Here is a 47,788-nt window from a genome sequence, read left to right as displayed (position 1 = left end):
GCCGCCCGGGCCACCTCACTCAGGGCTTCGGCGCCCAGGGTGTCCAGGGCGTCGGCGCCGAGCGCGGTCAAGGCCTCACCCGCGGCGCGCAGCGCCCCGGGGAACGGCGGACTCGTCGTCGTCACACTCATGACCGTCCCCCCTCCCACCTCGAGCCGAACTCGAACATGTGTACTATCCTACCCACGCAGAGTTAATCGCACAAGGGTTCGGACCAAGTGGACAGGGGAGGCGCCGCTAGACTTCCGACATGGCCGAGCCACACTCCTCCCCCGTCGACCGCGCCTTCGACGTCCTGCGCGCGACGGCCGCGGGCACAGGCCTGACGTTGAGCGAGATCGCACGCGAAACCGGCCTGGCCAAGTCCACGACTCTGCGACTACTCGCCGCGCTCGAACGCAACGACGCGGTCGCACGGATCGGCCAGCGCTATCGCCTGGGCCCGCTCGTGCACGAGCTCGACCCCATCCCGACCTCCCCGGAATACGAGCGGATCCGCAGAGTGCTCACGCCGTTCCTCGCGCACCTCTTCGAGGCCACGCGCGCGACCGTGCACCTGGCCGCACTGCACGGGGACGAGGTGGTGTACCTCAACAAACTGCACGGACCGCGGCCGATCCCGTCGCCGTCGCGGATCGGCGGCGGCCTGCCGGCCTACTGCACGGGGGTGGGCAAAGCGATCCTGGCGTTCGACGACGACGCGGCACAGCGCGTGGCGCGGGGCCCGTTGGTGGCGTGGACCGACACCACCCTGACCTCGGCGGATGCGCTGGCGGTCGAGCTCGCCGACATCCGGAGGCGGAAGCGATCGCTGGATCGGGCCGAGCTCACGCCGGGCCTGTACTGCGTGGCGGCGCCGGTGTTCGACGGCGGCGGCAGCGACGGTAGCAGCGACGACGACGACGAGAGCCCCACCGGCAGCAGCCGAGCAGTGGCGGCACTGTCAGCCAGCGCGGCAGACGAAGCTGCCCTCGCCCGGCTGGAACCGCTGGTCATCCGCGTCGCGGCGGCTGCCGGGCGCGCCCTGGGCTCGGACCGTTAGCTGAACTCCATGGTCACGTCGCCGAGGCCCGCGAACTCCGCCCGGAAGGAGTCTCCGGGGGCGGCGTCCATGGCGCGGATCGCCGTGCCGGGCAGGATCACGTCGCCCTTGCGCAGGCGGACCCCGAACTTGGCGACCGTCGAGGCCAGCCACCCGACCGAGTTGAGCGGATTGCCCAACACGGCGTCCGAGCGGCCCGAGGCGAGGAACTCCCCGTTCTTGTAGAGGGTCGCATCGATGGCCGCGACGTCGATGTCGGCCAGCCTCACCCGGTTCCGGCCCACCACGTAACCGCAGGACGAGGCGTTGTCGGCGATCGTGTCGGGCAGGGTGATCTTCCAGTCCCTGATCCGGGAATCGATGAGCTCGATCGACGGCACCACCCACTCGATGGCCGCGGCGGCCTCCTCCTGCGAACACCCCTCGGGCGGGATGTCGGCGCCCAGGATGAAGCCCACCTCGACCTCCACGCGCGGGAAGCAGAACCTCGCGGACTCGACGGGCGCACCCTCGGGGTACTCCATGGTGTCGAGCAGGTGGCCGTAGTCGGGCTCGTCGACGCCCATCATCTCCTGCATCGCCTTGGACGCCAGGCCCACCTTGTGGCCGGTGACCACGGCGCCGGAATCGAGCTTGCGGCGGATGTTGACGAGCTGGATCTCGAAGGCGTCGTCCGGGGTCAGATCGGGGTGTCCGGCGGTCAGGGGGGCGATGGGCGCGACATCCGCCTCCGCGTCCCAGAGTCGCTGGGCGAGCGTGGCGCGGGTCTCCTCGGTGAGCATGGCGGCCATGCTACCTGGGACGTCTGGCGCAACCGCCCTCAGTTCTATAACGTGTTCTACATGGCAGATCAGGAATTCGACGTCGTCGTGGTCGGTAGTGGCGGAGCCGGCATGACGGCCGCGCTCGCAGCAGCAAAGAAGGGCCTCAGCGTGGTCCTCGTGGAGAAGGCCGCGCACTACGGCGGCTCCACCGCGCGCTCGGGCGGAGGTGTCTGGATCCCCAACAACTCGGTGCTGCAGCGCGACGGGGTCCTCGACACCCCGGAAGCGGCCCGGACCTACCTCCGGTCGATCATCGGCGACGTGGTGGCCCCCGAGCGGATCGACACCTACCTCGACCGCGGGCCCGAGGTCCTCGACTTCATCCTGGCCAACTCCCCTCTGGAGCTCGAGTGGGTCACCGACTACTCGGACTACTACCCGGAGGCGCCCGGCGGTCGGCTCGGCGGCCGTTCCGTCGAGCCCAAGCCGTTCGACCTGAACCAGCTCGGCCCGGAGGCCGACAATCTCGAACCCGGTTACGCCAAGGCGCCGGCCAACATGGTGGTCAAGCAGTCCGACTACCGCTGGCTCAACCTGCTGCAGCGCCCCCACACCAAGGGCGTCCGCCGCTCGATCCGAGTGGCCGTGCGGATGTTCGTGGCCAAGGCCCGCAAACAGAACAGCGTCGGCATGGGTCGAGCCCTGATCGCCGCCATGCGCAAGGGCCTGCTCGACGCGGGCGTACCGGTGTGGCTCGAGACCCCCATGACGGGCTTCGTCACCGAGGGCTCGGGGCAGGACGAGCGCATCGTCGGGATCACCGTCACCCGAGGTGGCGAGCAGGTGACCCTCCGCGCCCGACGCGGCGTGGTCATGGGTTCAGGTGGGTTCGAGCACAACCAGGCGATGCGCGACAAGTACCAGCGACAGCCCATCCCCACCTCGTGGACCGTGGGCGCCGCCGCCAACACCGGCGAGGGCATCGAGTACATGGAGAAGGTCGGCGCCGAGCTGTCCTTCATGGAGGACGCGTGGTGGGGTCCGTCCATCCTGCTCCCGCGCGGGCCGTGGTTCGCGCTGGCCGAGCGCTCGCTGCCCTGCTCCTTCATGGTCAACCAGAAGGGTGAGCGGTTCATGAACGAGTCGCTGCCCTACGTCGAGGCCGGTCACAAGATGTACGGCGGCGAGTTCGGTCAGGCGCCAGCCGGGCAGGAGGGGACCCCGGGCGACAACGTCCCGGCCTGGATCATCTTCGACCAGGAGTACAAGAACCGGTACCTCTTCGCCGGACTCCAGGCCAAGCAGCCGCTGCCGCGCAAGTGGCTCGAGTCGGAGAACTTCCACAAGGCGGACACCCTCGCCGAGCTCGCCGGCCTCATCGGCGTGCCCGCCGAGTCGCTGGAGCGGACCGCCGAGCGGTTCAACGGCTTTGCCGCCAAGGGCGCCGATGAGGACTTCAAGCGCGGCGACTCCGGCTACGACCACTACTACGGCGACCCCACCAACAAGCCCAACCCGAGCCTGGGCCCGGTCCGCAAGGCCCCGTTCTACGCCGCCAAGATGGTTCCGGGTGACCTGGGCACCAAGGGCGGCGCGGACACCGACGTCCACGGCCGCGTGCTCCGTCAGGACGGCTCCGTGATCCACGGCCTCTACGCCGCGGGCAACGCCTCGTCGCCGGTCATGGGTCACACCTACGCCGGCCCGGGCGCCACCATCGGTCCCGCCCTGGTCTTCGGCTACCTCGCCGTGGAGAACATGCTGGCCGGCTCCCCCACCGGGTCCAGCGCCAACACCAGCACCGACAAGACGGGAGTCTGACGTGCCGATCGATCTGAGCACCGCGCTCGGCGCGGAGCTGCCCTCGCAGGAGTTCTCCTGGACCGCCTCTGACGTCGCTCTCTACGCGCTGGGCGTGGGTGCGGCCGCCGACCCGATGGACACCGCCGGCCTCGGCTACATCCATGACTCGGCGCCCAAGGTGCTGCCGTCGTTCGCGACAGTTGCCGCCACGATGAACGTCACCGAGGCGCCGCGCGTCTCGTTCCCCGGCGTCGAGATCGACCTGGCCAAGGTCGTGCACGGCAGCCAGTCCGTCGAGCTGCACCGCTCGATCCCGGCGGCCGGGACGGCGACGACGACGACGAGGATCGCCGAGATCCAGGACAAGGGCTCGGCTGCGGTGATCATCCAGGAGTCCGAGACCGTCTCCGCCGACGGCGAGAAGCTGTGGACCTCGCGGTCGGGCATCTTCGCCAAGGGCGAGGGCGGCTTCGGCGGCGAGCGCGGGACCTCCGAGAAGGTCGAGTTCCCCGAGCGGGAGGCCGACCACACCATCGAGGTCGCGAGCCTGCCGCAGCAGGCGCTGCTCTACCGCCTGTGCGGGGACCGCAACCCGCTGCACTCCGATCCCGCGTTCGCCGAGGCGGCCGGGTTCCCGCGACCGATCCTGCACGGGCTCTGCTCCTACGGCCTCGTGCTGCGCGCGGTCGTGGACGCCGTCCTGGGCGGCGACGTCGACCGGGTCCGCGGTTACGGCGTGACCTTCGGCGGCGTCTTCTTCCCCGGCGAGACCATGCGCATCCGCGTCTGGGAGGACGGTTCGAGGCTGCTCGTGGCGGCCACGTCCGTCGAGCGGGACGACGCCCCCGTGCTCAAGAACGTGGTGGTCACGCTCGCCTGACCCGGCGACGCAGGACCCCTGAACGAGGCAACGCCCCGCGGTCGACCACCGCGGGGCGTTTGTCGTCTCAGCGCGGGTCAGCAGAGCGCGCGGAACTGCTCCACCAGCTTGATGCGGCCGGGTGCGTCGATCGCCATCGGCGTCACAGTCAGGGTGGTGGCGCCGGCCTCGCGGAACGCCTCGACCCTCTCTGCCACGTACCCCTCGGGGCCGATGAGCGAGACCGACCGGACCAGCTCGTCGGGCACCGCCGCGGCTGCCTCCTGCTTCTTACCGTCCAGGTACAGGTCCTGGATGAGCGCCGCCTCCGCCTCGTAGCCGTAGCGGCACGCCAGCTCGTTGTAGAAGTTCTTACCCTTGGCACCCATGCCACCGATGTAGAGGGCGAGGTGCGGCCGCACCAGGTCGAGGTAGCCCGGGACCTCCGACTCGGGGACGATCGCCAGCGCGGGCCCGGCGTACACCTCGAGCTCGCCGAGCGACGCGTCGCGCTTCTCGCGGCCCTTGGCCAGGGCGTCACCCCACGCCAGGTCCGCCTTCTCCGGGTGGAAGAACAGCGGCTGCCACCCGTCGGCGATCTCGGCGGCCAGCTGCACGTTCTTCGGGCCCAGCGCGGCCAGGACCACGGGGATGTTGTCGCGCACCGGGTGGTTGATGAGCTTGAGCGGCTTGCCCAGCCCCGTGCCCTGGTCGGCAGGCAGCGGGATCTGATACTTCGCGCCGTCGTGCACGAGCTTCTCGCGGCGCCAGACCTTGCGGCAGATCTCGATGACCTCGCGGGTCCGGGCCAGCGGCGCGTCGTAGCGCACGCCGTGGAAACCCTCGACCACCTGCGGGCCGGAGGCGCCGAGGCCCAGGACGAAGCGGCCGTCGGAGACGTAGTCCAGGCCTGCCGCCGTCATCGCGGTGAGGGTGGGCGTGCGCGTATAGATCTGCAGGATGCCCGAGGCGAGCTGCATGCGCGAGGTGCGCGCGGCCAGGTACCCGAGCTGGCTCACCGCGTCGAAGGAGTACGCCTCCGGCACGAACGCGATGTCCAGGCCCGCCCGCTCGAGGTCGGCGGCCTCCGCCGCCGTCTCGGCGAACCCGCCGCTGTAATTGAGTGCCATTCCGATGCGCATGCGGGCGAGACTACCGGGCGGTCCGGGCCCCCGACCCGGGGACCGCTGAACCCCGCACCGCTGGTCCGGTCACCACCGGCCCCCTCACCACCGCATCGACCTCGCCGCCCACGCGCACGAACACCCCGACCCGGCGCCGCAGCGGCGAGTCGGTGCGCTCGTACCCCAGGAACCTCATGCCCGTCTCGTTCGCGACGGCCAGGACCGTGTGCTCGGGCAGGTCGACGTCCGCGGTGGGGACGACGACGAGGTCGGCGGTCCCGAGCATCCGCGCCAGTCGCAGGCGTCGCGCCTGTTCGTCACCCCGGCGGCGCACCACCCGCCGCACCGCCACCACCGCGAGGGCGATCGACCACGCCAGCACGGGGAGCAGCGCCACCAGCACCAGCACCCAGCCCGTGCTCACGGCCCGTCCACCCCGTCCGCCCCGTCCGCCCCGTGGTTGCGCGCGAATCGCATGGGCTCGGCCCACGGCCCCCGTTCGACCAGCGCGTCCACGCCCCCCACTGGTTCGAAACCCCTGGCCCGGGCGGCGGCGAGGATGACCAACCGGGGCAGGCGCAGCTCCCACGGGCGCAGGACCACCTCGTCGTCGTCGTTGTTGTTTCCCTCGCTGTGTCCCTCGAAGCCGTGTCCCTCGAACCGTGACGCCAGCGCCCGGGCGCGGCGGCCGTGCCGGTCCCTGTACGCCTGCATCGGATTCGGACGCGCCGCGTCCGATCCCACCACCCCGCGGATGCGTCCGACCGGATCGAATGTCCCCATGCCAGAAGACAGTACGGGGCCGTAAGCTCGCGGCCATGGCACCGAACGCGTCGCGGCTCAAGTCGGAGTTCCACCCATCCGATCCCAGCCCGGCTGATCCCGGACTGACCGACGACGGCCACGTGGTCGAGCCGAGTGCGGACAGTTACCGGCACGCGGCCGAGCTCGAGGTCGACCGCGAGTGGTACAAGTCCGCGGTCTTCTACGAGGTCCTGGTCCGGGCCTTCAACGACGCGGACGGCAACGGCACCGGCGACCTGCGCGGCCTCACGGAGAAGCTGGACTACCTGCAGTGGCTGGGGGTCGACTGCCTGTGGGTGCCGCCGTTCTACGACTCCCCGCTGCGCGACGGCGGTTACGACATCCGCGACTTCAGGGCCGTGCTGCCCGAGTTCGGGACCGTCGAGGACTTCGTCGAGTTCCTGGACCAGGCCCACCGGCGGGGTATCCGCGTGATCACCGACCTGGTCATGAACCACACCTCCGACACCCACGCGTGGTTCCAGGAGTCACGGTCCGACCCGACCGGGCCGTACGGGGACTACTACGTGTGGGCAGACGACGACACCCGGTACCCGGGCGCCCGCATCATCTTCGTGGACACCGAGACCTCCAACTGGACCTACGATCCGGTGCGCGGCCAGTTCTACTGGCACCGATTCTTCTCCCACCAGCCCGACCTCAACTACGACAACCCCGAGGTCCAGGACGCGATGATCGACGTCCTGCGGTTCTGGTTGGACCTGGGGATCGACGGGTTCCGCTTGGACGCGGTGCCCTACCTGTTCGAGCGCGACGGCACGAACTGCGAGAACCTCCCGGAGACCCACGACTTCCTCCGCCGGTGCCGCGCGGTGGTGGACGAGGAGTTCCCGGGTCGAGTCCTGCTGGCCGAGGCCAACCAGTGGCCCGAGGACGTGGTGGAGTACTTCGGCGAACCCGAGGTGGGCGACGAGTGCCACATGGCGTTCCACTTCCCGCTGATGCCGCGGATCTTCATGGCGGTGCGTCGGCAGTCCCGCTTCCCGGTCACCGAGATCCTCGCCCACACCCCCGACATCCCGTCCTCCGCGCAGTGGGGCATCTTCCTGCGCAACCACGACGAGCTGACGCTGGAGATGGTGACCGACGAGGAACGCGACTACATGTACGCGGAGTACGCCAAGGACCCGCGGATGAAGGCGAACATCGGCATCCGGCGTCGCCTGGCCCCCCTGCTCGACGGCGACCACAACCAACTCGAGTTGTTCACCGCCCTCCTCCTGAGCCTGCCCGGCTCACCCGTCCTCTACTACGGCGACGAGATCGGCATGGGCGACAACATCTGGCTGGGCGACCGCGATGCGGTGCGCACCCCCATGCAGTGGAGCCCCGACCGCAACGCCGGCTTCTCCCGCTGCGATCCCGGCAAGCTCTACCTCCCGGTGATCATGGACCCGCAGTACGGCTACCAGTCCGTGAACGTGGAGGCGCAGCTCAACTCCACCGCGAGCCTGCTGCACTGGACCCGGCGCATGATCCACGTCCGCAAGAGCCACCCCGCCTTCGGTCGCGGCGAGTTCACCGATCTCGGCGGGTCCAACCCGAGCATCCTGTCCTACCTCCGCACGGTGGACCGCTCGGCCGAGGGGGCGCAGCCGGACGTGATCCTGTGCGTCAACAACCTCTCCCGGTTCCCGCAGGCCGTACGCCTGGACCTGGCCGAGTTCGCGGGACGGCTGCCCATCGAGCTCACCGGCGGGGTCCCGTTCCCCGAGATCGACGCCGACCCGTACCAACTCACCCTCCCCGGGTACGGCTTCTACTGGTTCGAGTTCCGCATCCCCACGGACACCCCTGCCTGAGAGGCACCTCCATGAGCATCCCCGCCGTAGACGACGCGACCCTGGTCCGACTCCTGACCGGTTGGCTCCCCGAGCAACGCTGGTTCGCCGGCAAGGGTCAGGAGCTGTCCGGGGTGCGGATCGCGCGGCGGGTGACCCTGCTCGACCACCCGGAGGTCCTGATCGAGCACCTGCTCGTCGACGTCCGGGTGGACGGTCGCCCCCAGCGCTACCAGGTGCCGCTGGCCACCGCCCTCACCCTTCCCGACGACCGCCGGGCGTTCCCGCTGACCGCGGAGGGCGAATCCCCGGTGGTCTACGACGGGCTCCGGGATCCGCGCGGAACCGAGTCGCTGGTGACCCACCTCGCCGCACAGGACGAGGTGGAGGGCCTGCGGTTCCGGATGATCCCCGGCGCCCCGGCTCCGGCACCCACGTGGGGCCGGCTGCTCGGGGGCGAGCAGTCAAACTCGTCCCTGGTGTTCGGCGACGACCTCATGGTCAAGGTGTTCCGGCTGGTCCAACCGGGGCAGAACCCCGACGTCGAGCTCCACGCCGCGCTGGCCGGCCGGGACTGCCCGGCCGTGGCGTCGCTCCGGGGCTGGATAGAGCTGGACGGTCCGGACAACGGCGACGGCGACGAGGGGGACGGTCCCACCACGCTGGCGATGGCCCAGGAGTTCGTGGCGGGGGCCGCCGACGGGTGGGCCATGGCCACCGCGAGCGTCCGCGACCTCTTCGCCGAAGCCGATCTGCTGGCCGAGGAGGTGGGCACCGACTTCGCCGACGAGTCCCGCCGGCTCGGGGCCGCCGTGGCGCAGGTCCACGACGACCTGGCGGCGGCAACGGGCATCACCACCCGCGACGGCCGCCAGATCGTGGCGTCCATGCGGGCGCGCCTCGACGCCGCCGTGGCCGAGGTCCCGGAGCTCGCCGGGTTCGCCGACGCCGCCCGGGCGGTGTTCGACGAGGTGGCCGGCTCCGGGCCGGTGCCCGTGCACCGCGTCCACGGCGACCTGCACCTGGGTCAGACCCTGCGCGCCCCGGACCGCTGGATCATCATCGACTTCGAGGGCGAGCCGGCCGCGCCGCTGGCCGAGCGCCGGGTGCCCGACTCCCCCGCCCGCGACGTGGCCGGGATCCTTCGGAGCCTCGACTACGCCGCGCAGCACACGCTGGTCGGGGTCACCGACCGGCAGCTGCGCTTCCGCGCGAGGGAGTGGCGGGACCGCAACATCGACGCGTTCTGCACCGGTTACGCCGAGGTCAGCGACGCCGACCCCCGCGAGACCGGGGCGTTGCTGCGGGCGTACACGCTGGACAAGGCCCTCTACGAGGTCGTGTACGAGTCCCGCAACCGTCCCGGCTGGGTCGCGGTCCCGATGGGCGCGGTCGAGCGGATCCTCACCGCAGGCTGAACGAGGCCCGGCCGGGCCCGCTGCTGCGGGCCCGGCCGGGCGGTGGACGGCGGAGTAGCGCCGCGGTGCGTCAGTTGGTCGAGATCCTCTCCTTGGCCCACTTGTAGTCGGCCTTGCCCGCGGGAGAGCGGCGGATCTCGGGGACGTCGACGATCACCTTGGGGACCTTGTAGTTCGCCAGGGACTGCCGCAGGAACTCCGAGAGCTCCTCGGGCTCGGCCGACATGCCCTCACGGAACGAGACCACCGCGGCGACCTTCTGCCCGTACCTCTCGTCGGGGGCGCCGGCGACCAGCGCGTCGTGGACGGCCGGGTGCGCCTTGAGCGCCTGCTCGACCTCCTCCGGGAAGACCTTCTCGCCGCCGGTGTTGATGCAGCCCGAGCCGCGGCCCAGGAAGACGATGGTGCCGTCCTCGCGGATCCGGCCCATGTCGCCGAGCACGGACACGCGGTGACCGTCGACCTCGGGGAAGGTCTTGGCGGTCTTCTCCGGGTCGTTCCAGTAGCCCACCGGGACGTGGCCGCGACGCACGATGTAACCGATCTCGTCGGAGCCTGGGGCGATCGGGGTGTTCGACTCGTCGATCAGACCCAGCCGCGGTCCGGGCGGCAGGAGCATCTCGCCCTCCTCGTTCAGGCTCATCTCGCCGTCGTTACCGGACTCGGACGCGCCGAAGTTGTCGCGGATGATGACGTTCGGGAACTCCGCGACCAACCGGTCGCGGGAGGTCTTGGACCAGATGCCGCCGCCCGAGGCGACCATGAACATCGAGCTGAAGTCCTTGGTCTCCTTGGCCGCGAGAAGCGCATCGGTGATCGGGACCGCCATGCCGTCGCCGACGAACATCAGCAGCTGAGCCTTGTACTCGGCGGTCGCGTTCACGATCACCTCCGCGTCGAAGTCCCGGAACATGACCAGGTGGCCGCCCAGGTTGACGAAGGTCAGCAGGGTGAACAGGCCGGCGCCGTGCATCAGCGGGGCCGAGATGACGATCTTGAAGCCACCCTCGGGCGAGACGTGCTCGGCGACCTCGGCCGGGCTGTGGCGCTTGTCGCCGTACGGGTTGCCGCCCGACAGGCACGCGTAGTAGTAGTCCGACATGAGCCATTGGACGCCCTTCGGGAACCCGGTGGTCCCACCGGTGTAGACCACCCAGTGGTCGTCGCCGCGGGCGGGCTCGAAGTCGCGCTCGGCGGACTGCTTCGGCAACTCGGCGTCCACGTCGACGGCGGTCAGGCCGTTCTCGGCACAGGCGTCGGCCAGGACCTGCGGGAGGCCACCCACTACGAGGACCGTGCGGGCGGTCTCGAGCTTGGGGACGGCGGCGGCCATGGTCTCCGCGAACTCCGCGTCGACGATGACGGCGACCGACTGCGAGTCGTTGAACAGGTAGACCAGTTCGGCCGGGGTGTAACGGTAGTTGACGTTGATCCCGGCCACCCGGATCTTCATGGTCGCGACGATCGCGGCCATGTGCTCGGTACTGTTCTTCATGTACAGCGCCACATGGCTCTGCGGCTCCGCACCATGGGCCTTGAGGAGGTGACCCATCTGGTTGGCGAGCTCGTCGATCTGCCGGTAGGTGTAGTCGACACCGTCCATGGTCAGCAGGAGGTTGTCAGGGATCTTGTCCGCGACGGCCTCGAAGACCGACGCCTGGTTCATCTCCGGGTTGGTTCCGGCGAGCGGATCGGTGGACTGGTCGGCTACATCGGTCATCGTGAGTCCTTTGCGCAGAGGGACGGAACTGTGTTTGTCCTCACATTGTGACCTGAACTTGTTCTCATGTCCAGACAACACGCTGACCTGCAGGATAACTCACATAACTAGAACAGGTTCTGGCCAATTCGGGCGTTTGTCGTCAACTCCGGATGCCCCCGCCCGCCGGACCGCTTACATTTCAACGATGAACGCACAGCGGTCATCGCGATCACGCACGCCCTATGACGGGGGCCTGATGCTTCCCCAGGCCACCCGGTCGGGAGACGTCCCCCTCGACGGCCGCCTCTCCGCCGCCCCGGGTGCGGACCGACCGTCCGCGCGGCGCCCTGCTCTGGAAGGCCCCGTCCTGACGGGCCCCGGGGCGCAGGGGACCCTCCGTTCCCGCAGCCTCGCCGGCGGCCTGCGGATGTTCGTCCGCCCCGCGCTGGACAAGATGCCGGCGACCGATGTGTCCCTCGGTCGCCTGCGCGTGCTGACGTCGGGCGCCGGGCGCGCGGCTGCCCTGGAGAGCACCAACGACTGGTCCTCGGACGGCCCGGTGCCCGGGCTCTGGGTGGGACGCAAGCGGTTCTTCGACTCGGACAAGGTGATCTACCACATCCACGGTGGCGGGTTCACGTTCGGCTCGCCCTGGTCACACAAGGCGCTGGCGTCGCGGATCGCCAGCGAGACCGGTGCGCCCGTCTTCCTACCCGACTACCGGCTCGCCCCCGAGCACCCGCACCCCGCGGCCACCGAGGACACCCTCGCGGGCTGGAAGTGGCTACTGAGCATGGGGTTCCGTGCAGAGAACATCGTGGTGGCGGGCGACTCCGCGGGCGGCAACCTCGCCCTCCAGCTCGTGGCGGCCCTGGAGCAGGAGAAGGCCCCGATGCCGGCGGGGGTCGTCCTGCTCTCACCGTGGGTGGACCTGGACTTCACCGACATGACCGCGCGGGACCGCGCCCGCAAGGACCCGTTCCTCGCGGTGGGACTGGCCGAACTCTGCCGCAGTCAGTACGCACCGGGCGTGGATCCCGGCGACCCGGCGATCTCGCCCATCAACTACGTCCCCTCACCCGACTGGCCGCCGTTCCTCATCCAGTGCGGTGGCCAGGAGATCTTCCGGGGCGGGATCGAGAAGCTCGCCGAGCGCTTCGCCGAGCACGGGGTGCGCCACGAGTTCCAGGTCTGGCCACACCAGTTCCACGTGTTCCAGGTCTTCCACCCGCTCGTCCCCGAGGCCAAGGTCGCCGTCCGCGACATCGGTACGTTCGTCCGCGGTTGCCTGCGGAGGTGAACGCCGGCGGGGGCACCGATCACGTTCGAGTGAACCGCCCCTCAGTCGGGCGCGGCCACCATCCGCCTGGACGACCTCAGGAGAACGGACCTGGGCATTTCGCGGGCGCGGCGGGGCGTCGCACGGTACAGCGCAGCGGCCACCTTCATGAGCTGATCGAAGCGGCGCTGCGCCGAGGCGCCCCACGGGAAGCCGTACGCGCGTCGTAGCTCCTCCGGCAGGAGCCCGATGGTGACGAAACGCATGAGGTGGAGCACCGGGCGCACCGGTACCGGGTGGCCTGCCGGGTCGAGCAGCGCAGCGCCGTACTCGCGCACCCGCTCGTCGATCGTGATCCCGTGTAGGGAGCGCTGGACGTACGCGTCGAATGCCGCCCGGTCGGCGGGCCAGGCCTCCGGGGGTACCTGGAGCGAGGTCCCGTAGGTCTGGAACTCCCGGTAGAGACGATCCGCGGCCTCGTCGTTGATCGTCCCGAACATGCGCTGCCACATGTCCCGGCCGCCGTAGAACATGCACCCGGCCACCCACAGCTGCAGGTCAGGGTCGAATGCGCTGTAGGAGACCTCGGCACCGGGAGCCGAGTGCACGGGGCGGTGCGCCCGGTTGACCATCCCGATCACCGCTTCGCGCTCGGCCGGGGTCCCGAACGCGACCAGGTAGATGTACGCGGTGGTGTTGCGGAACCTGCCGACCGGATCGCGGAGCGCGCGGCTGTGGTCCGCGACGCCGTGGCCGACCGGCGTCAGCGCGATCTCCATGAGGAACCGTCGTGGGGCGCCGGCGAGGAACGCCGCATCGCCCACGACGTCGTGGAGGGTGGGACCGTCCGGCGAGCGGCGGAGAGCGGGGGGCATGACCCCCACCCTAGCGGCGATCACATATATGTGACACGCCTTCTGCGACGCCTTCGTGGGTGGGTCGATCGGCGGCGTCAGACCGTCAGCACCAACCCCGAGGTGGGGACGCCGGTCCCGGCGGTGACGACGAGCTTCTCCGCGCCCTGCACCTGGTTCACCGAGTGGCCGCGCAGCTGGCGCACGCCCTCGGCGATCCCGTTCATGCCGTGGATGTACGCCTCACCGAGCTGACCGCCGTGGGTGTTGAGCGGCAGGCGTCCGCCCACCTCCAGGGCGCCCGGCTCGCGGACGAGGTCCTTTGCCTCGCCGCGCCCGCAGAAGCCCAGCTCCTCGAGCTGCATGAGGACGTACGGCGTGAAGTGGTCGTAGAGGACGGCCATGTCCATGTCCTCGGGCCGCAGACCCGACTGTGCCCACAGTTGGTCTCCGACGATCTTCATCTCCGGCAGTCCCGCGAGCTCGGGGCGGTAGTAGGAGGTCATGATGAACTGATCCGGCCCCGAACCCGACGCGGCCGCGGCGATCGACACCGGCCTGTGCTTGAGGTCCCTGGCCCGCTCGGGCGTGGTCACCACGATGGCCTGGCCGCCGTCGGACTCCTGGCAGCAGTCCAGGAGGTGCAGCGGCTCGGCGATGTAGCGGGAGTTCTGGTGGTCGGCCAGCGTGATGGGCTTGCCGTGGAAGAACGCCGCCGGGTTGTTGGCGGCGTGCTTGCGGTCCACCACCGCGACCCGGCCGAAGTCCTCGCTGGTCGCGCCGTACTCGTGCATGTACCGCTGCGCGACCATCGCCACGAACCCGGCCGGGGTGGACAGCCCGTGCGGGTAGGAGAACGCGTTGTCCGTGCCGGAGGAGTTGACCTGCTGCACCAGCGCGGAGTTGACCTGACCGAACCGCATACCGGAGCGCTCGTTGAACGCCCGGTAGCAGACCACGACCTCGGCCACGCCCGTCGCCACGGCCATGGCGGCCTGCTGCACGGTCGCGCACGCGGCGCCGCCGCCGTAGTGGATGCGGGAGAAGAAGTTGAGCGCGCCGATACCGGAGGCTCGGGCCACGGCGATCTCGGTGTTGGTGTCCATGGTGAACGACACCAGTCCGTCGACGTCCGAGGGCTGGAGCCCCGCGTCGGCGATGGCGGCGCGGACCGCCTCGGCGGCCAGCCGCAGCTCGGAGCGGCCGGAGTCCTTGGAGAATTCGGTGGCACCGATGCCGACGATCGCGGCCCGGTTCGAGAGTGCATCAGCGGCAAGGGCGCTCACTGCGGGTCCCCGTTCATGTAGAGGGTCGCCGTCGAGGTGACGTGTGCGCCCAGCGAGTCGGTGCCGATGATCTTGAGCGTGACCAGTCCGTCGTCGTCGACCCCGGTCACCTCCCCGGCGAGGGTCAGGGTGTCGTAGGCGTACCAGGGCACGCCCAGGCGCAGCTTGATGGAGGTGATCCGCGCCCGCTGCCCCGCCCAGTCCGTCACGTACCGCTGCACCAGCCCGGTGTCGGTGAGGATGTTGACGAAGATGTCCTCGGAACCCTTGGCGTGGGCCAGGTCGCGGTCGTGGTGGACGTCCTGGAAGTCCCGGGTGGCCAGGGCGGAGGCCACGATGAACGTCGGCGTCCCCTCGATCACCAGCGACGGCAGGTTGTCCCCCACCGCCACCTCGGGCGGGGTCGCTGGGCAGGTCACGGTGTCGCTCACTTGGACTGCTCCTGATCGGTGAGGGCGGGCTGCCCGGTGGTGGCGGTGGTGGCGGGCCGCCACGCGTAGAGCGTCCACGGCTCGGTGCCGAAGGTCGCGTCGGCGGACTCGTCGCCGGGCATGTCCAGGAATTCGACCTGCACCGGCATGCCGATCGCCACCTCGGCCGGGTCGACGTCGCGCAGCTCGCCGAGCATGCGCACGCCCTCCTCCAGCTCCACCAGCGCGATCACGAACGGGAACTTGGTGCGGCCCGGCACCCGCGGGGCGTGGTGGACGACGAACGAGAAGACGGTGCCGCGGCCGGAGGAGACCACGTAGTCGGTCTGCTCGGTCTTGTCCTTCCACAACGCCGGCACGGGCGGGTGCTGCAGCGCGCCGTCCTCGCGTTTCTGGATGCGCAGCTCGTGGGCGCGCACGCCGTCCCAGAAGAAGCGGGTGTCCTGGGAGACGGACGGGCGCATGACCGCGCCCACCACCAGGTCGTCGGTCGGAGACCCGGAGCTGGAGACGATCGCGGCGGGGGCCGGCTCGGCCTTCTTCGCGGGGGGCCGGAACTTGAGGATGCGGAAGTCCATCTCGGCCACGACCTCGTCGCCCACGCTCCAGTAGTTACGGGTGGTGAAGAACCACCCCTCCCCCAGGCCCGTGGTCTTGGGACCCACGACGTCGGTGAGGACCGTGGAGATGGTCACCTCTTCGCCCGGACGCGTGTAGCGGTGGTAGGTCGAGTCGCAGTTGGTGGCCACCACGGAGGTGAAGCCCTCGGCGTCGAGGATGTCGGTCATCCGGCCCAGCGGGTCGTCGGCCTCACGGGTCTTGCCCAGGCCACGCATGGTCCACACCTGGGCCATCGCGGGCGGCGCCACGAGTCCGCCGTGGCCCGCGGCGCGGGCGGCCTCCTCGGACTCGTAGATCGGGTTGGCGTCGCCGATCGCCTCGGTCCAGTTGCGGATCATCGGGAGGTTGACGGGGTCGCGGCCCGCCCGGGGGGCGCTCGCCCCGGCGGCCCGGACCTCCTCGGCCGCGGCGAGGATGCGGCCGGCCTGCTCGTCAGTCATGAATGCCTTCTGTTCAGTCGGGGGGAGGTAGCGGGCAGAGGGTTCAACGGGCCGAGCTCAACGTGCCGTGCGGGGCATGCCGAGGCCACCCATGCAGACCAGTTCGCGCATGACCTCGTTGACGCCGCCGCCGAAGGTGATCACGACGTTGCGCTTGTTCGTCATGTCGAACCAGCGCTGCAGCCTGGCCGTGTCCGGGTCGGTGGGGTCGCCGAAGCGGCCGAGGAGCTCCTCGATGACCCGACCGACGTGCTGGATCATCTCGGTGGAGAAGACCTTGGACGCCGCGGAGTCGCCCATCGAGGGGTTCTCCCCGGCGGAGGAGACCTGCCAGTTCAGCAGCTCGTTGAGCCGGACGGTCGCAGAGATCTCGGCCAGCCCGCGCCGCACCTCGGGGCGGTCCAGGTGGCGGACCCCGTCCGCGCCGGTCCCGCGCGCCCAGCCGGCCAGCTGGTCGTAGTAGAGGCCGGGGCGGCCCGAGGGCGCCAGCATGACGCGCTCGTGGTTGAGCTGCGTGGTGAGCATCTTCCAGCCGCCGTCGACCTCGCCCACCACCATGTCCGCCGGGACGCGGACGTCCGTGTAGTAGGTGGCGTTGACGTGGTGGGCGCCGTCGCAGGTGATGATCGGGGTGAAGGAGAACCCCGGGTCGGAGGTGTCGACGATGAAGATCGTCAGCCCCCGGTGGCGCGAGTCCGGGGTACCGGTCCGTGCGGCCAGCCAGACGTAGTCGGCGTGGTGGCCGCCGGTGGTCCACATCTTCTGGCCGTTGATGATCCAGTCACCGGTGGCCTCGTCGCGCCTGGCGGTGGTCCGCAGCGCGGCGAGGTCGGTGCCGGCGTCGGGCTCGGAGTAGCCGATCGCGAAATGCAGGGTGCCCTCGAGGATGCCGGGGAGGAACTTCTCCTTCTGTACCTCGGAACCGTACTTCTGCAGGGTCGGCCCCACGGTCTGCAGCGTCACCGACGGCAGCGGCACGTCAGCGCGGGTGGCCTCGTTGGTGAAGAGAAGCTGCTCGATGTGGCCGAAGCCCTTGCCACCGAACTCGGTGGGCCAGCCCACGCCCAGCCAGCCGTCGCGGCCCATGCGCTTGATGATCTCCGCGTAGGTGTCGCCGTGGCGGGTGGTGGCGATGTCCGCCGCCTCCTCGGGCGAGATGAGCGTGGAGAAGTACTCGCGCAGCTCGGCCTGCAGCGCGCGCTGCTCGGGGGTGAGGTCGATGAAGGTGCTGTCCGCGGGCGAGACGGCATCCGTGGCGCCGGCGTCGGTCGGGGCCGGCGCCACGTGCTCGACGGGGTCGGCCGCGACCGCCGCGCCCAGGGTGTCCAGGTGCAGCTGCGCTCCGCCCACGAAGCGGGCCAGGTCCTTGACGGCCGAGGAGTACCGGAACATCGGGTAGGTGATGTCCACGCCCACGCCGCCGTGCAGGTGGTGCAGGATCTGCACCGCGCGCGGGCCCTCCGCTGCCAGCCAGTACGCGCCGATCGTCGGGTCGGTGGAGTACCGATCCGCCGTGCCGGTCAGGCCCTCCGAGACCCGCCAGGCCACCGACTGCGCGATCACGTGCAGCGTGCGCGAGATGATGTAGACGTCGGCCAGTTCCTGCTGGACCGCCTGGAACGCCCCGAGCGGCTTGCCGAACTGCTGCCGCTCCTTGAGGTACCCGGCGGTCATGTCCAGCGCGCCGGAGACCAGGCCGTCGCCGTGGGCGATGCAGGCCGTCAGGACGAGGCGTCGGAACTCCTCGAGGACCGCCGCGTCTCCCGAGCCGCGGAGCACGTCGTCGTCGTCGACCGGGGTGGCCTCGAACCGCATCGCGTACTCGGGGACGCCGAGCGACCCGAGGGTCGGGGTGAGGGTGACCCCCGGGGCGTCGGGGGCGACGACGACGAGGGCCACGCCACCCGCCGTGGACACCGGCACCAGGACGGACCGGGCCTGGGCCGCGTAGCGGACCGCGGTGACCGTGCCCGTGATGGTCCCGCCGTCCAGGCGCACGGTGGGCTCGGTCGGCAGCGGGGCCCCGGGCTCGGCGACGGCGGCGGTGAGGATGCGGCCGTCCTCGATGCCCTCGAGCAGCGCCTTCTGCTGGGCGGGGCTGCCGAGGGCGACGATCGGCAGCACGCCGAAGCCCAGGGTCTCCAGCGCGGGGATCACCACGCCGGCGCGGCCGACCTCCTCCAGGACCACGGCGATGTCGGCCACGTCGAGGTCGTCACCGCCGAGCGCCTCGGGCAGGCCCAGCGAGAGCAGGCCCGACCCCGCGAACGCCGACCAGAGCTGCTCGTCGAAGCCGGCGTCGGCGACGCTGCGGCTGGGGAGCGCGGTGAGCAGCTCCTCGGCCGGGGCCGCGGCGGTCAGTGCGCCGGCCACGGCCTCGGCGACGGCGGCCTGGGTCTCGGTACGGGTGAAGTCCACGGGGGATCAGTCCTGTTCGGGGAGGAGGGAGGTGGTTCAGGCTCGTGCGTGTTGCGGTCCCGGTCAGTCCCGGGGCAGGCCGAGGATGCGCTCCCCGACCACGTTGAGCAGCACCTGCTCGGTGCCGCCGGCGATCGACAGGCAGCGGACCATGAGGAACTTGCGGCCCTGCTCGGTGAACTCGACCCCGCCGGTGCCGGTGAGCTCGAGGCCGAACTCGGCGATGTCCTGGCGGTGGCGCACGCCCACGATCTTGCGGACGGAGGACTCCGCGCCCGGGCCGGAGCCGGCGAGGGTGCGCAGCGCGGTCCGCAGATCCAGCAGGTTGCCCACCACGCCGTCGGCGATGTGCTTGCCCAGCTCGTCCAGGACCAGTGCGTCGTCCGAGACCCCGGCGGCGTTGATGAGGCCGATGATCTCCTCGGCGGCGTCGCCCAGGGATGAGCCGCCGCCCATGGCCACCCGCTCGTTGGCCAGCGTGGCCCGGGCGATCTTCCAGCCGTCGTTGACCTGGCCGATCTGGAACTCGTCGGGGACGAAGAGGTCCTCCAGGTCCACCTCGTTGAACAGCGCCTCGCCGGTGATCTCGCGCAGCGGCCTGGTGCTGATCCCCTCGCTCCTCATGTCCACGAGGAAGTACGTGATGCCCTTGTGCTTGGGGGCGTCCTTGTCCGTTCGCGCCAGGCACATGGCCCAGTCGGCCTCGCGGGCCAGGGACGTCCAGACCTTCTGGCCGTTGAGCTTCCACCCGCCGTCGACCTTCTCGGCGGTGGTGCGCAGCGCGGCCAGGTCCGACCCGGCGCCGGGCTCCGAGAAGAGCTGGCACCACTTGATCGTGCCGGCCATGGTCTCGCGCACGAGCAGGTCGGCGTGCTGGGGGGCGGCCTGGAGGATGGTGGGCACCGCCCAGCCGCCGATGGTGATGTTGTGGCGGGCGACCCCGGCCGACTCGAGCTCCTCGTCGATCATGAGCTGCTCGGCCGGCGCTGCTCCCAGGCCCCACGGCTCGGGGAGGTGCGGCATGAACAGGCCGGTGTCGGCCAGGGCCTGCTTGCGCTCGTCCCCCTCGGCGGCGGCGACGCGGGCGACGAGGGCCTTGACCTCCTCGCGCTTGGCGTCGATCCCCTCGATCCCGGACAGGTCGATCCGCAGGTGGCGGCGCCCGCCGGCCAGCGTCAGCTCGGCCAGGGAGCGCCGCCAGCGGGCGGCCCCGCCGACCGCCTGCCGCAGCGCGCCCGCCCGGCGCATGTAGAAGTGCGCGTCGTGCTCGAAGGTGTAACCGATGCCGCCGAGGATCTGGATGCAGTCCTGGGAGTTGGTGACGGCGTTGTCGAAGGCCAGGGCGCCGGCGACGGCTGCGGCGACCGGCAGCTCCGAGGAGTCCGTGCCGAGGTCCTCGGCGGCCACGGCGGCGTCCCAGGCCAGGGCGCGGACCTGCTCGGTGCGGCAGAGCATGTTGGCCGCGAGGTGCTTGATGGACTGGAACGAGCCGATGGTGCGACCGAACTGCTCGCGGATCTTGGCGTATTCCACTGCCGTGGTGAGCGTGTAGTCCGCCACCCCGGCGGCCTCGGCGGCGGCCAGGGTCACGAAGAGCTGGTGGACGAGGTCAGTGGTGATGCCCTCGAGGATCCGGTCGTCCGGGATCCGCACTTCCTCGAGGGAGACGTGGCCGATCGAGGCCGAGAAGTCGTAGGGGGTGGCGGGGGTCACGGTGAGGCCCTCGGTGCCGCCCTCGAGCAGGGCCCAGCGGGTCTGGCCGTCCACCTCGACGGGCAGCAGGATCCCGCCCTCGGCGGTGCCGCCGTACGCCACTCCCGGGTTGCCCGTCACCGCTCCCGAGCCGGCCGCGCCCGAGGAGGCGAGGGTCGCCACCCCGAAGCCCAGGCAGACGCCCACGGGCAGGCCGCCCTCGGCGACGGTCTCGGAGAGCGCGGCCGCCACGGCGCCTCCGGCGCGCGAGACCAGGACGCCGGCGAGCGCGGTGGACAGGATCGGGCCCGGGGTCATCCGGGCGGCTGCCTCCTCGAGCATGCAGGCCAGGTCGACGATCTCCGCGCCGGCTCCGCCGTGCTCCTCGGCGACGGCGACGCCGAACAGCCCCAGCTCCGCCAGCTGCGGCCAGTGCGCCTTCCACGCGTCCGGGTCGGTTTCCTGGGCGCGTACTGTGGCCACTGGATCGGCGGACTTCGCCCAGGCCTTGATCGAGTTCTGGATCTCGGTCTGATCCGGGGTGGTGGCGATGCTCACGGTGACTCCTCGGCGCGACGTGGGGCGTACCCGTGCAGGCCCTGAAACCCGCACGCTGCCCCCATAATAGAACGTGTTCTAGGAAACTTGTTCTAGAATGCATCAGCAAGGCCCGATCGCCACACCCGGCCCCATCCGACGCAGCCCAGGAGGTTCGCCTCATGACCAAGAGCTCGACCGAGACAGGTTCCGGTCCTGCAGCGTCGGATTCCGCGAACAAGAACGACGAGCCCAGCACCACGTCGCAACGGGAACGGCGCCGCCGGATCCTCGACGCCACGCTGGCCCTGGCCACCAGGGGCGGGTACGAGGCCGTGCAGATGCGCGCGGTGGCCGAGAAGGCCGAGGTCGCGGTGGGCACGCTCTACCGCTACTTCCCCTCCAAGGTGCACCTGCTGGTCTCGGCCCTGGCGCGGGAGTTCCGCCGCCTGGACCAGCGCACCGAGCGCTCGGCCCCGCCCGGGGACACCGCCCAGGAGCGGATGAAGGTCGTGGTGGAGATGATCACCAAGTCCATGCAACGCGAACCCAACCTCACCGAGGCCATGACCCGGGCGTTCATGTTCGCCGACGCCTCCGTGGCCAACGAGGTCGAGGAGGTGGGCTTCTACATGGATCGGATCATCGCCCGCGCCATGGCCCAGGGCGAGCCGGACGAGGTCCAACTCTCGATCGCCCGCGTGGTCTCCGACGTGTGGATGTCCAACCTCGTGGCGTGGCTCACCCGCCGCTCGTCCGCGGCCGACGTCAGCACCCGGCTCGGACTGACCATCGACCTGCTGCTGGGCACCGACGACTCCCCCCGCCGCGCCCGTCTGCACACGGCCATCGGGCAGGGATACAGCGATTCTCCCGAGGCTCCGGCGCCCGAGGCCTGAGCCGACCGGCCCGCCGGCCGGGACGGCGATCGCGCGGTCGCCTTCCGCGTGCCCTGCGACAATGGGCCCATGCCGGACGACGCGACCGTGCCAGGGCCAGCGGGCCCGCCCGAACTCGACCTACTGCGCCTCCACTACCCGGGGCTGCGCTGGCGCTCCGCCCAGCGCGTCACCGAGGGCTGGGATCATGTCGTGCTCCTGCTGGCCGGGTGCACCGGCCCGGACGCGCGCGGACACTCCGAGTTGGTGTTCCGCTTCCCCGACGACAAGTACGCACCGCTGCTCGAGTCGGAGATCGCCGCCCTGGACCTGTTGGCCCCGCGGGTCGAGGCCGCGATCCCGCGCTATTCACACCGGGAGTACAGCTCCGTCGGTCACGGCGGCGCTGTGTCCGGTACCGCAGGGTCCGGCACCGCTGTATTCGGGGGTTATCCCACCATCCGTGGAACCCGGCTGACACCCGGAGCGCTCGGCAGGCTCCCCCGATCCGACGTCACGCAGATCGCCGGTCAGCTGGGCGAGCTGCTCTCCGAGCTGCACCGGCAGGACACGTCGGCGCCGCCACTGGATCGGCTGCCCCCGGCGTGGCCGGCGGAGGACCGCCACCACCTGAAGGAGCTCGCCACCCGGGAGCTCCCGTCGCGGCTCACTGCCGAGGAGATGCGGGAGGTACACGGGATCCTCGACGGGCTCGACCAGCTCCTCGACGCCCCCGTCACCCCGGTGTTCCTGCATGGCGACGTCTACTCCTCCCACCTGTTCTGGGAACCGGGCCGCGCTGTCTCAACCGGCCCAGTCTCAACCGGCCCAGTCTCAACCGGCCCAGTCTCAACCGGCCCTGTCGCGCCGGGCCGTCTCGGGGTGATCGACTTCGCCGACATGTGCCTCGGCGATCCCGCCATCGACTTCGCAGAACTGTACGAGTACGGGCCGCGGTTCGTCGACGCCGTACTGGCGCGGTACCTCGGACCCGCCGACGACCGGTTGCTCGACCGGGCGTGGGACCACCAGCGTCTCGTCGCGGTGTACATGCTCACCGACCACATCGAGCTCGGGAAGCAGTCCTGGGCCCGCGCCCGCGAGACGTTCGACCGGTGCCGCTCCCCGAGCCGTCCGACTGACTGATCTGCTGACCGGCCGCCGGTGCGGGTGTATCGGATCAGGGCACCACGACCGGGGGCACGTGGCGGACCGGGCCGGACACGTCGGCGACCCAGCGCAGCGGGCCGTGCGCGGGCTCCCAGTGGGCGAGAAGGTCCGCGACCTTGGCCGTCATCTCACGACTGAGCCGCAGGAACGAGGTCTCCGCCTGGTCATCGACCTCCCCGAGGATCAGCCACCAGGCCCACGCCACGGCGCCGGCGTTGGCCACGAAGTCCGGCAGCACCGCGATCCCGCGCGCCGTCAGGTCCAGCTCGGCGTCGATGGTCGTGGCGGCGTTGGCTGCCTCCACCACGATCGGCGCCGTGACGGACGCGCTGTTGTCCGCCGTGATCGCGTAGGAGACCGCGGCCGGGACCAGGACGTCGACGTCCATCCCCAGGATCTCCTCTCGCGCCAGCCGCTGCACCCGGGCGGGGACGGCGTCGCGGTCGATCTCGCCGAAGCGGTCGCGGGTGGCCAGCAGCGCGGGGATGTCGAGGCCCGCGGGATCGTAGAGCGTCCCGGCCGCGTCGGCCACGGCCACGACCGTCATGCCCGCCTCGTGCAGGTACCAGGCGGCGCCGCCGCCCATCGTGCCCACGCCCTGGATCGCGACGGTGGTGCGTCCGACGTCCCAGCCGCGGACGAACGCCGCCGCGAGGCACGCCTGGGCCACCCCGTACCCGCCGATCACGTCGCCGAGCAGACCGCCCGGGACCTCGGCGGTGAGCCCGCGGAAGATGCGGTCGGCGGTCGCGGCGGGATCGTCCGAGCGCTCGATGGCCGCGTGGTAGGACTGCCGCATCCCCAGGCGGCTGAAGACCTCGTCGACCAGGTGCTGGGGGACGCCCAGGTCCTCGGCGGTCACCCAGTGCCGGTCGAGGAACGGGCGCATGGCCTCGCAGAAGCGGGTCAGGACCTCGATCGCTCGGGGGTCCTTGGGGTCGAAGTCGATCCCACCCTTGGCGCCACCGACGGGCAGGTCGAAGGCCGCGGTCTTGCGGGTCATCCCGCGGGCCAGGTCCTCGACCTCCCCGAGCGTGCAACCCGCGCGCATGCGGGTGCCGCCGGTGGCCAGGCCCCCGACGAGGGTGTCGACGACGAGGTAACCGCGGGCATCGGTGAGGTCGTCCTCCCAGTGCAGTCGGAGGTACGGCTCGCGGGCGGTACGGGTGGCGACGACGGCCCCGGCGGTGGAAGCGGCGGCGGGCGCAACGGACACGGCGCCCGGGTTCGTCCCGTTCGCTGCAGCAGTACCCGGGATCTCGATGGAAGTCATGGTGCTCGCCTCCTCAGCGGCCAGTACCGCCCGTCCGGCGGAGTCCCCCCAGCATGGGAGAGCACGAGGGCGCCGGTCCAGCGAGACTTGGTGGAGTCGAGAGTTCACTTTTCCTGCACAGTCCTCTTCCGGACGACCCACTTCCCTGCACGGTTCACGCGGCGCCCCTACGCTCGGGCCATGGAGCCGTCCCTGCACCGACTCAAGCTGCTCCACGAACTGGAGCGCCGCGGAACCGTGACCGCGGTCGCCGGCGCCCTGGCGTACACGGTCTCCGCCGTCTCACAGCAGCTCGCCCTGCTCGAGCGGGAGGCGGGGACCCCGCTGTTCGAGCGGCGCGGCCGCCGGATCGCGCTCACCGAGGCCGGACTGATCCTGGCCGAGCACGCGCGGATCATCCTGGCGGCGGTGGAGGACGCGGGGCACGCGATGGAGTCGGCGCGGGCCGGGATCGGCACCACCCTGACCGCCGGCGCGTGGGCCTCGGTGGCGACCACGCTGCTCCCGGCCGGCATCCGGGTGCTGGCCCGCGATCACCCGGGGATCGAGGTGCGGACCCGGGAGCTGGCCCCGGAGGACACCACGGGCGCGGTCCGCGACGGCTCGTTGGACCTGTCGTTCGTCCTGGACTACTCCAGCTACCCCATGGCCCGGGTCCCCGAACTCACGCGGCGGCCGATCGCCGTGGAGTCCCTGCACGCGGTGGTCCCGCGCGGATCGGGCGACTTCGGTGGAACCGAGGCCGGGGTGATCGAGCTGGCCGACCTGGCCGGGGCCCCGTGGGTCCTCGCCCACCCGCGGTCACACTTCGGCCGGGCGGTGCGGCTCGCGTGCCGGGAGGCCGGGTTCGAGCCGGACATCCGTCACGAGGCCGGGGAGCAGTCCACGGCGCTCGCGCTGGTCGCCGCCGGGCTGGGCGTGACGCTGGCCTCCGACCTGGGGCTGAGCACGTCCCCCGCCGACGTCGACGTGCTCCCGCTGAGCGACGGTCTCACCAGGACCGTGTCGATCGCCTACCGCGAACGGGATGCCCGCCGCCGCCCGCTGCGCGCCTTCGTCGACGCGTTCAGCGAGGCCGCCCGCGAGATGGGGCTCGACGCCCCCGACGATCTCGATGCACCCGGAGGTGACGCCCCCGACGCCCCCGACGGCGCCGCCGCGCTCAGCGACTGACGTAGCCGCGGGACTTGTCGACGGCCGGGCCGGGCTCCCCGCCGCCGGCCCACGTACGCAGGTGGCCGAGGAACTGCTCGGAGAGGGTGTCGCGCCAGCCCTCCACGTCGCCCGACATGTGGGGGCTGATGTGCGCGCCGTCGAGGGTCCACAGCGGGTCGTCGGCGGGAAGGGGTTCGACGACGAGGACGTCCAGGTGCGCCGAGAGCCTGCCGGCCGCGATCTCGGCCGTCAGCGCGTCCTGATCCACGAGTTGCCCGCGTCCGACGTTGATCACGTGCGCGCCGTCCGGGAGCGCCGCCAACTCGGCGGCCCCGAGCATCCCACGGGTCGCCTCGGTCAGCGGGGCCACCATGACCAGGTGGTCCACCTCGCCCAGATGCTCGGCCAGGCGGGCCGAATCCAGGACGACGCCGAAGTCCTCGTCGTCGTCGGACGTCCTACGCCCGGCCCCTCGGACGTCGAGCCCGACCGCCCTGAGCAGCCGCGCGGTGGCCCGGCCTATCCCGCCGGTCCCCACGACCAGCGCGCGTCGTCCGGCCACGCGGGTGGTCTCCCGGCGGTGCCACACCCCGGCTCCGCGCAACGCCTCCGTCTCGTGCAACCGCTTGTCGTGCGCCAGGACGCAGGCCAGGACGTACTCGGCGATCGGCCCGTCGAACACCCCGCGGGCGTTGGTGAGTAGGACGTCCGAGTCCCGGAGCTCGTCGAACAGCAACTTGTCGACCCCGGCGGCGGCCACGTGCACCCACCGCAGCGAGTCGGCGGCGTGCCAGGCGGAGGCCAGCGCATCCGAGAAGAAGTCCCACAGGAGTAACACCTCGGCGCCCGGGAGCGCGTCGGCGAGGGTGTCGGCAGTGCACACGCGCACCTCAGCGACCTCGCTGATCTGGTCGAGGGTGGAGGGTGGGGAGACGCCGTCGGCGGTGAGGAGCACGACGATCGGTCGGGTACCCGGGTCTCGGTGAGGCTGCGTCATGGGGCCACCGTAGTCATGGGGCGCGCGAGTAGGCGGGAAGCCAGCTCGGCGGCTGCGCGGATCGTCGGATTGTTGACAATCTACCGGGGGTGGTCACACACTTGCCCCATGACCGCGCACCTGTCGCCCCTTCTCAAGCAGGCCACGCCCGTCGTGGTGGACCACGCGCTCGGCTCGTGGATCCACGGCACCGACGGCCGCGACTACCTCGACTTCACCACCGGCATCGGCGTGACCAGCACCGGCCACTGCCACCCGGACGTGGTGGAGGCCGCGCGCGAGCAGTGCGGGAAGATCATCCACGCGCAGTACACGACCGTCATGCACCAGCCGCTGCTCGAGCTCACCGAGAAGCTGGGCGAGCACCTGCCCGACGGGATCGACTCGGTCTTCTACGCCAACTCCGGCTCCGAGGCGGTCGAGGCCGCGGTGCGGCTGGCGCGCATGGCCACCGGCCGGCCCAACATCGTCACCGTCCAGGGCGGCTTCCACGGCCGCACCGTCGCCGCCGCCAGCCTCACCACCGCCGGGACCCGCTTCTCCGCCGGGTTCTCCCCGCTCATGGGCGGGGTGGTGATGACCCCGTTCCCGCACGCACTGCGGCACGGGTGGACCGTCGACGACGCCGTGGACTTCGCGCTGGCCGAGCTCGACTATCTGATGGCCACCCGCGTCGACGCCCGCGAGATCGCGGCCTTCCTCATCGAGCCGGTGCTGGGCGACGGCGGCTACATGGCCACTCCCCCGCGCTACCTGCAGGGACTGCGCGAACGGGCTGACGCGGCAGGGGCCCTGCTGGTCCTCGACGAGGTCCAGGCCGGCATCGGGCGCACGGGCCGCTTCTGGGGGTACCAGCACACAGGTGGCCTGGTCCCGGACATCATCATCACCGCCAAGGGGATCGCGTCGGGCTTCCCCATCTCCGCGATCGCCGCCCCCGAAGCGCTCATGGCCAAGGGCTGGCCCGGGTCCCAGGGCGGCACCTACGGCGGCAACGCCGTCGCCGCCGCCGCGGGCGTGGCCACCCTCGGCGTGGTCGAGCGGGAGGGCCTGGTGGCCAATTCCGCCGAGCGCGGTGCCCAGCTACTCGACGGCCTGCGGCGTAGCCTCGGCGATGTGAGCGAGATCTGCGACATCCGCGGGACCGGGCTCATGCTGGGCGTGGAGTTCGGCGACCCCACCGCACCGGCCGGGAGCGCCGGCGCGCTGGAGGCCGCGCGGCTGGCCGGCGCGGTCCAGCAGGCCTGCATCGACGAGGACCTACTCGTCCTCACCTGCGGCCCCACCGGCTCCGTGGTGCGCCTCATCCCCGCGCTGGTCGTGACGCCGGATGAGGTGGACACCGGCGTCGAGCGCTTCACCCACGCGGTGCACCGGGTGTGCGACGGGGCGCGATGACCCTCGCGGCAGGTGCTCACGGGCGGGTCGATGGCCAGTCGCCCGCGCTGGCCAGGGCACTCGTCGGTGAACTCGTCGGTGAACTCGTCAGTGCGCTGGAGAGTGCGGGCCTGGCGCCCGAGGCCGACGCCCGCCGGGTCGCCGAATACTCCTACGACGCCTCCAACTACCGCGTCGTGCCCGCGGCCGTGCTGTTCCCGCGGTCCGAGGAGGAGATCGCCGCCGCCCTGGCCGTCTGCCACCGGCTGGGCGTCCCGGCCATCGCGCGCGGCGGCGGGACCTCGATGGCCGGTAACGCGATCGGCTCCGGACTGGTGCTGGACCTGTCCCGTCATATGAACCGGGTGCTGGCGGTCAACGAGGGCGGCGGCGAGGGCGGCGGCGAGGCAACCGTCACCGCCGAGTCCGGCACCGTGCTGACCGACCTGCGCGCGGCCGTCCACGCCGCCACCGACTCCCGGCTGACCTTCGCGCCCGACCCCTCCAGCCAGTCCCGCGCCTGCCTCGGCGGCGCGATCGGCAACGACGCCTGCGGCAACCACTCCGTGCGCCACGGCCGGACCGCCGACCACGTGGAGGCGCTGCGGATCGTCACCGCGGACGGCCTGCGCCTGACCGCCACCCGGACCGGGGTCCAGGCCACCGATCCGGCGGACCCCGCCGCCACCGCGCGCGCCGAACACCTGAGCGCGGACCTTCGCGACCTCGCCGCCGACCACCTGGGTTCCATCCGCACCGAACTCGGCCGCCTGCCCCGCCAGGTCTCCGGCTACCACCTGCGACACCTGCTGCCCGAGCTCGGTTTCGACGTCGCGCGCGCGCTCGTCGGCTCCGAGGGCACGTGCGCCGTGGTCACCGCCGCGACCATGCGGATCGTCCCCCGCGCCGAGCGGACCGGGCTGCTGGTGCTGGGCTACGCCGACGTGGTGGACGCCGCCCGCGACGTTCCCGCGATCCTGCGGCACCGGCCCACCGCCGTGGAGGGGATCGACGAGGTGATCGTCCAGACCATGCGCGAGCGGCGCGGGGCCGACGCCGTGGCCGAACTCCCCGAGGGACGGGCGTGGCTGTTCGTGGAGCTCGACGACGAGACCGCCCAGAAGAAGGACGACGACGAGCCCGGCGCGGCGGCCCGGAGGCTGGACGATCGAGTGGCCGAACTGGCTGCGGAGCTCACCGGGTCCGGTCACGCGCTCGAGGCGCTCGTCGTGGCCGACCCGGTGGCCCGCGCCGACCTGTGGCGGGTGCGCGAAGACGGCGCCGGGCTGAGTTCGAGGCTCACCGATCCCGCCACCGGCGCCACCATCGAGTCGTGGCCCGGCTGGGAGGACTCGGCGGTCCCGCCCGAGCGCCTGGCCGACTACCTCGCGGAGTTCCGCGAGCTCCTCGTCCGGCACGAGCTCACCGGCGTGATGTACGGCCACTTCGGCGCCGGGTGCATGCACATCCGCATCAGCTTCGACCTACGCAGCGACGAGGGCCGAGCCGTCCTGCGGGCCTTCTGCACCGACGCCGCCCACCTCGTCGTGCGCCACGGCGGGTCGCTGTCCGGCGAGCACGGCGACGGCCGCGCCCGCTCGGAGCTGCTGCCGATCATGTACTCCCCCGAGATGTTGGGCGCCTTCGCCCGCTTCGCCCGCATCTGGGACCCCGCGGGCATCCTCGCCCCGGGCGGGCTGACCGCCACCCGGCCGCTCGACGCCGACCTCGCACTGGCCGGGGTCGGCCCCGGGGTCGGGATCCGCGACCTGGGACCGCTCACCTCACCCGACGGCGCCCACCCGGTCCAGGCCTGCATCGGGGTGGGCCGCTGCCGGACCACCTCCGGCGGCGTGATGTGTCCGTCCTTCCGCGCCACCGGGGACGAGAAGGACTCCACCCGCGGCCGGGCCCGCGTCCTGCAGGAGGTGGTCCGCGGCACCCTGCCGATCGACGACCCGGCGGTCGAGGAGTCGCTCGAACTCTGCCTGGCGTGCAAGGCGTGCTCCTCGGACTGCCCGACCGGCGTCGACATGGCCACCTTCAAATCCGAGGTACTACACCAACGCTACAGGCGTCGAGTGCGGCCGATGGCGCACTACTCCCTCGGCCTGCTCCCGCTGTGGCTCCGCGCCACCGTGCGGGCGGCGGGGCCGATCAACGCGCTGCTGGGAACCAGCGCCGGCCGGGCCGCCGCTCGCGTGGGCGGGCTGACCACCGAGCGGACCATGCCGCGCTTCGCCTCCGCCCGTCAGCTGCGCGAGGAGCTCTCCCGGGTCCCGGACAGTGTGTGGACCGTCCGCGAAGCGGAGCCCGGGCGCACCTCCGCGGAGGTCGTGTTGTTCCTGGACTCGTTCACCCGCGGCCTGCGCCCCGCGGTCGCCGGCGCCGCCGCCCGCGTCCTGGGCGGGACGCACACCTCCGTGGCCTGCACTGCCGACCTGTGCTGCGGACTCACCCACGTCACCACCGGCAGGCTCGCGGCGGCCCGCCGCACCATGGCCCGGGCCGCCCGGCACCTCGACGCGATCCGCGGGCCGGGTGGGGAGGAGGTCCCCGTCGTCGTCGTCGAGCCCTCCTGCGCCGCCACCCTCCGCGAGGACCTCCCCCGCCTGCTGCGCGACACCCCCGACGCGGGCGCCGCCCGCCGCGTCGCCGCCCGCGTCCGCTCCTCCGCCGACCACCTGGGCCGACTCGCCGCCGAGGGCCGCGCTCCCGCGTGGCCCGGCGGCGCGCCCCCGGACCGGGTCACCGTCCAGACCCACTGCCACGAGTACGCGACCTTCGGCAACCGCGTGCAGCGGGCGACCCTCACCGCGCTCGGGGTGGGTTCGATCCGGGAGGCCACCGGCTGCTGCGGCGTGGCCGGGGACTTCGGCTTCACCGCCGGACACGAGGCGGTGACCGCCGCCGTCGCCGAACTCGCGCTGGCACCCGCCCTGCGCGCCGACACCGACGCCCCCGTCCTCACCGACGGCTTCTCGTGCGCCACCCAGGTCGACCACCTCGGCGCCGTCGACCCCACCACCGGGCCCGGCCGCACCGGCCGCCACCTGTTCGAGCTACTCGATCCAGATCCGAACCGCAGCCCCGATCCCCGTCGCCATCCCGGCCCCAACCCCAGCTCCCACCCCGACCCCCGCCCCGCGCCCTCCAGGAGGCCCACATGACCCGCACCGCCGCCGACCTCATCGCCGGACTCGGCACCGGCATCCACGTGGACGGGATCTGGCGCGACGCGGCGTCCGGCGCCACCTTCGACGTGGTCAACCCGGCCACCGGTGAGGTGATCGCGACCGTCGCCGACGGCGGGGCCGATGACGCGGCCGCCGCGATCGAGGCCGCCGGGCGGACGCAGCCGGAGTGGGCGGCGGTCCCCGCCCGGGAGCGGGCCGAGATCCTGCGCCGGGCCTATGAGCTGCTGATCGAGCGCACCGACGAGGTGGCGCTGCTCATGACCACCGAGATGGGCAAGCCGCTCGCCGAGGCACGCGGCGAGGTGACCTACGGCGCCGAGTTCTTCCGCTGGTTCTCCGAGGAGGCCTGCCGCATCCGCGGCGACGCCCGCCGCTCCCCCGACGGCAAGACCCGGCTCATGGTCACGCACGAGCCCGTGGGGCCGTGCATCCTCATCACCCCGTGGAACTTCCCGCTGGCCATGGCCACGCGCAAGATCGGCCCGGCCATCGCCGCCGGCTGCACGATGGTGTTCAAGCCCGCCAACCTCACCCCGCTCACCTCGCTCTACGTGGTGGACCTCCTCCGCGAGGCCGGCCTGCCGGACGGCGTGCTCAACGTGGTGTGCACGACCGACGCCGGCGGCGTGGTGGAGCCGTGGATCGACTCGGGCGTCGCCCGCAAGCTGTCCTTCACCGGGTCCACGCCCGTCGGCCGCAAGCTCCTCGAGCAGTGCGCGCGCGGGGTGCTGCGCACGTCGATGGAGCTCGGCGGCAATGCCCCGTTCGTGGTGTGCGAGGACGCGGACATGGACACCGCGGTCGGCGCCGCGATGGCCGCCAAGATGCGCAACATGGGTGAGGCCTGCACGTCGGCCAACCGGATCCTCGTGCACCGGTCGGTGCTGGATGAGTTCGGACGCCGCCTGACCGAGAAGATGGCCGCCCTGACCGTGGGCGACGGGGCGACCGCGGGTACCGACGTGGGCCCGCTGGTCGAGGAGAAGGCCGTGGCCAAGGTCGTGGACCTGGTCGACGACGCCGTGGGCCGCGGCGCCGAGGTGTTGTGCGGCGGCTCGCGGGGCGAGGGCCCCGGCTTCTTCTACCCGCCGACCGTCCTGACCGGCGTGACCGCCGACGCCGAGTTGATGTCCACCGAGATCTTCGGTCCCGTGGCCGCGCTGATCCCGTTCGACACCGACGACGAGGCCGTGGCCATGGCCAACGACACCGAGTTCGGCCTGGTGTCGTATGTGATGACCGAGAACCTCGACCGCGCGCTGAGCATGTCCGAGCGACTGGCGGCCGGGATGGTGGGGATCAACACCGGGATCGTCTCCAACCCCGCCGCGCCGTTCGGCGGCATCAAGCAGTCGGGTCTGGGCCGCGAGGGCGGGCTCAGCGGGATCGAGGAGTTCTTGGAGACCAAGCTCGTCGCCATCCCGGTCCGCTGAGCGGAGCCGCCGGCGGCCGGGTCAGCCGGTGCGGGCCCGCCCGGCCTGCCGGTGGCGCTCGGCCTCGGTCATCCCGCCCCAGACGCCGTAGAGCTCGCGATTGGCCTCCGCGTGGGAAGCGCACTCGGCTAGCACGGGGCACTGGAAGCACAGCTTCTTGGCAGCCGCCTCCTTGCGTCGACGCAGACTCTTGGACTCGTCCTCGGCGTTGTAGAACAGATCCGGCACGTCTCGGCACATCCCGTGGTCGGCCCACGCCCACCGTTCGTCGATCCTGGTGATCTCGGTCTGCATGTCTCTCCCCCCGGTCGAGTCCAGCTTCATCTACTCGCCTGGTTATTCGGCACACCCCCAGGGGTGGGATGGGTCCTGACTGCTACGGTTCTCGAATGCTGGTCAGGGTCTCGGTGGTCAACGACTACTCAGTGGTCATCGCGGGTGTCCGGGCCCTCCTCTCCCCGTATTCCGATCGCGTCGAGGTGACCGTCGAGGAGTCCGTCTCGAGCTACAGCTCGGCGGTGGACGTGGTGCTGTTCGACACCTTCGCCTCCCCGAACGACTGGCAGGCGCGATGCGCGGCCATGGCGCTCGACCCGAGGATCGGGTTCGTTGCCGCCTACTCGTTCATCACGACCCCGCGCGCCGTCGAGGACGCCTTCGCCGCCGGGGCGACCGGGTACCTGGGCAAATCGCTGGCCGCCGAGGCGCTGGTCGAGGGCATCGAGAGAGTCGCCGCGGGGGAGAGCGTCACCGTTCTCGGAGACGTCGACGAAACGGGGTCGAACTCGCGGTGGCCCGGCGACCACGCGGGGTTGACCCCTCGCGAATCCGAGGTGCTCGCGCTGATCGTCCAGGGCAGGTCCAACGACCAGATCGCCGCGACCTGCTACCTGTCGATCAACACCGTCAAGTCCTACATCCGGGACGCGTACCGCAAGATCGGCGTCACGACCAGGGCGCAGGCCGTGGCCTGGGGGATGCGCCACGGGCTACATCCCAGCCCCTGAACCGCCCGGTAGTCTCGCGCCCATGCGCCGATCGCGAGTCCGTGTATGACTGTTCCCGAGACGCCCCCGGGAGGCGACGCGCCACGGGACCAGCGGCGGCCCGGTGTCGAGGCAGCGCTGTTCGCCGCGCTGGGCCGGTTGATCGAGCAGGGCGCGGTACCGTCCGAGATCCCGGTCGGCCGGCTCAGTCGCGAGGCGGGCATCAGCCGCGCGACCTTCTACCTGTACTTCGCTGACAGACGCGCGTTCAACCTGCGACTGGTCCTCCACGGCTGGGAGCTGTTGACGCAGCCGCTGCAACACCTGTGGGAGGCAGTGATCTCCGGGGAACGCACGGTCGAGGCCGCACTGTACGAGCTCATGCGCGTGTACCGCGACAACGCGGCGGTCATGGCGGCCGTCATGGACGCGGGCACCACCGACCCGGAGGTGGCCGAGAGCATCACGACACAGATGGGCGCGCTGATCGACGCCACGACCGCGGCCCTGGAGCACGGGCAACGGGCGGGGACCATCCGCGACGTCCCCGCCCGGGAGACCGCCTCCGTCCTGGTCTGGATGGCCGAGCGGGCGTGTTCACAGCTCGGCAGTACCGCCGACGACGACCGGTTGCGGCGCCTGGCCCGGGCGATGGCGCAGTTGAGCCGGGACGGCGTGGTGGTGGACCGCTGACCGTTCCCCGGGGCGGTGGTCGGCCAGTGCGGCGGTCGGTCAGTGCAGAGGGCAGCCCGCCGGGACCGAGGGCGTCGCGTCGTGGTGGTCATACCGGGTCGAGTGGATCCCTCTCTTCCGGGCCGAGATCCGCGACGTGGCCACGTTCACCCGCCAGAACCTGTCCCCCTTGCGTGCGCGTCGGATCATCCGAGCAGTCCTGAACGGGACCGCGTCGACCACCCTGTTGATCCACACGTTGGCCCGGGCCAGGACCCCGGCGAGTCGGATCCAGTGATCGATACGGATGTCGTGCGCCGAGGTGGTGGCGATCAACGCCCGGGTGGCGGGTTCGCCACCGAAGTAGGCCATCGCCCCGAGCAGCGGCGCCGCCGTCGCACGGCCCCGCAGTGTCAGGACGCCGTCGGCGTCCGACAGCGCCCCGGCGGCCGCACCCGACATGTCGGCTGTCGCCTGGGTCGGACCGCCTGTGTAGGGCAGGAAGTGGTTGAGGATCTCGATCCCGTCATCGGCGGTGGTCGGGATGACCTCCTCGGGGACGCCGAAGATGTACGCGATGTAGGCCCAGTAGATCATCGCGTCGTCGAGGTCCTGCCGCGAGTGGCGCCGGCCGTGGGCGATGTCGACGAGCATCGGCAGCATGCCGAAGGAGATGGCGCCCATGAGCATGGCCGTGGCGGAGATCGGGCAGCCCTCGCGGCTGAAGTCCTCGTCGCTCCAGCTGCGCCGCATCCCGGCACGGACCTGCGAGTGCATGAGACGGACCTTGACCGTGTCCTTGAAGATCGGCGAGTAGCGGTCCATCGCGTTCTCGCGGGTCACGTTCCAGAACCACGTGTAGGTCTCGAGCATCCGCCGCTGGTAGTCGTTGATGAACCGCCGCGTCGCCCCGGTCGCGGTGGACACGTCGTTACCGACGAAGGTCGCGAGCGCGTCCATCACGGCCATCCCCGTCTTGCCGGCGAACGACGTGCTGACCCACAGCCTGCGGCCCCGCTCCCATCGCGCCGGGTCATGCCAGGTGGGCGGGGAATCGAGGGAGACGAACAGGCGCACCAGCTCCTCCGGCGGGTCGACCACGGTCTTTATCCCATGGTCCAGCGCCTGCTCGAGCATCTGCCGGCCCTCGGCCATCCCGATCTGGCGGAACGCGAGCACGGTCGCGTCCATGAGCTCGTCGCCCTGCCACTGGTGGTCGGCCACCAGGTCGATGAACGGACTCGGCGTCCCCAGCCGCGCGGCCGGAACCATCGGCTCGACAAACCTGCTCCGGCTCGCATCCCACAGTTCTCGTTTCTCCGTGGCCCGCTCGGGCCACGGACGCAGTGGCATGCCGGCGCGGTGGTAGTAGTCGAACTGATGGGTGTCCCCGGATGTCCGGGGGCTGGTCGATGCCGGCATGGCTGACTCCTCTCGCAGGGACTGTGTCCTACGACACAGTGTGCACGACGGTAGACAGCCTGTCTAACCCCTCCCGGTCAGTAACCCAGAACCGTGCCGAGGAAGCGCTTGGTGCGCTCGTGCTCCGGGGAGTCGAAGAACTTCGCGGGCGGCGCCGACTCCACGGCCACCCCGCCGTCGAACATCACCACGCGGTCGGAGATCTCGCGGGCGAAGTTCATCTCGTGGGTCACCATGAGCATGGTCATGGACGAGTCGTTTGCCAGGTCCCGGATCACCTTGAGCACCTCCCCCACCAGCTCGGGATCCAGGGCCGAGGTGGGTTCGTCGAAGAGCATGATGTCCGGCTTGGTGGCCATGGCCCGGGCGATCGCCACGCGCTGCTGCTGACCGCCGGACAGCTGTGGGGGCTTCTTGGCCGAGTGATCGGCCAGCCCGACCAGCGCGAGCAGGTCCTCCGCCTCCCGCTTCGCAGTGGCCTTGTCCTTACCCAGCACGTGAACGGGCGCCTCCATGACGTTCTCCAGCGCGGTCATGTGCGGGAACAGGTTGAACTGTTGGAACACCATGCCGATGCGACTGCGGATCTGCCGCATCTGCTTGGTCTCCCGCGGCGACTTCCGGGCGCCGTCGGTGTTCCACAGCTCGTCGCCCTCGACCAGGACCCGGCCCGACGTGGGGAACTCGAGAGTCATCAGCACGCGCAGGATGGTGGTCTTACCTGAGCCGGACGGCCCGATGATCGAGATCTTCTCGCCCTTGTCCACGGTGAAGTCGAGCTCCCGCAGCACATGGTTCTCGCCCCAGTTCTTGCTCACCCGCTCGAACCGGACCATCGGCTCCCCCGGCCTACCGGGTTCAGTGGACGGTGCCATAGCGGGTCTCCAATCGACGCAGTACGAGGGTGCACGGGACGCTCACGATGAGGAACAGCAGCGCGGCGATGGTGAACGGTTCGATGTAGCGGAACTCGGACTGGCCGATCGCCTTGGCCACGGACATGAGCTCGTAGACGGTGATGGCGGACAGGATGGCCGAGTCCTTGAACATCTGGATGAGGTAGTTGCCCAGAAGCGGCACCACCCGGCGGATCGCCTGCGGCAGCACGATCCTCGTCCAGGTGCGCCCGCGCGGCAGGTTGAGGGCGGTCGAGGCCTCCCACTGCCCGGCGGGGACGCCCTCGATACCGGAACGGTAGACCTCGGCGGTGTAGGCGCTGTAGTTGACGCCGATGACCAGGATGCCGGTCACCAGCGCACTCATGGTGATGCCGTACTCCGGCAGGACGTAGAACACGAAGAACGCCTGGACCAGCAGCGGTGTCCCGCGGATGAAGTACACGAGGAAGCTCAGGATCTGCGTCACCACCGGGATGCGCAGGTACCGGAACACGGCCACCACCAGCCCGAGCACCGCCGCGATGGCCATGCCGGCGAACGTGATCTGCACGGTCGTGACCAGGCCCCTGAGCAGGTCGGGGATGATGCTGATCGCGAAGGCGTTGTCCCAGATCATCAGCTCACCCCCTGCATCCGGCCGGTGAGCGCGCCGAGCAGCGGGCGGCGCTCGCGGGTCGGCGAGAACCGCCGTTCCAGGAGCGCGATGATCGCGGAGATCACCAGGCTCAGGGCGAAGTACAGGATCAGGATGATCCCGTAGATCAGGGCGGTCTCACCGGTCGAGGACCGGATGAGCCCGGCGTTGAAGGTCAGGTCCGCCACCGTCACCAGGGAGACCAGCGAGCTGTTCTTGAGCAGGTCCACCATGACGTTGCCCATGGGCGGGAGCATCGCCGGGATCGACTGCGGCAGCAGGATGCGGCGCATCCGCTGCGCGGGCGTCATGTTGAGCGCGATCGCGGCCTCGGTCTGCCCCTTCGGCCGCGACGCGATGGACCCGCGGACCACCTCCGAGGCGTACGCGCCCTCGTTGAGGCCCAGGGCCAGGACTCCCGCGAACAGCGCGGTGAGCTGGATCCCGAAGAACGGGAGGGCGAAGAACAGCCAGAACAACTGGACGACCAGCGACGTGCCGCGGAGGAACTCCACGATGCACGCCGCCGGCCATCGCAGCCAGCGATGGGTGGACAGCCGGGCCAGGCCCAGGGCAAAGGCCACGACGAGGGCGAGCACCGCGCCGAGGATCGTCACCTGGACCGTGGTGATGAAGCCCGCCCGGATCAGCGGGAGGTACTCGACTATCGCGTCCATCGGCTGTCGGTCAGCCGTCGACCGCGCAGAGTTCCTCGGTCGTCACGCCCGCGACGACGGTGGGGTCGAAGCCCCACTTCTCCAGGATCTCTGCGAACGCGGGCTCGGCCTTGAACTTCTCGAGTTCCACGTTGTAGGCGTCGAGGAAGTCCTGGTCCTCGGGCCGGAACGCCGCCGAGGAGCCGGTCTTGGGAGCGTCGGGAATGGGGTCGGTGACCTCGACGCCGTCGAGCTCGCGCAGCGAGAGCGTGGGCAGGAGGAAGGCGTCGATGCGGTCGGCGTTCAGTGCGTCGGCGCCGCCGCGCGCGTCGGTGACGTTGACGATCTGGGCCGCCGGGATCCCGGCCGTCTCGAGGATGCCCTGTTCGAACCCGCCGGGGACCACCCCGACGCGCAGGTCCTGCCGCTCCTTGACGTCGGCGATGGTCAGGACGTCCTTGGGGTTGCCCGGCCGGACACCGAACGACTCGGTGGAGACGATGACGGGCGAGGCGTAGGCGACCTCGCGGCAGCGCGACTCCTTCATGAACAGACCCGCGGCGATGGTGTCCCACCGGTTGGCCTTGAGACCCGGGATCATCGCGTCGTAGCCGGAGACGATCCCCTCGACCTTGCTGATCCCCATGCGCTCGCACACTGCGCGGACGACGTCCGGCTCCACGCCGGTGACGGTGCCGTCCGGTGACAGCTCGGTGTACGGCGGCTCGTTGCCGATCGCGATCCGCAGACCCTGCTGCTTGGCCCGCTCGAGGAGTCCCCCGCCGCCCTCGGCCCCCGGGCCTCCGGTCTCGGTGGTGGAGCAGGCGACCAGGGAGCCGCCGACCGCCACGACCCCGCCCAGTGCCAGCGCGCCTCGGAAAAGTTGTCTACGAGAGATGTCCGTACTCATCGGTGCCTCCGTTGCATGGAACTTGACGGTTGGGTGGAAGTTAACGGTTGCTCCACGGTAGGACCGGGGGGCCGCGCCGCGTCGACTAACGGGTCAAGCGTGACCTCCCCGTTACCGCGGATCAGGTGTCGGGGCCGGAAGTCCGGACCCGCTCCAGCCCGTCCCTCATGTGGTCGATCAGCAGAGACCGTGCACTATCCGGGTCCCCGGCGCGGACGGCGTCAGCGATGGCGCGGTGCTCGGCGAGTCTGGACTCGGCGTCCGAATAGGTGCCCCGCATGGCGTGCAGGCACATGCTCGTCTCCACGAGGACGGTCTCGTGAACCCGCGACAGCCGCGGGCTCCGGGCCGCCTCCACCAGGGCGTGGTGGAAGTCGAGGTCCGCCGCGACCATCGCGGCGGACCGCGGCTGGTCGGCCAGGGCGGCCATCGCGTCGACGGCCTCGTCCAGTGCGTCGGCGGTCTCCCCACCCAGCCCCAGCGTGAGAACCCGGGCGAGCGCTGCCGTCTCGACGGTCGTTCTCAGCAGGTACATGTCCTCGACGGACTCGGGGGCGAGTTCGGCGACGAACAGCCCGCGGTTGCGGTGAGAGACGAGCAACCCCTCCTGCGTCAGCCGCTGCATGGCCTCGCGCAGCGGCCCGCGGCTCACGCCCAGCGAGTGGGCCAGCGCGGCCTCGCCGAGCTGTGTCCCCGGGGTGAAGACGCCCCCGGAGATCGCTCGGCGGAGTGTTCGCGCGATGAGCGCGGGCGTCGACTCCCGGACCACCGGTTCCAGGACGGGGGGTTCCAGGCCGGACGGTTCCGGGCCGGAGGGTTCGAGGCCGGACGGTTCGAGGCCGGAGGGCTGTCCGATCGCCGTCATCGCTCTACGCTCCCGGGGTCCCCGGCGTGCACCCGCGGAGTCGGGACCACCCGGCCCAGGGCCGCCTCCAGTGCGGCTCCGACCCGCACGACCAGTTGGTCGGAGAACCGGGCGCCCACCACCTGGATCCCCACCGGCAGTCCCGCGTCGGTCGCCCCGCAGGGGATGCTCAGCGCCGGCTGCTGGGTCATGTTGAACGGGTAGGTGTACGGGGTCCACGACGTCCAGTCGGGATTGTGCCAGCCCCGGGGCACGTCCGATCCGACCTCGAACGCGGGGATCGGGGTGGTGGGCGTGATGAGGATGTCGTACCGCTGGTGGAAGTCGGCCATCCGCGCGCCCAGCGCCATCCGCACCGCGACAGCGTCGAGATAGTCGGCGGCGGAGAAGTCACGGTACCGCTCGAGCGCCTCGCGCATCGAGGGGTCCACGCGGTCGATCGCGTCCGGGCCGTGCGGTGCCAGGACCGCGGCCAGCCCGGCGAACCACAGCACGTGGAAGGCGTCGACCGGATCGGTGATCCCGGGGTCCACGGTGTCCACCCGGGCCCCCAGCGATTCCAGGATCGCCACCGAGCGCGCGACCTCGCGCTCCACGTCGTGGTGGTTGGTGCCGAAGCCCAGGGTGGGGCTGTACGCCACACGCAATCCCTCGAGCGGGCTATCCCCCCGGATGCCCTCGGTGGCCGCCGCCAGGTAACCGCCCGGGCCGGGGGTCGTGGCGCGCGCCGGCACGGCCGACCAGTCCCGCGGGTCCGGGCGCAACAGTGCGTCCATGAACACCGCGGTGTCGGCGACGGTGCGGGTCATGGGCCCGGCGTGGGCGAGCGTGCCGAAGGGGCTCGAGGGGAACATCGGGATGACGCCGTAGGTGGGTTTGAGCGCGACGATCCCGCAGAACGCCGCGGGGATGCGGACCGAACCGCCGCCGTCGGTGCCCAGGGCGAGCTGGCCCAGCCCGGCGGCGACCGCGGCCGCCCCGCCGCCGCTGGAGCCGCCCGGGGTGAGGGCCGGGTCGTGCGGGTTGCGCGTGATGCCGGTGAGCGTGTTGTCCGTGACCCCCTTCCACGCGAACTCCGGGGTGGTGGTCTTGCCGATCACCACGCAGCCGGCCTCGTGCACCGCGGAGGTGACGGGGGCGTCGTCAGGCCAGGAGTCGGGATCCTCGGCGCCGGGTTTGTCCGCGAGCAGACGGGAACCCCGCAGCGTCGGGACGCCGCGGGTGTAGAAGATGTCCTTGATCGACGCCGGCACCCCGTCGATCGGGCTGAGCGGCTCGCCCCGGCGGTACCGGGCCTCGGAGTCGCGCGCGGAGCGGAGGGTCGCGTCGCGGTCGAGGCGACAGAAGGCGTTGATCTCGCCGTCGACCCGCTCGATCGCCTCCAGCGCGTCCGTCGCGGCGTCGACCGGGGAGAGCGCACCGTCGCGGAAGCACTCGGCGAGCTCCAGGGCCGTCAGGGTAGAGGTCATCGGGTTACCTTCCGTCAGATTGTCAACAATCCTACAGTTGCGGCAGGCTAGGTCAACACCCGCTCCGCCTTCGCCCGGCCTCCGCTCGGCTTCCACTCGGCTCGCACTCACCCTTCCCGCACCGGCTTCGTCCCGGCCTTCCCCCGACGCCGAGCCGGCCCGGCTCCTAACCTGGGAGCCATGACCGCACCCGACGCCAGCACCTCCGACAATCCGTCCCCCGAGCTCGACGACGCCCTGCGCCGCGCCGCGCAGACGCCGACGCTGGTGATCGCGTGCGACTACGACGGCACCCTGGCACCGTTCGTCGACGACCCCACCCGCGCCGTTCCCGCACCCGGCGCCATCGCCGCCCTCGAGCGCCTCGCCGGCCTGCCGCGGACCACCGTGGCCCTACTGTCCGGCCGCAACCGCGCCGCGCTCGCGCAGGTCAGCGGCGCGGGCGCGCCGGTGGTCCTGGTGGGGAGCCACGGGTCGGAGTGGGAAGGCGGGTTCGACACCCCCCTGGACGACGACGAGGTGGCGCGGCTCGCCCGTGTGACCGCCGATCTCGAGGAGGTCGCCTCCCGCACCCCCGGGGCGCACGTCGAGCTCAAGCCGACCGCCGCCGTCCTACACGTCCGCCCGGTCTCCGACCCGGCCCAGCGGGAGACGGCGATGGCCGAGGCCATGGCCGGTCCCGCCGCCCTCGACGGGGTCTTTGTGACCGAGGGCAAGAACGTCGTGGAGATCGCGGTCCGCGAGGCCAGCAAGGGCGCGGCGATCGAGAGGCTCGTCAAGCAGACCGGGGCGGAGGTGGCCGTGTTCATCGGCGACGACGTGACCGACGAGCGCGGCTTCGCCCGGCTGCGGGACCAGGACATCGGCGTCAAGGTCGGCGACGGCCAGACTCTCGCGGGCCACCGCGTTGCCGACATCCCCGCGGTGGTCGGGCTGCTCGAGCAGCTCGCGAGATTGCGGGCCTGAGCTACCTCCCGCCCCCGCGACCCACCCCGGACGCGAGCGCGGGAGAGGCCATCGTCTTACACTTAACGACAACGGTTCCCATTACTACGAGAGCGGTACTCGTGACGTCGTCGTCTCCCTTCTCCCGCCACCCACGTCTGGCCAGGTCCGCCGCCCTCACCGTGGCCGCCCTCGCCGGGGGCGTCGCTCTCACCGCCTGCGGGTCCGCGGACGGATCGGGCAGCGGGTCCGCCGCGGACGGCCCGAACGTGGTGGCCTCCACGACCGTCTACGCCGACATCGCCCAGCAGGTGGCCGGCGGCAACGCGACGGTGGAGTCCGTGATCTCCGACCCGGCCGCCGACCCGCACTCGTACGAGGCGAGCCCGGCCGCCGCGGCCACCGTCGCCGCCGCGGACCTCGTGGTCTACAACGGCGCGGGCTACGACGCCTTTGTCGACCGGGCCCTCGGCAACGCCGGGGACGTCGCAGTGGTGCGGGCGGTCGACGAGTACGCCCGCGCCACCGGCGACGCCGTCGCGGATCACGACCACGACCACGCTGACGATGCCGAGGACGCACACGCCGACGAGGCCGGCACCAACGAGCACGTGTGGTTCAGCCTGCCCACCGTGGCGGCCGTGGCCGGGCAGGTCGCCGAGGAGCTGGCGACGATCGACGCCGAGCACGCCGAGGAGTACCGGGACAACGCCCGGCGCTTCGCCGACGCGTTGATCCCGCTGGAGGAGGAGCTCGACGCGATCCACGACCGCGGCCACTTCCCCTACGCCCAGACCGAGCGGGTCGGCGCCCACCTCTTCGACACCGCCCACCTGGTCGACCTGACGCCCCCCGGGTTCCTGTCCTCGATCGAGGACGACACCGACCCCTCCGCGGCCGACCTCGCCGCCACGCTCGACCTGCTGTCCGAGCGACGGGTCGCCTTCCTGGCGTTCAACTCCCAGACCGAGACGCCCGTCACCGCGCGTGTCCGCGACGCGGCCGAGGAGGCCGACCTCGTCGTCGTCGATCTGACCGAGACCCTCCCCGAGGGGATCGGTTACCTCCCCTGGATGACGGGGATCGTCGACTCCCTCGCCAATGCCCTCGACAGTGCCCCGGACAGTGCGACGCCGGCGGCCGACGGTGAGCACTGATCCGGTGGCCGATCCGGGGCCTGAACCGGTGGCCGATCCGGCGGGCACCCACGTCCGCGGAACGCCCGGACCCGGTCCCGTCGTCTCCCTCGACTCGGTGACGGTCTCGCGTGGAGGGCGCACGCTCATCCGGGACCTCGACCTCGACGTGGCCGCCGGGGAGTTCATCGCGGTCCTCGGGCCCAACGGAGCCGGCAAGACCACCCTGCTCAAGGTGCTGCTCGGCGAGCTGGCACCCGACGCCGGGACCGTCCTCGTGGACGGCCGCGCGCCCGGCGACCGCGGCACGCACCTGGGCTACGTCCCCCAGCAGCGCGCGTTCGACCCCGGCATCACCCTGCGGGGCCGCGACCTGGTGGGACTCGGGATCGACGGCACCCGCTGGGGACCGGGCTGGCCGTCCCGGCGCTCGGAGAAGCGACGGATCGTCGACGACGCGCTGACGCGCCTGGGGGCCGGGAAGCTGGCGAACCAGCCCCTCGGCCGGATGTCCGGCGGCGAACAGCAGCGCGTCCGGGTGGCCCAGGCCATCGCCTGCGACCCGTGCGTCATGCTCTGCGACGAACCCCTGCTCAGCCTGGACCTCACCGGCCAGCGCACCGTCGCCTCGGTGCTCGACCACCGTCGGCGCGAGCACGGGACCGCGGTCGTGTTCGTCACCCACGAGATCAACCCGGTCCTGCCGATGGTCGACCGGATCGTCTACCTGGTCGACGGCCGACACCGCATCGGCACCCCGGACGAGGTGTTCACCACCGAGGTCATGTCCGACCTCTACTCCTCGCCCGTCGAGGTGCTGCGCGTGCGGGGCCAGATCATCGTGGTGGGCGACAACCAGCACCTGTGCGCCGAGCCGTGGTCCACCGGGCACCACCACCACGACGGCGATGGCCACGGACACGGACACGGACACGGACACGGAGCACACTGATGGACCGCCTGCTCGAGATCATCGGCTCCATCGCCGACACCGAGACCACCGCGTACCTGCTGGAGCAGGACTTCGTGCTGTTCGGCCTCGCCGCGATCGCACTGCTCGGACTGCTCTCCGGGGCGATCGGCCCGTTCATCGTGATGCGACAGATGTCGTTCTCCGTCCACGGGGCCAGCGAGCTCGCCCTGACCGGAGCCGCCGCGGCCCTGCTCTTCGGCATGAACCTGGGCCTCGGCGCGATCCTGGGCTCGGTGATCGCCGCCCTGATGTTCGGGCTCATGGGCAACCGCGCGTCGCAACGCGACAGCTCGATCGGCGTGATCATGGCGTTCGGCCTCGGCATGGCCGTGCTGTTCATCCATCTCTACCCGGGCCGGTCCGGGACCAGCTTCTCCCTGCTCACGGGCCAGATCGTGGGCGTGTCCGAGCACGGACTGGTGCAGATGGCTGTGGTCGCCGCGATCATCTGCGTCTCGCTCATCGCGCTCTACCGGCCGCTGGTCTTCTCCTCCGCCGACCCCGAGGTCGCCGAGGCGCGGGGGGTACCGGTGCGGGCCATCAACCTGATCTTCGCGGTGCTGGTGGGGCTGGCGGCCGCTCAAGCCGTGCAGGTGGTGGGCGCGCTGCTCGTGCTCTCGCTGCTCATCACCCCGGCCGCCGCCGCGGCCGCGGTCACCTCCAGCCCCGGCCGGGCGATCGGACTGACGATCCTGTTCGCGGAGGTCGCCGCCGTGGGCGGAATGCTGCTCTCGCTCGCGCCCGGGGTGCCGGTGTCGGTGTTCGTCACCACCGTCTCGTTTGTCATCTACCTGGCCTGCCGGGGGGTCGCGGCGGCGCGGCGCTGACCCCGGCAGCCCTCCCCGGAATTCTGCGCGGCGTTGCCGAGCGGCGGCGGGGTGAGCCGACCTGCTGGGATGCCGACCGCCCGACTACCGTCTGGTGCGTGCCCACCGACCACGAAACCGACAGCCACGCCGAACTCGATGCGATCCGTGCCGCGTTCCCGACCCTCTCCTGGGATTCGGCGCAGCGGATCGACGAGGGGTGGGATCACGTCGTGGTGATCTGCCGCGGGTGCAGTGAGGTCGATGCCCTCGGTCACACAGACCTCGTGTTCCGCTTCCCCACCGACTCCCAGGCGCTCGCGCAGTTGCCGCGGGAGATCGTCGTCCTCGAGCACGCGGCCACCTGCGTCGATTCCGCGATCCCCCGCTATACGCACGTGCCGGACGGCGTGGAGTTCGCCGGCTACCCGCTGGTCCGCGGAGAGCGTCTCACACCGGAGGTGCTGCACAGCCTTCCGGCGACGGACAAGACGACCATTGCCGGGCAGCTCGGCGCACTGCTGGCCACGCTGCACGGCATGGACACCACGGCTCCGCCGCTGGATCTGATCCCGCACTCCTATCAGCCCGAGAACCTGGACTTCGTGCGGGGCATCATGGAGAACGACCTCCCGGCCCGGTTCACCGACGACGAGATGCGCACGGCGCGCGAGATCTGCGACGAGGTCGCCGCGCTGCAGTCGACCCTCCTACCCCGGGTGTTCCTGCACAACGACGTCAACGTGCGCCACCTGTACTGGGACGCCGGACCGGGTCCCCGTCCGGGCCGGCTCGGGCTCATCGACTTCACCGACATGTGCCTCGGCGACCCGGCCGTCGACTTTGCGGAGCTGTACGGGTACGGACCGCGCTTCGTCGACGAGGTCCTGGCGCACTACGTCGGCAGGATCGACGACGCCTTCCTCGACCGCGCGTGGACCTACCAGCGGCTGGCCGGGCTCTACGAGATCGCCGGGCACCTGTACTACGGCGAGGAGACCTGGGAGTACGCGCGGGCGACGTTCGACCGTTGCCGGTCACCCCGCCGCCCGCGGTCGTGACGGGGCGAGTCGACACCCCTAGCCGGGGGGATTATCCCTTCATTCGGCGCTGACGGGAGAACTCCGAGAGCACGACGCCGGCGGCCACGGAGGCGTTGAGGCTCTCCACTCCGCCGGAGATCGGGATCGACAGGATCGAGTCGCAGTTCTCGCGCACCAGCCGCGACAGGCCCTTACCCTCCGAGCCCACCACCACGACCGTGGGGCCGGTGCCGTCGTACTCGTCCAGGGTGGTGTCGCCGTCGGCGTCCAGCCCCACGAGCTGCACCCCGGACTTGGCCCAGTCGAGGAGCGTGCGGTTGAGGTTGGTGGCCTTGGCCACCGGCAGCCGGGCAGCGGCACCGGCGGAGGCGCGCCACGCCACGGCCGTGATGGACGCGCTGCGCCGCTCGGGGATGAGGACGCCGTGTCCGCCGAAGGCGGCGGTCGACCGGATGACGGCGCCGAGGTTGCGCGTGTCGGTGATGTTGTCCAGCGCCACGAGCAGGGCGGGCTGGGACGAGTTCATCGCGCTGTGGAGCAGGTCCTTGGGGTCCGCGTACTGGTACGGCGGCACCTGCAGCCCGATCCCCTGGTGCATACCGTTCGAGACCATGCGGTCGAGGTCTGTCTTCGGGACCTCGAGGATCGAGATCCCCTTGTTGGCACAGAGATGGACGGCCTCGGTCAGCCGCTCGTCGGCGTCCGAGCCGATCGCGACGTACAGCGCGGTCGCGGGCACGCCCGCCCGCAGGCACTCCACCACCGGGTTGCGGCCCACCACGTACTCCGGACCGTCCGCCTGCTTCTGTGCGTAGCGGCGACGCTGCTGCGTGCCCTCCGACTGGCGCGTGGCGGCCTTGGCCTTCCGGTAGGCGTTGTGATAAGTCCGGTCCTCGGCCTTGGGGGTGGCGCCTCGGGGCTCGAGCCCCCGTCGTCGCTGCCCGCCGGAGCCCACGACCTGGCCCTTCTTGGTGCCTGATTTGCGGATCGCCCCGCGTCGGGCCGAATTGCCAGCCATGTCAGTCCTTCCGGTTGGCGAGCGACCATCTCTGGCCGTCCGCGGTATCGGCCACCTCGATGCCGGCGGTGACCAGACGGTCCCGGATGGCATCGGAGGTGGCGAAGTCCTTGTTCGAGCGCGCCTCGTTGCGCGCCTCGAGTTCTGCGCGCACGAGCGAGTCGAGCGCTGTGGTGGCGGCGTCGCCCCCGCCGCAACCTGCGACCCAGTGGGGGTCGAGGGGGTCCACGCCCAACACCGAGGTCATCGCCCGGATGGCCGAGGCGGCCGTCCGTGCCGCCTCGAGGTCTCCGGACGCGAGGGCGGTGTTACCCGCGCGCACCCTGCCGTGGATCTCCGCCAGTGCGGCGGGGACCCCGAGGTCGTCGTCCATCGCGGTGGCAAAAGCGTCAGTCCACCGGCCCACGGGCACGTCGGTGCTAGAGCCTACGGCCTCGGCCACCCTCTGCACGAACGCCTCGATGCGGCGGTACCCGGCGGCCGCCTCCTGCAGCGCCTCCGGCGAGTACTCGAGCATCGACCGGTAGTGGGCGCTGCTGAGGTAGTAGCGCAGCTCGACCGGGCGCACCGCGGTGAGGATGTTGGGGACGGAGAGGACGTTGCCCAGCGATTTGCTCATCTTCTCGCCACTCATGGTGACCCAGCTGTTGTGCAGCCAGTAGCGGGCGAACTTGTCGCCGGCGGCGTGGGACTGCGCGGCCTCGTTCTCGTGGTGCGGGAACTGCAGGTCCAGGCCGCCACCGTGGATGTCGAAGGTGCTGCCGAGGTACCAGGTGGCCATGGCCGAGCACTCGAGGTGCCAGCCGGGGCGGCCGTCGCCCCACGGGGTGGGCCAGCTCGGTTCGCCGGCCTTGGCCGCCTTCCACAGCGCGAAGTCACGGGAGTCGCGCTTCCCGCGCAGGTCCGCTGATTCCCCCTGGTCCACCTCGTCCAGCCGGTGGCCCGACAGGTGCCCGTAGTCGCCCTCCGGGGCCGCGGACCACGCGGCCACGTCGAAG

The 47,788-nt window shown here is 71.3% G+C and carries 42 protein-coding genes and 1 pseudogene (1 of these 43 only partly in view); 19 read left to right on the top strand and 24 right to left on the bottom strand.

All coding sequences use genetic code 11. The features are described 5' to 3' along the window. The first annotated feature begins 250 nt into the window (after positions 1-250). A complete protein-coding gene (locus tag R4P08_RS14195; protein WP_317814535.1) occupies positions 251-1,042 on the top strand; it encodes an IclR family transcriptional regulator in 792 nt (263 codons plus the stop codon). On the opposite strand, the gene R4P08_RS14190 is transcribed toward R4P08_RS14195, so the two are convergent. Further along, entirely contained in the window at positions 1,039-1,824 is a 786-nt protein-coding gene (locus R4P08_RS14190; protein ID WP_317814534.1) for a 2-keto-4-pentenoate hydratase, read from the bottom strand. The two genes, R4P08_RS14195 and R4P08_RS14190, sit on opposite strands and share 4 nt — an antisense overlap. Positions 1,825-1,875: 51 nt before the next feature. On the opposite strand from R4P08_RS14190, the gene kstD reads away from it, so the two are divergent. Further along, positions 1,876-3,627, top strand: a complete 1,752-nt coding sequence (gene kstD, locus R4P08_RS14185) for a 3-oxosteroid 1-dehydrogenase (protein WP_317814533.1) — start codon at positions 1,876-1,878, stop codon at positions 3,625-3,627. Position 3,628: 1 nt separating this feature from the next. Next, positions 3,629-4,489, top strand: a complete 861-nt coding sequence (locus tag R4P08_RS14180) for a MaoC/PaaZ C-terminal domain-containing protein (RefSeq protein WP_317814532.1) — start codon at positions 3,629-3,631, stop codon at positions 4,487-4,489. A gap of 77 nt (positions 4,490-4,566) precedes the next feature. Here the strand turns inward: R4P08_RS14180 and R4P08_RS14175 are convergent, their stop codons facing one another. Genes R4P08_RS14175 through R4P08_RS14165 form a run of 3 tightly spaced genes read right to left on the bottom strand, consistent with a single transcriptional unit; the run spans position 4,567 to position 6,375 of the window. Continuing rightward, positions 4,567-5,610 carry an LLM class F420-dependent oxidoreductase gene (locus tag R4P08_RS14175; protein ID WP_317814531.1) on the bottom strand — a complete coding sequence of 348 codons (1,044 nt, stop codon included), beginning with the start codon at positions 5,608-5,610 and terminating at the stop codon, positions 4,567-4,569. Positions 5,611-5,620: 10 nt separating this feature from the next. Continuing rightward, positions 5,621-6,016: a hypothetical protein gene (locus R4P08_RS14170; RefSeq protein ID WP_317814530.1), complete on the bottom strand. Its 396-nt coding sequence runs from the start codon at positions 6,014-6,016 to the stop codon at positions 5,621-5,623. Further along, entirely contained in the window at positions 6,013-6,375 is a 363-nt protein-coding gene (locus R4P08_RS14165) for a hypothetical protein (RefSeq protein WP_317814529.1), read from the bottom strand. The genes R4P08_RS14170 and R4P08_RS14165 overlap by 4 nt, the downstream gene beginning before the upstream one ends. 35 nt (positions 6,376-6,410) lie before the next feature. Between R4P08_RS14165 and treS the strand changes: the two genes are divergently transcribed. Continuing rightward, positions 6,411-8,219 carry a maltose alpha-D-glucosyltransferase gene (treS, locus tag R4P08_RS14160; RefSeq protein ID WP_317814528.1) on the top strand — a complete coding sequence of 603 codons (1,809 nt, stop codon included), beginning with the start codon at positions 6,411-6,413 and terminating at the stop codon, positions 8,217-8,219. Positions 8,220-8,230: 11 nt separating this feature from the next. Continuing rightward, positions 8,231-9,616, top strand: a complete 1,386-nt coding sequence (locus tag R4P08_RS14155) for a maltokinase N-terminal cap-like domain-containing protein (protein ID WP_317814527.1) — start codon at positions 8,231-8,233, stop codon at positions 9,614-9,616. Positions 9,617-9,686: 70 nt separating this feature from the next. Here the strand turns inward: R4P08_RS14155 and R4P08_RS14150 are convergent, their stop codons facing one another. After that, complete coding sequence (locus R4P08_RS14150) at positions 9,687-11,336, bottom strand: AMP-binding protein (RefSeq protein ID WP_317814526.1); 1,650 nt, start codon at positions 11,334-11,336, stop codon at positions 9,687-9,689. A gap of 187 nt (positions 11,337-11,523) precedes the next feature. Between R4P08_RS14150 and R4P08_RS14145 the strand changes: the two genes are divergently transcribed. Beyond that, on the top strand, positions 11,524-12,618 hold the full coding sequence (locus R4P08_RS14145) for an alpha/beta hydrolase (protein WP_317814525.1): 1,095 nt from the start codon (positions 11,524-11,526) through the stop codon (positions 12,616-12,618). 41 nt (positions 12,619-12,659) lie between these two features. Here the strand turns inward: R4P08_RS14145 and R4P08_RS14140 are convergent, their stop codons facing one another. The 7 genes and pseudogenes from R4P08_RS14140 to R4P08_RS14110 form a co-directional block, all read right to left on the bottom strand. After that, the gene (locus tag R4P08_RS14140; protein WP_317814524.1) at positions 12,660-13,472 is read right to left on the bottom strand and encodes an oxygenase MpaB family protein; all 813 of its coding nucleotides are present in this window, start codon (positions 13,470-13,472) and stop codon (positions 12,660-12,662) included. A 77-nt stretch (positions 13,473-13,549) separates the two neighbouring features. Beyond that, positions 13,550-14,737 (bottom strand): lipid-transfer protein, encoded by a 1,188-nt coding sequence (locus R4P08_RS14135; RefSeq protein ID WP_317814523.1) that lies wholly within the window; start codon positions 14,735-14,737, stop codon positions 13,550-13,552. After that, positions 14,734-15,156: a MaoC family dehydratase gene (locus R4P08_RS14130; protein ID WP_411741212.1), complete on the bottom strand. Its 423-nt coding sequence runs from the start codon at positions 15,154-15,156 to the stop codon at positions 14,734-14,736. Before R4P08_RS14130 ends, R4P08_RS14135 begins: the two co-directional genes overlap by 4 nt. An 8-nt stretch (positions 15,157-15,164) precedes the next feature. After that, positions 15,165-16,229 (bottom strand): bifunctional MaoC family dehydratase N-terminal/OB-fold nucleic acid binding domain-containing protein, encoded by a 1,065-nt coding sequence (locus R4P08_RS14125; RefSeq protein ID WP_317814521.1) that lies wholly within the window; start codon positions 16,227-16,229, stop codon positions 15,165-15,167. 57 nt (positions 16,230-16,286) lie between these two features. Continuing rightward, on the bottom strand, positions 16,287-17,513 hold the full coding sequence (locus R4P08_RS14120) for an acyl-CoA dehydrogenase family protein (protein WP_317814547.1): 1,227 nt from the start codon (positions 17,511-17,513) through the stop codon (positions 16,287-16,289). Between the two features lie 39 nt (positions 17,514-17,552). Beyond that, positions 17,553-18,602 (bottom strand): annotated as a pseudogene (locus R4P08_RS14115) (acyl-CoA dehydrogenase family protein); the annotation flags it as partial. Between the two features lie 108 nt (positions 18,603-18,710). Further along, positions 18,711-20,897, bottom strand: coding sequence for an acyl-CoA dehydrogenase (locus tag R4P08_RS14110; protein WP_317814520.1), 2,187 nt, complete (start codon positions 20,895-20,897; stop codon positions 18,711-18,713). A gap of 161 nt (positions 20,898-21,058) precedes the next feature. Here R4P08_RS14110 and kstR point away from each other — a divergent pair, with 161 nt between their 5' ends. Next, the gene (kstR, locus tag R4P08_RS14105) at positions 21,059-21,775 is read left to right on the top strand and encodes a cholesterol catabolism transcriptional regulator KstR (protein WP_317814519.1); all 717 of its coding nucleotides are present in this window, start codon (positions 21,059-21,061) and stop codon (positions 21,773-21,775) included. 69 nt (positions 21,776-21,844) lie between these two features. Beyond that, positions 21,845-22,900, top strand: coding sequence for an aminoglycoside phosphotransferase family protein (locus tag R4P08_RS14100; protein ID WP_317814518.1), 1,056 nt, complete (start codon positions 21,845-21,847; stop codon positions 22,898-22,900). Positions 22,901-22,934: 34 nt separating this feature from the next. Here the strand turns inward: R4P08_RS14100 and R4P08_RS14095 are convergent, their stop codons facing one another. Further along, positions 22,935-24,197, bottom strand: a complete 1,263-nt coding sequence (locus tag R4P08_RS14095; protein ID WP_317814517.1) for a Glu/Leu/Phe/Val family dehydrogenase — start codon at positions 24,195-24,197, stop codon at positions 22,935-22,937. Positions 24,198-24,377: 180 nt separating this feature from the next. Here R4P08_RS14095 and R4P08_RS14090 point away from each other — a divergent pair, with 180 nt between their 5' ends. Then, complete coding sequence (locus R4P08_RS14090) at positions 24,378-25,370, top strand: LysR family transcriptional regulator (protein WP_317814516.1); 993 nt, start codon at positions 24,378-24,380, stop codon at positions 25,368-25,370. Here R4P08_RS14090 and R4P08_RS14085 read toward each other — a convergent pair. Further along, positions 25,360-26,349 (bottom strand): D-2-hydroxyacid dehydrogenase, encoded by a 990-nt coding sequence (locus R4P08_RS14085; RefSeq protein ID WP_317814515.1) that lies wholly within the window; start codon positions 26,347-26,349, stop codon positions 25,360-25,362. The two genes, R4P08_RS14090 and R4P08_RS14085, sit on opposite strands and share 11 nt — an antisense overlap. Before the next feature lie 108 nt (positions 26,350-26,457). On the opposite strand from R4P08_RS14085, the gene R4P08_RS14080 reads away from it, so the two are divergent. Genes R4P08_RS14080 through R4P08_RS14070 form a run of 3 tightly spaced genes read left to right on the top strand, consistent with a single transcriptional unit; the run spans position 26,458 to position 32,356 of the window. Continuing rightward, a complete protein-coding gene (locus tag R4P08_RS14080; RefSeq protein ID WP_317814514.1) occupies positions 26,458-27,747 on the top strand; it encodes an aspartate aminotransferase family protein in 1,290 nt (429 codons plus the stop codon). Then, complete coding sequence (locus tag R4P08_RS14075) at positions 27,744-30,896, top strand: FAD-binding and (Fe-S)-binding domain-containing protein (protein WP_317814513.1); 3,153 nt, start codon at positions 27,744-27,746, stop codon at positions 30,894-30,896. The genes R4P08_RS14080 and R4P08_RS14075 overlap by 4 nt, the downstream gene beginning before the upstream one ends. Next, a complete protein-coding gene (locus R4P08_RS14070; RefSeq protein ID WP_317814512.1) occupies positions 30,893-32,356 on the top strand; it encodes an NAD-dependent succinate-semialdehyde dehydrogenase in 1,464 nt (487 codons plus the stop codon). Before R4P08_RS14075 ends, R4P08_RS14070 begins: the two co-directional genes overlap by 4 nt. A gap of 21 nt (positions 32,357-32,377) precedes the next feature. Here R4P08_RS14070 and R4P08_RS14065 read toward each other — a convergent pair whose 3' ends face one another. Then, positions 32,378-32,650, bottom strand: coding sequence for a WhiB family transcriptional regulator (locus R4P08_RS14065; protein ID WP_317814511.1), 273 nt, complete (start codon positions 32,648-32,650; stop codon positions 32,378-32,380). Between the two features lie 95 nt (positions 32,651-32,745). Here R4P08_RS14065 and R4P08_RS14060 point away from each other — a divergent pair, with 95 nt between their 5' ends. Beyond that, positions 32,746-33,363: a response regulator transcription factor gene (locus tag R4P08_RS14060; protein WP_317814510.1), complete on the top strand. Its 618-nt coding sequence runs from the start codon at positions 32,746-32,748 to the stop codon at positions 33,361-33,363. A gap of 45 nt (positions 33,364-33,408) precedes the next feature. Further along, on the top strand, positions 33,409-34,035 hold the full coding sequence (locus R4P08_RS14055) for a TetR/AcrR family transcriptional regulator (RefSeq protein ID WP_317814509.1): 627 nt from the start codon (positions 33,409-33,411) through the stop codon (positions 34,033-34,035). A gap of 39 nt (positions 34,036-34,074) precedes the next feature. Here the strand turns inward: R4P08_RS14055 and R4P08_RS14050 are convergent, their stop codons facing one another. The 7 genes from R4P08_RS14050 to R4P08_RS14020 form a co-directional block, all read right to left on the bottom strand. Next, positions 34,075-35,436: an oxygenase MpaB family protein gene (locus tag R4P08_RS14050; protein ID WP_317814508.1), complete on the bottom strand. Its 1,362-nt coding sequence runs from the start codon at positions 35,434-35,436 to the stop codon at positions 34,075-34,077. Positions 35,437-35,513: 77 nt separating this feature from the next. Then, positions 35,514-36,272 (bottom strand): amino acid ABC transporter ATP-binding protein, encoded by a 759-nt coding sequence (locus tag R4P08_RS14045; RefSeq protein WP_317814546.1) that lies wholly within the window; start codon positions 36,270-36,272, stop codon positions 35,514-35,516. Between the two features lie 22 nt (positions 36,273-36,294). Continuing rightward, positions 36,295-36,951 (bottom strand): ectoine/hydroxyectoine ABC transporter permease subunit EhuD, encoded by a 657-nt coding sequence (ehuD, locus tag R4P08_RS14040; RefSeq protein WP_317814507.1) that lies wholly within the window; start codon positions 36,949-36,951, stop codon positions 36,295-36,297. Further along, positions 36,951-37,646 carry an ectoine/hydroxyectoine ABC transporter permease subunit EhuC gene (ehuC, locus tag R4P08_RS14035; protein ID WP_317814506.1) on the bottom strand — a complete coding sequence of 232 codons (696 nt, stop codon included), beginning with the start codon at positions 37,644-37,646 and terminating at the stop codon, positions 36,951-36,953. The genes ehuD and ehuC overlap by 1 nt, the downstream gene beginning before the upstream one ends. A 10-nt stretch (positions 37,647-37,656) precedes the next feature. After that, complete coding sequence (ehuB, locus tag R4P08_RS14030; RefSeq protein ID WP_317814505.1) at positions 37,657-38,535, bottom strand: ectoine/hydroxyectoine ABC transporter substrate-binding protein EhuB; 879 nt, start codon at positions 38,533-38,535, stop codon at positions 37,657-37,659. A 121-nt stretch (positions 38,536-38,656) separates the two neighbouring features. After that, positions 38,657-39,400: a GntR family transcriptional regulator gene (locus R4P08_RS14025; RefSeq protein WP_317814504.1), complete on the bottom strand. Its 744-nt coding sequence runs from the start codon at positions 39,398-39,400 to the stop codon at positions 38,657-38,659. After that, positions 39,397-40,869 (bottom strand): amidase, encoded by a 1,473-nt coding sequence (locus tag R4P08_RS14020; protein WP_317814503.1) that lies wholly within the window; start codon positions 40,867-40,869, stop codon positions 39,397-39,399. The genes R4P08_RS14025 and R4P08_RS14020 overlap by 4 nt, the downstream gene beginning before the upstream one ends. A gap of 180 nt (positions 40,870-41,049) precedes the next feature. Between R4P08_RS14020 and otsB the strand changes: the two genes are divergently transcribed. The 5 genes from otsB to R4P08_RS13995 all read left to right on the top strand — a co-directional run bounded on the left by otsB (position 41,050) and on the right by R4P08_RS13995 (position 45,790). Further along, positions 41,050-41,835, top strand: a complete 786-nt coding sequence (gene otsB / locus R4P08_RS14015; protein ID WP_317814502.1) for a trehalose-phosphatase — start codon at positions 41,050-41,052, stop codon at positions 41,833-41,835. 101 nt (positions 41,836-41,936) lie between these two features. Next, positions 41,937-42,971 (top strand): metal ABC transporter solute-binding protein, Zn/Mn family, encoded by a 1,035-nt coding sequence (locus R4P08_RS14010; RefSeq protein WP_317814501.1) that lies wholly within the window; start codon positions 41,937-41,939, stop codon positions 42,969-42,971. After that, positions 42,961-43,902 (top strand): metal ABC transporter ATP-binding protein, encoded by a 942-nt coding sequence (locus R4P08_RS14005; RefSeq protein WP_411741210.1) that lies wholly within the window; start codon positions 42,961-42,963, stop codon positions 43,900-43,902. The genes R4P08_RS14010 and R4P08_RS14005 overlap by 11 nt, the downstream gene beginning before the upstream one ends. Positions 43,903-43,922: 20 nt before the next feature. After that, positions 43,923-44,750 carry a metal ABC transporter permease gene (locus R4P08_RS14000; RefSeq protein ID WP_411741211.1) on the top strand — a complete coding sequence of 276 codons (828 nt, stop codon included), beginning with the start codon at positions 43,923-43,925 and terminating at the stop codon, positions 44,748-44,750. Between the two features lie 98 nt (positions 44,751-44,848). Continuing rightward, complete coding sequence (locus R4P08_RS13995) at positions 44,849-45,790, top strand: aminoglycoside phosphotransferase family protein (protein ID WP_317814499.1); 942 nt, start codon at positions 44,849-44,851, stop codon at positions 45,788-45,790. Positions 45,791-45,821: 31 nt separating this feature from the next. Here the strand turns inward: R4P08_RS13995 and rlmB are convergent, their stop codons facing one another. Together rlmB and cysS are read right to left on the bottom strand one after the other, a co-directional pair. Next, positions 45,822-46,790 carry a 23S rRNA (guanosine(2251)-2'-O)-methyltransferase RlmB gene (rlmB, locus tag R4P08_RS13990; protein WP_317814498.1) on the bottom strand — a complete coding sequence of 323 codons (969 nt, stop codon included), beginning with the start codon at positions 46,788-46,790 and terminating at the stop codon, positions 45,822-45,824. Between the two features lies 1 nt (position 46,791). Next, positions 46,792-47,788 carry the 3' portion of a cysteine--tRNA ligase gene (gene cysS, locus R4P08_RS13985; RefSeq protein WP_317814497.1) on the bottom strand. Its footprint extends 428 nt past the window's final position, so the window shows 997 of its 1,425 coding nt (coding positions 429-1,425); the start codon falls outside the window, past its right edge; the stop codon is at positions 46,792-46,794.

It is taken from the genome of Rhodococcus sp. IEGM 1408 (assembly GCF_033142235.1).
GTDB lineage: Bacteria > Actinomycetota > Actinomycetes > Mycobacteriales > Mycobacteriaceae > Dietzia.
This window is presented reverse-complemented; position numbering and strand designations above follow the sequence as displayed.

Excerpts from the sequence above, each read along its gene's own strand:
- R4P08_RS14145 (WP_317814525.1), top strand. The coding sequence starts at position 11,524 with ATGAACGCACAGCGGTCATCGCGATCACGCACGCCCTATGACGGGGGC.
- R4P08_RS14140 (WP_317814524.1), bottom strand. The coding sequence starts at position 13,472 with ATGCCCCCCGCTCTCCGCCGCTCGCCGGACGGTCCCACCCTCCACGAC.
- R4P08_RS14165 (WP_317814529.1), bottom strand. The coding sequence starts at position 6,375 with ATGGGGACATTCGATCCGGTCGGACGCATCCGCGGGGTGGTGGGATCG.
- R4P08_RS14070 (WP_317814512.1), top strand. The coding sequence starts at position 30,893 with ATGACCCGCACCGCCGCCGACCTCATCGCCGGACTCGGCACCGGCATC.
- treS (WP_317814528.1), top strand. The coding sequence starts at position 6,411 with ATGGCACCGAACGCGTCGCGGCTCAAGTCGGAGTTCCACCCATCCGAT.
- rlmB (WP_317814498.1), bottom strand. The coding sequence starts at position 46,790 with ATGGCTGGCAATTCGGCCCGACGCGGGGCGATCCGCAAATCAGGCACC.
- R4P08_RS14075 (WP_317814513.1), top strand. The coding sequence starts at position 27,744 with ATGACCCTCGCGGCAGGTGCTCACGGGCGGGTCGATGGCCAGTCGCCC.
- R4P08_RS14125 (WP_317814521.1), bottom strand. The coding sequence starts at position 16,229 with ATGACTGACGAGCAGGCCGGCCGCATCCTCGCCGCGGCCGAGGAGGTC.
- R4P08_RS14025 (WP_317814504.1), bottom strand. The coding sequence starts at position 39,400 with ATGACGGCGATCGGACAGCCCTCCGGCCTCGAACCGTCCGGCCTCGAA.
- R4P08_RS14080 (WP_317814514.1), top strand. The coding sequence starts at position 26,458 with ATGACCGCGCACCTGTCGCCCCTTCTCAAGCAGGCCACGCCCGTCGTG.
- R4P08_RS14050 (WP_317814508.1), bottom strand. The coding sequence starts at position 35,436 with ATGCCGGCATCGACCAGCCCCCGGACATCCGGGGACACCCATCAGTTC.
- otsB (WP_317814502.1), top strand. The coding sequence starts at position 41,050 with ATGACCGCACCCGACGCCAGCACCTCCGACAATCCGTCCCCCGAGCTC.
- R4P08_RS14150 (WP_317814526.1), bottom strand. The coding sequence starts at position 11,336 with ATGACCGATGTAGCCGACCAGTCCACCGATCCGCTCGCCGGAACCAAC.
- R4P08_RS14020 (WP_317814503.1), bottom strand. The coding sequence starts at position 40,869 with ATGACCTCTACCCTGACGGCCCTGGAGCTCGCCGAGTGCTTCCGCGAC.
- R4P08_RS14095 (WP_317814517.1), bottom strand. The coding sequence starts at position 24,197 with ATGACTTCCATCGAGATCCCGGGTACTGCTGCAGCGAACGGGACGAAC.
- ehuC (WP_317814506.1), bottom strand. The coding sequence starts at position 37,646 with ATGGACGCGATAGTCGAGTACCTCCCGCTGATCCGGGCGGGCTTCATC.
- ehuD (WP_317814507.1), bottom strand. The coding sequence starts at position 36,951 with ATGATCTGGGACAACGCCTTCGCGATCAGCATCATCCCCGACCTGCTC.
- R4P08_RS14175 (WP_317814531.1), bottom strand. The coding sequence starts at position 5,610 with ATGCGCATCGGAATGGCACTCAATTACAGCGGCGGGTTCGCCGAGACG.
- R4P08_RS14065 (WP_317814511.1), bottom strand. The coding sequence starts at position 32,650 with ATGCAGACCGAGATCACCAGGATCGACGAACGGTGGGCGTGGGCCGAC.
- kstR (WP_317814519.1), top strand. The coding sequence starts at position 21,059 with ATGACCAAGAGCTCGACCGAGACAGGTTCCGGTCCTGCAGCGTCGGAT.
- R4P08_RS14085 (WP_317814515.1), bottom strand. The coding sequence starts at position 26,349 with ATGACGCAGCCTCACCGAGACCCGGGTACCCGACCGATCGTCGTGCTC.
- R4P08_RS14155 (WP_317814527.1), top strand. The coding sequence starts at position 8,231 with ATGAGCATCCCCGCCGTAGACGACGCGACCCTGGTCCGACTCCTGACC.
- R4P08_RS14195 (WP_317814535.1), top strand. The coding sequence starts at position 251 with ATGGCCGAGCCACACTCCTCCCCCGTCGACCGCGCCTTCGACGTCCTG.
- R4P08_RS14090 (WP_317814516.1), top strand. The coding sequence starts at position 24,378 with ATGGAGCCGTCCCTGCACCGACTCAAGCTGCTCCACGAACTGGAGCGC.
- R4P08_RS14055 (WP_317814509.1), top strand. The coding sequence starts at position 33,409 with ATGACTGTTCCCGAGACGCCCCCGGGAGGCGACGCGCCACGGGACCAG.
- R4P08_RS14100 (WP_317814518.1), top strand. The coding sequence starts at position 21,845 with ATGCCGGACGACGCGACCGTGCCAGGGCCAGCGGGCCCGCCCGAACTC.
- ehuB (WP_317814505.1), bottom strand. The coding sequence starts at position 38,535 with ATGAGTACGGACATCTCTCGTAGACAACTTTTCCGAGGCGCGCTGGCA.
- R4P08_RS14060 (WP_317814510.1), top strand. The coding sequence starts at position 32,746 with ATGCTGGTCAGGGTCTCGGTGGTCAACGACTACTCAGTGGTCATCGCG.
- R4P08_RS14190 (WP_317814534.1), bottom strand. The coding sequence starts at position 1,824 with ATGCTCACCGAGGAGACCCGCGCCACGCTCGCCCAGCGACTCTGGGAC.
- R4P08_RS14045 (WP_317814546.1), bottom strand. The coding sequence starts at position 36,272 with ATGGTCCGGTTCGAGCGGGTGAGCAAGAACTGGGGCGAGAACCATGTG.